The following is a 57,671-nucleotide window of genomic DNA, read 5'->3' as shown; positions in this document are numbered from 1 at the left end:
GCGCAGCCGGTCGCGCACCCCGTTGATCGACACCACGGCATGGTTGTTCAGATCACTGACCTCGCCTGGCATCGGCGCTGCCGCCAATTCCACCACCGTCGGCCCAGCCCGCGTGATCGGGATCTCGATCGATTGCTCGGTGCCGACCGGAACCTGCACCACGCGCGGGGCCTCACCGTCCCGCTGAATGGTCAGTGGGGCGCTTTGCCCAGCGTGATCCACACCCAGATCATCCACCGCCAACCGCAGCCGAACCGACTTGCCGACGATGCCGTAGGACGGCGCCTCGATGATGCGGATGCGGCGGTCCGTCTGCTCCCCACTGGCCGGCACCAGCACGTGCAGCGGCACGCTCGGCGCCGCCTTGGGGATATCGTGCACCTCCCCATCCGTCAGCATCATCACCCCGGCGAGGCGGGAGCGTGGGATATCCGCCAAGGTCCGGTCCAGCGCGCTGAACAAACGCGTGCCGTCATGCCCGCTTTCCGGCACCGTCACCGTGCGCAGTTCCATGCCGGGCATCTGCGCCGCCTCGGCCTGCAGCTTCGCCGCCGCTTCGTCCACCAGTGCCGCGCGATTGCCCACTGCCATCGACCCGGTGCGATCCACCACCATCACCGCGATGTCGTTCAGCGCCTCCCGCGTTTCCTGTACCAGCCGCGGCCCGGCGAGCCACAGCAGCACCACCGCGAAGCACAGCAGCCGCAGCACGCCACCCCGTGCCCGCCGCCACAACGCCGGCCCCGCCGCCAGCACGCACAGGGCGGCCAGCACGCCCAAGACCCATAGCGGGACTGTTGGGTCGAACCGGACGGCGCTGATGGATTGCAAAATTACTGGCCCAATCGCTCAAGGATATGCGGCACGTGGACCTGGTCGCCCTTGTAGTTCCCGGTCAGTGCGTAGATCACCAGGTTCACGCCGAACCGGTAGGCGAGCGTGCGTTGGCGCGGGCTGCCATCGATCGCGACGGTATTGCGCCCGGCGCTGTCGATGGCCCACGCCGCCGCCCAGTCATGCGAGCCGATCACCACCGGGCTCACATCGTCATTGCTGCGATCACCCTGGCGCTGCACCCAAACCGTGTCGCCATCCGTCCGCCCCGGATACTGGCTCAGCAGGTAGAACGCGCGGGACAACACATGCTCCGTCGTCAACGGCGTCAGCGGCGGGATCGCCAGCCCGGCTGCCGCCGTGCGCAACGCCGCCTGGTCGCCACGGCTGTCGATCAGGATGATGCCGCCATCGCGCATGAACGCGTTCATCGCCGTGATCGCCGCCCCGGACGGAACCTGGCCCGGCGTGATCGGCCAATACAGCAGCGGATAGAAGCTCAGATCATCCGTGCCAGGCCGCACCCCCGCCGGGTCCGCCAGATGCGCCGCCGTCCGCGCATTGACGTAGGTCGCCAGCCCCAACAGCCCCGCCCGGGAAATATCGTCTATCGCCGGATCATCGGACACGACATAGGCCAGCCGGGTCTCCAACGCCGCGCGCCACGGTGGGGAGGGCAGTTGCGCATGCGCCGGCAGCGCCGCCACCAGCAGCAACATCGCTGCCGCAGCCGCCGGCCGCAGCAACCCACGCAGCCGCAGCGCGATCAGCAGGTCGAACGCCAGCAACGCCAATCCTGCTGCCACCAGCCATGCCCCGATCGCCCGTTCGTGCACCCCGCCCGCCAGATCCTGCCGCGCCGCATTCGGCACCGGCGCGGCGGCGTCCAATTTGCCCATCGCGCTGGACAAATTCAGCGCCCGGCGCCCCGCCTGCGGCCCATACAGGCCCGGCGGATGCTGCGGCGACACCGCGGTCTTGGCGAAATCCGCCGCCGGCAGCCCGGCCGCAGCCGGCGGCGGTGGCCCCAGCACGCCAAACCCGTCCAGCGTCTCCGCCGGGCTCAACGGTGCCGCATCCGGGGCCGCGCTCACCCCCGCCGACAACGCCACCAGCCGCCGCAGCATGTCCGGAAACAGGCCGGACAGCGGCAGGTTCGACCAATCCGCATTCGCCGTCACATGGAACAGCACGATCCGGCCCGCCCCGCGCGACGCCTCCGTCACCAGCGGCGTGCCATCCTGCAGCCGCGCCCAGGTATGGTCGGCCAATTGCGCCGACGGCTCCGCCAAGACCTGACGGTTCACGGTCACCTCCGCCGGCACCGTCAGCCCCACGAACGGCGAGTTGGCCGGAAACGCCGACAGCTTGGCCGGTTGGCTCCACGACAGTGCCCCGCCCAACTGGCGATCCTCCGCCAACAACCGCTCCGGCATCAGCGGATCGGGGTTGGCGGGCTGGCCCAGATCATCCGTCGTATCGGCGCTGCGCGGGCCCGCGAAGCGCAGCAGCAGCCCGCCATTTTGCACCCATTTCTGCAGTTCCGGGATTTCGGAGGGCGCCAGCGGCCGGTCGGCAAGAACGATCACCGCGATCTCCCGTTGCAACAGAGTGTGCAGATCGGCACGGCGTAGTTCGGTGAACGGGGCCAGCGCCCGCTCCAGGTAATACAGCGACCCGACCAGCGGCGTGTCCGCCCCGGCCTCCGCCGTCACCAACCCTACCGGACGGCGACGGAATCCCTCATCCAGCAGCAGCGTCGCCCCGGCGGAGGCGGGGCCTTCCAGTACCAGCCGGGTCAGCCGATTGCGCAATTCGGGCGGCAGCACGATCGGCATCTCCGCCTCCGTCGCTCCTTGCGCCGCATGGGCCGTGGCGCGGGCCAACGTGCGTCCATCGCCACTTTGCGCCAGCACCGCCAAATCCGTCGCCACCGGCTCCGGCAGCATCGCCACGCGCGCCACCAGCCGGTCCGCCTCCGCCCGCGGCTGCAGCAGCATCGGCGCGGTGGGCGCGGCCGGCGCGATCTCCGTCACCGAACCAATCGCGGCCAATGCGGTGTGAAACGCCTCATCCCCCGCCGCCGCCACGCCATCTGCGATGTAGACGACTGTGCCGGACACGCCGCGCAATGCCTGCGCCGCAGCGGCATGGTCGGGCGGCCAGGGCAGCGGGTGCAACGCTGCCAGACGCGGCCGCAAATCGGCGATCGGCATGACCGGGGACAAGGTCGGTGCCGCATCCTGGCCGGACCGCGCCGTGGTCAGCAGCGCCGCCGATCTGCCGGCACGCTCCGCCCGGTCCAACGCGGCGTCTGCCGCGGCGATCCTGGCGGCCCAGTCCGGCGCGGCGGCCCAGCCATCATCCACCACCAGCACCAGCGGCCCCGTGCCGACCAGCGCACCCGCCGCATCCAGCACCGGACCAGCCAAACCGACGATGAGCAGCCCCGCCGCCAACACCCGCATCAGCAACAGCCATAGCGGTGTGCGCGCCGCCGTCTCCTCCCGCGGGCGCAGCCCGATCAGCAGCCGGATCGCCGGGAAATCCTGCACCCGCGGCGCCGGCGGCGTCACCCGCAGCAGCCACCACAGCGCCGGCAGGACCGCCAGCGCAACCAGCACCCAGGGCGCCGCAAAAATCATACGATGCCCGCCAACGCCGTATACAAGCTTAACAAGGCCGAAGCGGGCGGCGCGTCCGTGCGATGGGTGGCAAACCCCCAGCCCGCAGCCCGGCACAACGCCGCCAAACCGGCCTGCTGTGCCGCCAATGCCTCGGCATACGCATCGCGAATACCCTCGACCTGCGGCACCAGCATGTCGCCATCCGCCTCCACACCGCGAAACCGCACCCGACCGCTATACGGCAGCAGGGCCTCGGCAGGGTCTAAGATTTGTAACAAATGACCACGCACCGGTATCGCCGCCATCTGCGCGATCACGTGCCGGATGTCGTCCAGCGGTTGCAGGAAATCGCCGATCAGCACCAATCGGCTATGCGCGGGCAGGGCGCTCACCGGCGGCACCCCGCTCCCCGGCCCGTCCGTCGCCAACGCCGCCGCGATGGCGGTCATCGAGCCGCCGGTCCGCTGCCCCAGCAGCCGCACCCGCTCCCCGCCCCGCAGCAGCAGCGACGCCGCGGCCAGCAGCAGCAGCTCCGCCCGCTCCACCTTCTCCGGCATCGCCGCACCCGACCGCCAGTGCATCGAGGCCGAGCCGTCGCGCCACAGATGCACCGTCTGCGCCGCCTCCCACTCCGTCTCGCGCACATAGGTGCGGGGGGATTTGGCGGATTGCCGCCAATCGATCCGCCCCGGCGCGTCCCCCGCCTGGTACGGCCGGAACTGCCAGAAGCTGTCCCCCTGGCCAACCCGGCGTCGCCCATGCACACCCTGCGCAACCGTCGACGCCACCCGCTCCGCCGCCACCAGCAGCGGCGGCAGGGCGGACCCGAGCGCCTCCGCCCGAAGGACTGCCTGGCCGGAACGCGCCGGCGTCGGCTTCAAAGCCGCTTGACCAATCCGGCGATCACTTCCCGCAACTCCACCCCCTCTGCCCGGGCGGAGAAATTCAGCGCCATCCGATGCCGCAGCACTGGCAGCGCCAGGGCCGCCACGTCATCCAACGACGGCGACAGCCTGCCATCCAACAACGCCCGCGCCCGCGTCGCCAGCATCAGAGCCTGCGCCGCGCGCGGCCCCGGTCCCCAGGCCACGTGATGCCGCACGATATCGTCCGCCGCGGTTTCCGGCCGCGCCCCGCGCACCAGCGTCAGGATCGCGTCCACCACGCTGTCGCCCACCGGCACCATGCGGATCAGGGTCTGCGCCGCCAGCAATTGCTCCCCTGTCAGCACCGGCTTGGCGCGGGCCAGCTTCGCCCCGGTCGTGGCCAGCAGCATCGTCCGCTCGTTCGCGAGGTCCGGATACGACACATCCACCTGCAGCAGGAACCGGTCCAACTGCGCCTCGGGCAGGGGATAGGTGCCCTCCTGCTCGATCGGGTTCTGTGTCGCCAGCACGTGGAATGGCTTGGGCAGCGGATGGTCGGCGCCGGCCACCGCGACCTTGCCCTCCGCCATCGCCTGCAGCAGGGCCGACTGCGTGCGCGGGCTTGCGCGGTTGATTTCGTCCGCCATCAGCAATTGGCAAAACACCGGCCCCGGCACGAAGCGGAACGACCGGCGCCCCGTCGCATCCTCGTCCAAAATCTCCGACCCGGTGATGTCGGCCGGCATCAGGTCGGGCGTGAACTGCACCCGCTTCGGCGCCAGCCCCAGCACCGTACCCAGCGTCTCCACCAGCAGCGTCTTGCCCAGCCCCGGCACACCCACCAGCAGCACATGGCCGCCGGACAGCAGGCAGATCAGCACCTGCTCCACCACCTCGTCCTGGCCGAAGATGATCCGCCCGACCTCCGCCCGCGCTGCGGCGGCCTTGGCACCCAGTGCCTCCACCTCTGCGACTAGCCCATTACCCACTGTCACCGACATGCCGCACTCGATCCTTTCGTGCCTGTAGCCAGCAACCCGGGCTCGTCCGGGCCACCCAGCGACCGGTATACTCGCCCAACGCAGGACGGATATGGCGGTCGGGTCTTTGATCGTCAGGGGGATGCTACCTATATCCAGCGGGAACGGAAGCTTTGGCGGGGGTTCGAAACGCGTTGTGAACGGTGCCAAACCTGACTTGCACGATAAACGGGCAGCAACGCCCGCCATTGGCCGGATCGGTGCCATCCCCTCGCTGGCCACGCCGTGCCAGGCGGCGAAGCCTGCCCGGGTGCGCGCGGAATGCGGCGACCTGCCCTTCCTCATCAAGCGCGACGGCACCTGGATGTACCAGGGCACGCCAATCAACCGGAAGGAACTGGTTTGCCTGTTTTCCGGCGTTCTCAAGCGGGAGGCGGACGGCTCGTTCTGGCTGGAAACCCCGGCCGAGCGCGGCAAGATCGAGGTGGAGGATGCCCCCTTCGTCGCCGTCGAAATGGACTGGACCGGCGATGAGCGGGACCAGGTGCTCACCTTCCGCACCAACATCGACCAAATGATCACCGCCGGGCCGGACCATCCGATCCGCGTCGCCCACGACCTATTGACGTGTGAGCCCACGCCCTACCTCAACATTCGTCCCGGCGCGGGATCGGCCCCCGTGGAGGCGCGGATCAGTCGTGCCGTGTATTACGAACTGGTGGCCCTGGCCGTACCCGGCATGCTGCGTGGCCGCCGGGTGCTGGGGGTTTGGAGCTGTGGCGCCTTCTTCTCCCTCGGTGACCTGCCCAATAGCGAGGAATAGCGGTTGGACCTGGACGAACTGCGCGCCCGTCTGGCGCAGCGTGATGGAACCGTGCCCGCCCTACTCGGCGACGCGCTCGCCGCCCCGGCCAACAGCGACGACATTGCCGACCTGGCCCAGCGTATTCTGGTCCCCGCCGCCGTCCTGGTGCCGATCATCCACGGCCCCAATCCTGGTATCCTGCTGACCAAACGCACCTCGACCCTATCCTCCCACGCCGGCCAGGTCGCCTTCCCCGGCGGCCGGCTGGACCCGGGCGAAACCCCGCTGGAGGCCGCCCTGCGGGAGGCGGAGGAGGAAGTCGGACTGCCCGCAAACCTGGTCGAAGTCACCGGCCGGCTGCCCGACTACGTCACCGGCACCGGGTTCAGCATCAGCCCGATTATCGGCCTGCTCGCCCCCGGCTTCGTCCCCATACCCGCGGCGGCCGAGGTGGAGGAAGTGTTCGAACTGCCGCTCTCCGTTCTGCTGGACCCATCCGCGCCGGAACGCCGGCGCGCCGAATGGAAGGGCCGCAAGCGCGAGTTCTGGGTCTGGCCGCACGAGCGGCATTATATCTGGGGCGCCACGGCGGCGATCCTCGTCCATCTCGCCCATCGCCTCCGCGTCGCGGCGACCGTCTGATGCTGCGGGCAGGCGAGGTTTTCCTGGCACTGGCGCCGATTCTCGCTGGCGCATTGCTGTATGGCGTCGTCTACAACCGCCTGCCGACCCGCCGCGCCGTGCTCCTGTTGGCCCTCGCGGAATGCGTCGTGGCCGGCCTGCTGATCTGGACCAGCATCACCGAGTCGATGACCCCGCACGAACCCTACGTCCCAGCGCGCATTCAGAACGGCCAACTGGTCGACGGTCACGGTGGCTAGCACCGCCGCCTTGCTCGCAGACCCGGCAACCCAGCGCCTGCTGGCCGTGCTGCCCACTGCGCGCCTGGTCGGCGGCTGCGTTCGCGATGCATTGGCCGGGTTGCCGCCCGTCGACATCGACCTGGCCACGCCCGACCATCCCGAAACCGTAGCCGCCGCCCTGGTCGCCGCAGGTATCCGCGCCATCCCGACCGGGATCGCCCACGGCACCATCACCGCCATGCTCGGCGGCCGCCCGTACGAAGTCACCACCCTGCGCCGCGACGTCGCCACCGATGGCCGCCATGCCGAAGTCGCCTGGACCGATGATTGGCAGGAGGACGCGGCCCGGCGCGACTTCACCATCAACGCCCTGTCGCTATCGCCCGACGGCGCCCTGCACGACTATTTCGGCGGCGCCGACGACTTGCGCGCCGGCCGGGTCCGCTTCGTCGGCAGCGCGGCGGAGCGTGTGGCCGAAGACTACCTGCGCATCCTCCGCTTCTTTCGGTTCCAGGCCCGCTACGGCACCGGCGAGCCGGAACCGGCCGCACTCGCCGCGATTCGCACCGGCCTGCCCGGCATCGGCCGCCTATCGGTCGAACGGATATGGATGGAACTGAAACGCATCCTCCAAGCTCCCGACCCCAGCGCCGCCCTGCGCCTGATGGCCGATAACGGCGTCCTGGCCGCCACCATCCCCGAGGGCGCCGACCCCGCCGGCGCCACCGGCCTGCCGCCCGACCCGCTGCTGCGCTTGGCCGGACTGCTCACGGGCGACCGCATCGCCTTCGCCACCCGCCTGAAACTCTCCGCCGCCGAGGCCGATCGCCTGGTCGCCCTGGCCGGACCCCCACCGCACGGGGGCGATGCCGATCTCCGCCGCCAACTGGCCGACATCCCGGCGGATATCCTCATCGGCCGCTCCCACCTCGCGCGCCAGCCGCAGGCGATCCGCGATCGGTTGGCCGCCATGCCCCGCCCAGTCTTCCCGCTCGAAGGCCGGGACGTCGTCGCCCTCGGCATCCCGCCGGGCCCCGCCGTGGGCGAGCTACTCCGCCGCAGCCGGCATTGGTGGCTGGCCGGCGGATGCCTCGCCGATCCCACCGCCTGCCGGGCCGAACTGGCGAGGCTGGCGACAGCCTGATAACACGCGGCCCCATGGACGCACGCACCCCGGCCTCCCTGCTGGCCGAACCCGGCAACAACCGCCTGCTGCGCCGCCTCTGGCGCGACCATCTGGCCCGGTATCGCGGCCGAATGTTCGTGATCCTGGTCGTGACCGCCATCATGGCCGGGCTGACGGCGCTGTATCCGCTGGTGATCGACCGCGCCTTCTCCATGTTCGCCGCGCGTGACCGGCGCATTCTGTATCAGGTGCCCGCGCTGGTGGTGATCATCACCGCCGCCAAGGCCGCCAGCACCTACGCCCAAACGGTTCTCACCCAGGGCCTGGTCCTGCGCATCATTCGCGAACTGCAGGCCCGCATGTTCGCCCACCTCACCACCGCCGACCTGTCCCGGGTGGAACGGGAGGCGCCGGCCCAACTCGCCGCCCGCTTCACCACCGACGCCGCCATCATCCGCGAGGCATTGACCCGCGCCATCGGCGGCATCGCCAACGGCATTACCGTCGTGGGCCTCATCGCCTCGATGCTGTGGATGGACTGGGTGCTCAGCCTCATCGCCGCCGCCCTGTACCCACTCGCCGCGCTACCGATCCAGCGCCTGGGCAAGCGCATCCGCCGCGCCTCGGGTGGCATGCAGGAACGCATGGGCGAGGCCGCCGGCATGCTGACCGAAAGCTTCAGCCAAGCCCGCACCGTCCGCGCCTACCGCCTCGAAGCGGTCGAGACCGAGCGGGCCAACCAAGCCTTCGGCCATCTCAACAAGGCGCTGATGCGGATGACCCGCACCCGCTCCGCCGTGGACCCGATGCTGGAGGTATTGGGTGGCGTCGCCATCGCCGCCGTCATGGGCTTCGCCGGCTGGCGCGCCGCGGTCGGCACCAACACCGTCGGCAATTTCACCGGCTTCGTCGCCGCCTTGCTCATCGCCTCCCAACCCTTGCGCGCCCTCGGCTCGCTGAACGCCGCGGTGCAGGAGGGCATGGCTGGCCTGTCCCGCGTCTTCTCCGTCATCGACGAGCAGCCCGGCATCGTCGAGCAGCCCGGCGCCGTCGCGCTACCCGCCGGGCACGGCCGCGTGGTGTTCCAGGATGTGCGCTTCCTATACCCGGACGGGCGGGAAGGGCTGCGCGGCCTGTCCTTCGTCGCCGAACCCGGCATGACGGTGGCGCTGGTCGGCGCATCCGGGGCCGGCAAATCCACCGCCCTGGCGCTCATCCCGCGCCTGCACGACGTCAGCAGCGGCAGCATCACCGTCGACGGTGCCGATCTGCGCCAGGTGTCGCTGCAGAGCCTGCGCGATGCCATCGCCTATGTCGGGCAGGACACCATGCTGTTCGACGACACGGTGGGCGCCAACATCGCCATGGGCCGACCCGGCGCCGACCCGGCCGCCATCGAGGCCGCTGCCGAGGCCGCCGCCGCCGGTTTCATCGCCGACCTGCCCGAAGGGTTCGACATGCCGGTCGGTACCGGCGGCGGGCGCCTGTCCGGCGGGCAGCGCCAGCGCGTGGCCTTGGCCCGTGCCCTGCTGCGCGACCCCCGGATCCTCCTGCTGGACGAAGCGACCTCCGCCCTGGACGCGGAAAGCGAGGCAGCCGTGCAACAAGCGCTGGCCCGGCTGCGCGCCGGCCGCACCACGATCGTCGTCGCGCACCGCCTTTCCACCGTCCGCGACGCCGATCTGGTGGTCGCCATGGCCGACGGCGCCGTGGTGGAGCAGGGCACGCACGCGGAACTGATGAGCAAGGAAGGCCTATATGCCCGCCTGGTGCGCACCCAGGCCTTTGCGACCTGACGCTGGATGTGCGATGACCGAACGGTCACTCGCCTTTCACCGCTGGAGTTGCCCCGTTGAGTCTGGACGAAGAGAAGACCGACCATCAGGACGAGCCCAGCGGAGAGGAGCAATCCCCGGACCGTGGCAAGCCCGGCGGCCAGGACGAGAAAAAATCCTCTGGCAAGGATGGCGCTGCCGAAAAGAAACAGGAGGAGGTCGCCAAGAAATCTTCCCCTTGGGTGAAGATCATCGGTCTCATCGTCATCCTTCTGGCGATCGCCGGCGGCGTTTACTACTACCTCGCCAATCGCGACCTCGAATCCACCGACGACGCCTACACGGACGGCCGTGCGCTGACGATCTCGCCGAAGGTCGCCGGCTACGTCGTGGAATTGCTGGTCAACGACAACCAGCGGGTGAAGGCTGGCGACGTGCTCGCCCGCATCGACCCACGGGACTTCATCGTCGCCCGGGACCAGGCGCGCGCCAGCCTCATCATCGCTCAGGCGCAGAAGGCCGCGGCCGAACTGAACGCCCAGATCGCCCGCAAGAACTTCCCCGCTCGCTTGCTGCAGGCGCAGGGCCAGTTGCAGCAGGCGCAGGGCCAGCTGTTCCAGGCCCAAACCGACTACAAGCGCCAGCATTCCGTCACGCGGGAGGCGACGACGCAGCAGAACGTCGACCAGTCCACCGCACAACTGCAACTGGCCCAGGGCCAGGTGACCGCCGCCCAGGCCGCCGTCGACCAGGCCGAGCCGGTGCAGCAGAACATCGGCAGCGCCGACCAGCAGGTGAGCCAGATCGACGGCCAGGTGAAGCAGGCGGAGGCGCAATTGGCCCAGGCTGAACTGAACCTCAGCTACGCCACCATCAAGGCGCCGCAGGATGGCTGGATCACCAAGCGCAACATCGAAATGGGCAACTACCTGCAAGTCGGCGCCTCGATCTTCTCGATCGTGACGCCGGAGGTTTGGGTCACCGCCAACTTCAAGGAAAGCCAGCTTAACCGAATGCGCCAGGGGCAGAAGGTGACGTTCGAGGTCGACGCCTATCCAGGGCTGAAGCTGGACGGCCATGTCGACAGCATCCAGCTCGGCTCCGGCTCCAAATTCACCGCCTTCCCACCGGAAAACGCCACCGGCAACTTCGTCAAGATCGTGCAGCGCGTACCGGTCAAGCTGATCATCGACCGCGGCATGGACCCGGCGCAGCCCTTGCCGCTCGGCCTGTCCGTGGTGCCCACAGTGACTTTGAAATGAAGCGCATCTGGCCGGCGCCATGACCGAGGACAACACCAAGTCGGACGCCGCGTGGAAGCCCAAGGCCAATCCATGGCTGATCGCCATCGTCGTGACGATGGCGGCGTTCATGGAAATCCTGGACACCACCATCGTCAACGTCAGCCTGCCGCACATCGCGGGCTCCGTCTCGGCGTCCTATGACGATGCCACCTGGGCGCTCACCTCCTACCTGGTGGCGAACGGCATCGTGCTGCCGATCTCGGGCTTTCTGGGCCGTGTCATCGGGCGCAAGCGCTACTTCCTCATCTGCATCGCCATGTTCACCGTCTCGTCCTTCCTGTGCGGCACCAGCACCAGCCTGGGCGAACTGATCATTTTCCGCCTGATGCAGGGCTTCTTCGGCGGCGGGCTGCAGCCGAACCAGCAATCCATCATCCTCGACACGTTCGAACCGGCGCAGCGTGGCAAGGCGTTCGGCGTCGTCGCCGTCGCCGTCATCTTCGCCCCCGTGATCGGCCCGACGCTGGGCGGCTGGATCACCGATAACTATTCCTGGCGGTGGATCTTCTTCATCAATATCCCCGTCGGCATCTTCGCCTTCTTCGCCGTGGCCGCCCTGGTGGAGGACCCGCCCTGGGTGCTGCGCATGAAGGCCAGCGTGCGCGATTTCGACTATATCGGCCTCGGCCTGATCGCCCTGGGCCTCGGCAGCCTGCAGATCATGCTGGACCGGGGCGAGGACGACGATTGGTTCAGCTCCCCCCTCATCGTCACCTGCGCCTTCATGGCGGTGCTGGGCATTGCCGGGGCGATCTGGTGGCTGCTGACGGCGAAGAAGCCGATCGTGAACCTGCGCGCTTTCGGCAACCGAAACTTCGCCGTCGGCTCGGTGATGATCTTCGGCATCGGCGCCATCCTGTATTCCGGCGCGGTGCTGCTGCCGCAATTGGCCCAGCAACGCCTGGGCTACACGGCCACGCTCGCCGGCATGGTGCTGTCACCCGGCGCGATCATGATCCTGTTCCTGATCCCGATCGTCGGCCGCATGCTGCCCTACGTGCAAACCCGCTACGTCATAGGCTTCGGCTTCTTCACCTTGGGCTGCGCCTATAGCTACGCGCATGGCGTGACGCCCGACGCCTCCTTCGGCACGCTGGCGCTGATGCGCGCCACGCAGACGCTGGGCCTGGCCTTCCTCTTCGTGCCCACCAGCGCCATCACCTATTCCACCATGCCCCGATCGCTGAACGGTGACGCCAGTTCGCTCTATGTGATGCTGCGCAACGTCGCCGGGTCGATTGGAATATCTTTGGCGACCGCCGGCATCACCGAGCGAACTCAGGTGCGCCAATCCTACCTGTCGCAGAACCTCAACCCCTTCAACCCGGCCTTCAACGACTATCTCGCCCAAACCGAACATACGTTATTGAGCATGGGCCGGGCCGCAGGGCAGGTGAGTAGCCAGGCGATGGGGATGGCGCTGCAAACGCTGAACCTGCAGGCTGCCGTGCTCGCATACCGGGACGTGTTCGCCTATTGCGCCATTGCTGCGTTCTGCATCGTGCCGCTGACGTTCCTGTTCGAGGCGCGGACCACGAAAGGCGCATCGGGCGGGGGGCATTAGCATTTGAGCGGTAGCAGCGACTGGAAGCCCAAAGCCAACCCGTGGCTGATCGCCCTGGTCGTCACCCTGGCGGCGTTCATGGAGATCCTGGACACCACCATCGTCAACGTCGCCCTGCCGCACATCGCCGGCGCGCTGTCGTCTTCCAATGACGAGGCGACCTGGACGCTCACCTCCTACCTGGTAGCCAACGGCATCGTGCTGCCGATCTCGGGCTTCCTGGGCAACCGGCTCGGCCGCAAGCGCTACTTCCTGATCTGCATCGGTGCGTTCGGCGTCTGCTCGTTCCTGTGCGGCATCGCCAACAGCCTGCCGCAATTGATCATCTTCCGCCTGGCCCAGGGCTTCTTCGGCGGCGGGCTGCAGCCCAACCAGCAATCCATCATCCTGGACACCTTCCCGCCGGAAAAGCGCGGCATGGCGTTCTCCATCACTGCCGTCGCCACCATCGTCGCCCCCGTGCTCGGGCCGACCCTCGGCGGGTGGATCACCGACAACTACACCTGGCGCTGGATCTTCTTCATCAACATCCCAGTGTCCGCGCTCACCTTCTTCGCCGTCAGCACCCTGGTGGAGGACCCGCCCTGGGTCGCCAATGCCCCGAAGCGCAAGATCGACACGATCGGGCTGGGCCTGATCGCGCTGGGACTGGGCTGCCTGCAGGTAGTCATGGACCGCGGCGAGGATGACGACTGGTTCGGCTCCAACTTCATCGTCGGCATGGCCATCGCGTCGGCCATCGGCATCATCGGCGCCATCGCCTGGCTGCTGACCGCGAAGAAGCCGATCGTGAGCCTGCGCGTGATGGGCGACCGCAACTTCGCCCTCGGCTCGTTCACCACCTTCATGCTGTTCGGCATCGTCTACTCGTCGGCGGTGCTCATTCCACAATTGGCGCAAGAGGTGCTGCAGTACAACTCCACCCTGGCCGGCCTGGTGCTATCGCCGGGTGCAGCGCTGGTCTGCTTCACTATTCCGCTGGTACAGCGGGCGATGGGATTCGTGCCGACAAAATACATCGTGGCATTCGGCTTCCTGGTCATGGGCCTGGGCATGACCTACTCGATGATGCTAGTGCCCGATATCGACTACAACACCCTGGCCAAGATCCGCGCCGCGCAATCCTTTGGCATCGCCCTGCTGTTCGTGCCCATCAGTACCCTGGCCTATGCGACCTTGCCGAAGGAGCTGAATGGCGACGCCGCGGCGCTCTATACCATGTTCCGCAACGTCTCCGGCTCCATCGGCATCAGCGCCGCGACCGCGATGGTGACGGAGCGTACGCAGATCCGCACCGCCCACCTCGTCACCCACCTCGACAAGTTCAACCCGGCCTATAATCAGACGATCGAGCGATACCAGCAGACCCTGCTGTCCATGGGCCATGCGGCGGCGACCACGATGGATACCGCCACCGGCCAAGTCTACAAGGCGTTGCGCACCCAGGCGCAAGTGTTGGCGTATTCCGACGTGTTCATGTTCTGCGCCATTGGCGCGTTCTGCGTCGTGCCCTTCGCCTTCCTGTTTTCGAGCGTAAAGGCAAAAGGCGGCGGCGGCGGTCACTAGCGCACCCGCCGCCGGGTTCAGGTCACTGGCCGACGGTGACCAGGCCCTTCAGCCCGTCCAGGATCCCCTGGGACAACGCGCCCTTGGTCACCAGATCCTGCAGCGTGGCGTAGGGACGCTTATCGACGATCTGCTGCGCGCGAACCGGGCCGACGTTCGGCAGGATCTTCGCCAGGTCGGCAGCACCGGTCTTGTTCACGTTCGCCAGCGCAATCTTGTCCTCGATCGCGGCGAACACATTGGACGGGACCGCCTTCTTCTCCAAAATCTGTTGCTTCTCGGTATACGGCCGGTTGGCGATGATCGACTTCACCCGCGCGGGGCCCACGCCGGGCAGCGTATCCAGCGTCTTCTCGTCGGCCGAGTTTACGTCGATCAGCACCGGCCCGGACGGCGCGGCGACGATCGGCTTGGCCGTCGTGGTCGATCGCGTCGGTGCCACCGGCTTCACCGGCGCGGTGATGCCGGGCTTGGCCGGGGCGGTGGGCGCCGTGGTCTGCGCGAACCCGAGTGCGGGTAGTGCGAGCGCCCCGGCCAATAGGACGGCGATACGAAACTTCATGCGTGTGGTCTCCTGTCGGTTCGCAAGTGACACCGATTCCCGATTCAAGGCCAGCGGACTTCCGGCGGCATGCTCATCAGGATCGCCTCCACATTGCCCCCTGTTTTCAGCCCGAACAGCGTGCCACGGTCGTGCAGCAGGTTAAATTCCACGTAGCGCCCGCGCCGCACCAATTGATGATGCCGCTCCGCCTCGGTCCAGCTCTGGTCCATCCGGCGCCGGACGATCGCCGGGTAGACGTCCAGAAACGCCAACCCCACGTCGCGGGTGAACGCGAAATCCTGCTCGGCCCCCTGGCGCTCCAGATGATCGTAGAAGATGCCGCCCAAACCACGCGGCTCGTTGCGATGCGGCAGGAAGAAGTAGCGGTCGCACCACGCCTTGAACTCCGGATAATACGCCGGGTGATGTGCGTCGCAGGCCGCCTGGAACGCGCCGTGGAAGCTGGCCGCATCCTCCTGCGCCGCCGCCGAGTCGGGCCACATCGGCGTGATGTCGCCGCCGCCGCCGAACCAGCCGCGCGTCGTCACGATCATGCGCGTGTTCATGTGCGCTGCTGGCACGTGCGGGCTCTGCGGATGCACCACGACGCTTACCCCGGCAGCCCAGAACCGCGGATCCTCCGCCGCCCCGGGGATGGAGGCGCGGAATTCCGGGCTGAACTCCCCCGACACCGCGGACACGTTCACACCCACCTTCTCGAACACCCGGCCATGCATCAGCCCGATCGTGCCGCCGCCCTCCAGCCCCGGGCGAGTCCATGGGTTGCGGGCGAACCGGCCGGCCGGGCGATCCTGCAGCACGCCGCCAGCATCCTCGATCGTCTCGAACGCTGCACAAAGCCGGTCGCGCAACGTGCCGAACCAGGCTTCCGCGGCCGGTTGCAGGTCGGCATGGGGGGAGGATTGCGGCATTTCAGGGCGCTCCGATATGCAAGCGTAGGGAAATGCGGCCTTGCCGTGTTGCAGGGCCGAAATCCCTCCCGTAGAACAGGCAAAGCCTCGCTTGAGAAGGGTAAACGTTCAATGTCGATAACATCTTCCGACGCGATACCGTTGGCGCCAGGTCATGCCGGGGATGCGACGACGACCAAGCGCGACTTCCTGAAGCTGGTCGCAGCCGCAGGCGCGGCTATCGGCGTCGGCGCCATCGTCTGGCCCTTGGTCGACAGCATGAACCCGGCCGGCGACGTGCTGGCGCTGTCCTCGGTCGACGTCGACCTCAAGTCGATCACCGAGGGAATGGGCATCACCACCGTCTGGCGCGGCAAGCCGATTTTCGTGCGCCATCGCACCGCCGACGAGATCAAGACCGTCGAAGCCGTGCCGCTGAACCAGTTGATCGAACCCGCCAGCGACCAATCCCGCATCAAGGACGGCCACGCGCAGTGGATCATCCTCATCGGCATCTGCACCCATCTCGGCTGCATCCCCCTCGGCAACAAGCCGACCGATCCGCGTGGTGAATGGGGCGGTTGGTTCTGCCCCTGCCACGGCAGCCAATATGACGTGTCGGGCCGGGTTCGCCACGGCCCGGCGCCGGCCAACCTGGCGCTACCGCCGTACGCGTTCGAGTCCGACACCAAAATCAAGATCGGCTGAGGGACAGACAAGATGGCCGGACTACATCAAAGCGATTTCAAGAACCCGGTTCTAAACTGGTTCGACTCCCGTATGCCCATTCTGACGATGATGCAGAAGGAATACGGGACCTTCCCGACGCCGAAGAATTTCAACTACTTCTGGAATTTCGGCGCCCTGGCGATGATCAACCTGGTCATCATGATCGCCACCGGCATCTTCCTGGCGATGAACTACACCGCGCACACGTCCATGGCGTTCGACAGTGTCGAGCGGATCATGCGCGACGTGAACTACGGCTGGCTGCTGCGCTACGTGCACGCCAACGGCGCCTCGATGTTCTTCATCGTCACCTACATCCACATCTTCCGCGCCCTGTACTACGGTTCCTACAAGGCGCCCCGCGAATTGCTGTTCATGCTGGGCGTGGTCATCCTGCTGCTGATGATGGCCACCGCCTTCATGGGTTACGTGCTGCCCTGGGGCCAGATGAGCTACTGGGGCGCCACCGTCATCACCAACCTGTTCTCCGCAATCCCCGTGGTGGGCGAAAGCATCGTCACATGGCTATGGGGCGGCTTTTCCGTCGATAACCCGACGCTGAACCGGTTCTTCTCCCTGCATTACTTGCTGCCGTTCATGATCACCGGCGTGGTGTTCCTGCACATCGTGGCACTGCATATCACCGGGTCGAACAACCCGCTGGGCATCGATGTAAAGACCCCGCAGGACACCATCCCGTTCCACCCATACTACACCATCAAGGACAGCGTCGGGATCTGCGTGTTCCTGCTGGTCTTCGCCATCGTGGTGTTCTTCGCCCCGAACTACATGGGCCACCCGGACAACTACATCCCGGCCAACCCGCTCTCCACCCCGGCGGAGATCGTGCCGGAATGGTATTTCCTGCCGTTCTACGCAATCCTGCGCTCGGTTCCGTCCAAGCTCGGCGGCGTCAGCCTCATGTTCGGCGCCATCGCGGTGCTGTTCGTGCTGCCCTGGCTCGACACCTCGCCGGTCCGCTCGGCTCGCTTCCGCCCCATCTACCGCCAGTTGATCTGGGTGCTGGTGCTGGCGCTGTTTGTGCTGGGCTTCGTCGGCGCCCATCGTCCGGAAGGCATCTGGGTCGTGCTGGGCCGCGTCGCCACCGCCTACTACTTCCTGCACTTCCTGGTGCTGCTGCCGCTGCTGGGCAAGATCGAGAAGCCGTTGCCCCTTCCGGAAAGCATCAGCAGTCCCGTGCTACCCCGCGGACCCGGCGGTGGTGGCGGCCCCATGCCCCACGGCGCCACGGCCAAGCCGATGGAGAAGATCTGATGCGTCTCGCCCTGCTCGCATTGGGTGCCTTCCTGGCGCTGCCCGCTCTTGTTCCAACCGCCCGGGCTCAGGTGATGGACCCCGAGCCGCTGCCCAAGATGCGATGGAGCTTCGACGGACCGTTCGGCACATTCGACCGTGCCGCGGAACAGCGCGGCTTGCAGGTCTGGCAGGAGGTTTGCTCCAACTGCCACTCCATGAAAGAGGCGTATTACCGCAACCTGACGGGGATCGGCCTGTCGGCGGACCAGGTGAAGGCCTTCGCCGCCGGCATCACCATCACCGGCGGCGCGACCGACGATTCCGGCCAGCCGATCGACCGGCCGGCGCTGCCAGCCGATCATTTCCGCACCCCGTTCGCGAACGAGAAGGCAGCGCGAGCGGCCAATAACGGCGCGCTGCCGCCCGATCATTCACTCATCGAGAAAGCTCGTGAAGGCGGCGCCACCTACATTGCTGCCTTGCTGGAAGGCTATCGCGACCCACCGGCCGGCATGAAAATGGGCGACGGGATGAACTACAACATCGCGTTCGAGGGCCGGCAGATCGCCATGGCCCAACCGCTGCACGACGGCCAGGTGACCTATTCCGATGGCACCCCCGCCACGGTGGAGCAGATGTCCCGCGACGTCGCGACATTCCTGACCTACATGGCCAACCCGGAAATGGAGCAGCGCAAGCGCATGGGTGTGCGCATCGTCCTGTTCCTTGCCGGCATGACCGTCGTGACCTATGCCGTAAAGCGGAAAATCTGGTCGGACGTGCATTAAGCATCATGGATAGCATTCAGCCGGTGATCGGCATCATCGGCGGCTCTGGTCTGTATGACATCGACGGGCTGGAGGCCAAGGAATGGCGGCACGTTCCAACACCGTGGGGCGAACCGTCGGACGAATTGCTGTTCGGCAGATTGGACGGCGTGCAATGCGTCTTCCTGCCGCGCCACGGCCGGGGCCACCGCCTCTCCCCCAGCCACCTCAACTACCGCGCCAACATCGATGCGCTGAAACGGTCGGGCGTGACCGACGTGCTGTCGCTCTCCGCGGTCGGCAGCCTGAAGGAGGAGTATCCTCCCGGCCACTTCGTCATCGTCGACCAATTCATCGACCGCAGCTTCGCCCGGGAAAAAAGCTTCTTCGGCCAGGGCTGCGTCGCCCATGTGAGCGTGGCCGACCCAGTTTGCCCCCGCCTGGGCGACGCGCTGGAGGCATCCGCCCGGGATCTAGGCCTGCCGGTAACCCGTGGCGGGACCTACCTCGTGATGGAGGGCCCGCAATTCTCCACCAAGGCCGAGAGTAATCTATACCGGAGTTGGGGCTGCGACGTCATTGGCATGACCAACATGCCGGAGGCCAAACTCGCCCGAGAGGCGGAGCTTTGCTACGCCACCGTCGCAATGGTCACGGATTATGACTGCTGGCATCCGGACCACGGCCACGTCACCGTCGACCAGATCGTCTCGGTCATGTCGAGCAATGCCGACAAAGCCCGCGCCTTGGTTCGCGCCGTAGTGCCCTTGGTCGGGGTATCCCGTGGGCCATGCCCGGCGGGCTGTGACCGCGTCCTGGATTTCTCGATCTCGACGCCCATCAGCGCTCGCGATCCGGCACTGATGAGTCGTCTCGACGCCGTAGCCGGCCGCGTCCTGGGGTAATGGCCACCAGAAGCCCCTCTCCCACGGATGGGAGAGGGGTTTGTCGCGGGCTAGATTCGGCCCAAGACCAGCAGAACGATCAGGATCAGAACGATCAGGCCGATGCCACCGGTCGGTCCCATGCCCCAACCAGCATTGTAGCCATAGCCGCCGCCGCCCAGCAGAAGGACGATAAGGATAATAACGAGGATTGTACCCACGGGTGACACCCCTTCCGGTGTTGCTTGCCGGTTCAGAACGCCGTCAAGCGCCCAGGGTTTTCACGTCCGCGTGCGAATTCGTTAGCATCCAATAATTAGCGTCAGCCAGGTAAATGACGGGCCAGAAAGTCCATCGTCCGCCCACGCGCATGCTCGGCAGCATCCGCGTCGAAGCTCGCCCGCTCGTCACAGCCGAAACCATGGCCTGCGCCCTGGTAGATGTAGATCTCGACGCCAGGTTGAGAGGCACGGATCGCCTCGACATCCGATAGCGGAATGCCGTGGTCCTCGGCGCCAAAATGCAATTGCACGGCGCAATTCGGATGCTCCTCACGCGTCGCCGCAATCCCGCCGCCATACCAGCCAACCGCGGCCTCGAACCGGTTGCTGCGGGTCGCGCCCCACCAGGCAACGGTGCCGCCCCAGCAATACCCGACGATCCCAAGCTTACGCTGCCCCAGCGCGGCGGCGGCAGCATGCACGTCCGCCATGGTGGCCTCGGCCGTTACCTCGGACCGCAGTTCGATCCCGCGCTTGCGGTCCGCATCGCCGTAGCCCAGTTCCACGCCGCGCTGCACCCGGTCGAATAAGGCCGGCGCGATGACCGCGTAGCCCGCCGCGGCGAATTGGTCGCACACGTTGCGCATATGGCCGTTCACGCCAAAGATCTCCTGCACGACAACGAGGCCCTTCACCGCATCATCCGGGCCGGTTTGGTACGCACCCAGCTTATGGCCATCCTCAGCCGCTAGCTCGATCATCCGGCCCATTACGCTTCTCCTCGGTTTCGTGGCAGGCTGCTGCCATGGGTGAGATAGTCAATTTGCGGCAGGTGCGAAAGGACAAGGCCCGAATCGAGAAATCGGCCGAGGCCGTCGCCAACCGTGCTCGCCACGGCCGCACCCTTGTCGAGCGCGAACGCGACCGGCTGGAGGAGGAGCGGGCGCGTCGCACCCTGGACGGCGCGAAGCACGACCCGGCGTGAACTTCGTCGCTGTGAAGCTGGTGTCGCTGGTGGTGCTGCCGTCGGCGCTGCTGGTCGAACTCGTCACCGCCGGATGGCTACTGCGCCGCTGGTGGCTCGGCCGTGCCCTTTTGGCACTGGGCGTGCTGGGCCTCGCCGCGTGCCTGTTACTCCCCGTCGACAGCTGGGCTATTCGCCCGTTGGAGGACCAGTTTCCCCCGATCAACCAGGATCCGCCCCGCCTGGACGGAATCATCGTACTCGGCGGCTCCATCGACGACCTCACCAGCCTGGACCGCGGCACCCCCATCATCGCCGCCGCCGCCAACCGGCTCACCACCTTCCTCATCCTCGCCAAGCGCTACCCGGCGGCCAAGCTGGTGTTCACCGGCGGCTCCGGCCAGATCGAGCAGGTCGCCAACGAGGCGCATTTCGCCCGCATCCTGCTGGCCGATCTCGGCCTGCCGCCCAGCCGTGTGGTGTTCGAGGACAAATCCCGCACCACCGCCGAAAACGCCACCCTCTCGCGCGACCTGGTGCACCCGGCGCCGGGTGAGATCTGGGCGCTGGTCACCTCCGCCAGCCACATGCCGCGCTCGGTCGCGGTGTTCCGCGCCGCCGGGTGGAACGTGCTGCCCTGGCCCGCCGGCTACATCTCCCGCGACAACCTCACACGGCTGTCGCCCTCGCTTGGCGGCAAACTGGCGACGCTGGACCTGGCCGCCCATGAGTGGGAGGGCCTGCTGTATTACTGGCTCGCCGGAAAGACGAACTCGCTGCTGCCAACCCCCGCCAACGACTGATCCAGCGGCGCCGGAGCGATATCGCGGCCCTCCATGTCGCGCAGGGTTCGCTGCATCACGCGCGTCCGCGTCCGCGCATCCTCGATCGTGCGGGCCATGCTGCCGGCGTTGCGGGCCAGGCGCTCCAACACCTCGTCCATCCGCAGCATCTCCTGCCGCGTGGCGCCCAATAGCCGGCCGATCTGCTCCGCCTTCTGCTCCAGCGACAGGGTGACGTAGCCGAGATGCACCGTACGCAGCAGCCCGGGCAGCAACCCCGGACCCATCAGCAACACGCGATGGGTGCGCCCCAGATCATCCACCAGCCCCGGCATCCGCGCCGCCTCGGCGTACAGCCCGTCCGTGGGCAAGTACAGCACCGCGAACTCGGTGGTGCGGGGCGGCATGATGTATTTGCTGGCAATGCGCCGCGCTTCCGTCCGCAACGCGGCTTCCAGCGCACGCCGGGCTGCGCGCTCGGCCTCCATATCCCCGGCCTCCGCGGCTTCGATCAGGCGTTCGTAATCCGCCAGCGGCAGTTTTGCGTCGATCGGCAGCAGTGGGCGCAGATCACCCTGGCCTGGCATCCGGATCGCAAACTCCACGATTCTTCCATCGCCGATCGCAACATTGGCCTCATAACTGCCAGCCGGCAGCAGATCGTCCAGCAACGCGCGCAACTGCGTTTCGCCCCAGCCGCCCCGCGTCTTCACATTGGAGAAGATCCGCTTCAAATCGCCAATCCCGGCACTGACGGCGGCCACTTCGCCCATCGCCTTCTGCACGGCGGCAAATTGCTCCAGCACCCGGCCGAAGCTCGCCGTCATCTGCTGTTCCACCGCGGCGTGCAACTGGCTGCCAACCGTATGCTCGATCGCCAGCAGCCGGGCGGCGCTGGCCTCCGCCATCTCGCGCAACTTGCCCTCCAGCAGCAGCGCCACCCGGCCGGAATTGTCCTGCGCCTCCAGCCGCGCCTGCTCCAACCGGGTCGACAAGGCGCGCTCGCCCGCCTGCATCTGGCTACGGGTCGCCTCCGCCTCGGCCCGCCCCGTGGACAACGCGTGCTCCGCGATCAGCCGCAGATCGCGCACCAGCGTCAGCACCCGGAACACCGCAATTAGCCCGCCCAGCAGCAGCATCGCCGCCACTCCGCCGACCGCCGCCCAAACCTCAATCGGTAAATCCGCCACCCAGTCCCCTCCAGCACCGGCGACTCGCTACACGATTCGGGTCGAGTCTCGCTCTGCTGCGCACCGTGGGACAACCATTCGGGCTTCACAGGCTATATACCGACGCACGCCTGGGAGACCCGCCAAGTATGTCGAACGATGCGTCGCCCCCGGGCGGCAGAAAGGCGTTGCCGCTCGTAGCCCTCGGCGCGTTGGGCGTGGTGTTCGGCGATATCGGCACCAGCCCGCTCTACGCCGTGCAACTCTGTTTCCAGAACGACCCATCGTTCGCACACGACCCGGCATCGATCATCGGCGTGCTGTCGCTGATCCTGTGGTCGGTGATCCTGATCGTCTGCATCAAATACACCGGCTTCATCCTGCGCGCCGACCACGAAGGCGAGGGCGGCACCCTGGCCCTGCTGGGCCTCATCCGGTCGAAGGTGCCCCCGCTGCCCTTCGCCCGGCCGAGCGCGCTCACGCTCCTCGTCCTGCTCGGCTCCGCTCTGCTGTACGGCGACGGCATGGTAACGCCTGCCATCTCTGTCCTGTCGGCAGTGGAGGGGCTGAAACTGGCCAGCCCCGTGTTCGAGCCATTCATCGTGCCCATTTCCGTCGGCATCCTGCTGGCTCTGTTCGTGTCCCAGCATTTGGGCACCGAAAAGGTCGGCCGCTTCTTCGGCCCGATCATGCTGCTGTGGTTCGCCGCCATCGCGGTCCTGGGCCTCGCCGGGGCATGGCAGCACCCCGCCGTTCTGGCCGCCTTCAACCCGATCGCCGGGCTGCGCTTGTTGGTCGGGCACGGCTGGGCCGGTTACGCCGTTCTGGGCGCGGTCATCCTCTGCGTCTCCGGAACCGAGGCATTGTTCGCCGACCTCGGCCATTTCGGCCGCCATCCCATCATCGTCGCCTGGTATGTCGTCGTGCTACCCTCCCTGGCGCTCAGCTATCTGGGGCAGGGCGCCGCGCTGCTCACCGACCCGGCGCAGGCCGCCAACCCGTTTTTCGCCCTGGTGCCGCATTGGGCGCTCTATCCCATGGTCACCCTGGCCACCGTGGCGACGGTCATCGCCTCCCAGGCGCTGATCTCCGGCGCCTTCTCGCTCACCCAGCAGGCGATCAATATGGGGTTCGCCCCGCGCTACGCCGTGGTCCACACATCGGAGAACACGCCGGGCCAGATCTACCTGCCGGTGGTGAATTACGTGCTGATGGTCGGGTGCCTGGCGTTGGTGCTGGGGTTCCGCTCCTCCGACGCGCTCGGTTCGGCCTATGGCCTGGCGGTGATCGGCACCATGACCATCACCTCGATGACGTTCTACGTCGTCACACGCTGCGTCTGGGGTTGGTCGCGCCCGCGTGCGCTGGCCCTGATGGCAGCATTTCTGCTGATGGACGGCGGCTTCCTGGTCGCGAACCTGGCCAAACTCTTCTCCGGCGCCTGGGTCCCGCTGCTGATCGGCGGCGTGGTGTTCGCCATCCTGCTGATCTGGACGACCGGCCGGTCCCGTTTTCGCGAGGCCATGGCGAAGTTGTCGATGCCGCTGCCGGAATTCCAGCAGATGGCGGAATGCTGGCAACAGCGCGAGCACGGCGGCGCAGTGTTCCTGACCGAGAACCCGGACAAGGTCCCGATGATCGGTCACCACGAATGGCTGCGCACCCACGTCACCCATGAGAACGTGCTGCTGCTGCGGGTGGAGACGACGACGCGGCCTCACGTGCCGGAAGCTGAACAGCTGACCATCGAGGATCTGGGCGGCGGCATCTATCGCGGCGTCGCACGCTTCGGCTTTATGCACCCGCCCGTCATGTCGCGCGCCCTCGCCGAGGGTCTGCCGTTCGACTACGCGCGGGCCGTCTTCTTTCTGCCCCTCGTGGTGGTAAAGCCTGCACCAACGTGGTGGCGCGGCATATTCCGCCGGCTCTACCTCTTCCTCGGGCGCACCGGGCTGTCGCCGATCGAGTATTTCGACCTCCCGGTCAGCCAAGTCATCTCCGTCGGCATCGAGTTGAAGCTGTAGCCGGTGTCACACCTGGGGAACACAAAGGGCCAACGGCGCGTTCATTCCTCATCCAGAGGAGATGTCTCATGAGTGAGCAAACAGCCAGCAAGGCCGGCCCGACCATGGCAGAGAGTGTGGAGGAGGTACAAGGGATCTTCCCAAGCGACGCGGCGATGCAGGACGCCATCGCGAAACTGACCCTCGCCGGGTTTGATCGCGCCGACCTCAGTCTACCCGCCACCCACACCACGCCCGGCCACGCCACCCCGAACCAGGGCGCCGCCGATCCAATGACCGACACCGATGTGAGGCAGGCCCGCACCATGGGCACCAGCATGGCGGGTGCGGTGGGCGCGATGGCAGCGGCGGGGGCCACGATCGCCACCGGGGGCGCAGCCGGTCTTGCGATCGCTGCCGCGGCTGCTGTGGGCGCCGGGTCGGCCTTGGCTGCCAACGCCGCCGGCACCGCGGCGAAGGTCACCCAGGAGGAGGGCAGGGACGAAGCAGCCGCAGCCGGCGAACTGGTTCTGGCCGTCCACGCCGCAACCCCCGAAAAGCGGGCGGATGCCGAACGCATCATGCAAGCCAGCGGTGCCAGCAAGGTCGCATCCGTGTCACGCGTCGCCGCGGCCGCACCCGGTATGGATTCGTCGGCATGGACGGGCTGAAACGCAGACAAGCCAAAAACAAAAAAACCAGGCTCAGCCAATGGCTGCCTGGTCACCAACACCCCAGACATAAAAATGGCCGGCCCTGACGGGGCCGGCCAAATTGTTTAGGCGAGCTTCAGATTGCTCGCGGCGGCCTTGCCGCGCTCCATCACAACGTCGTAGCTGACCTTCTGGTTCTCATCGAGGCCACGAAGACCGGCTGCCTGAACTGCCGTGATATGCACGAAAACATCTTTGCCGCCGTCCTGCGGCATGATGAAGCCGAAACCCTTGGTGGTATTGAACCACTTTACCGTACCCATAGCCATAGCTGCGTCAACTCCGTCAGAATGCCGTACGAATGTACGGCACGTTTGGACAATCGAACCGTAGAACGACTTGACGGACAGCACCCAAAAATAGGTGAAGGCGCAGCAAGGCGGTGGCCGAAGCGATTGTGGTGCCTATCAATTGCAGCATCGCGACGACAAGTCAATCACAGGATTGTGGCAGCCCTGGAGTTCGCAACTGCAGCATTCTTCAATGTAAAAGGGGGCGGCCCTCGCGGCCCGCCCCCTTCTTTCTTCGTGAACGAAAGACTTCTTCCTTAGAAGTCCATGTCGCCCATGCCGCCCATCCCGCCCATGCCGCCGCCGCCACCCGGGCCGCCGGCCGGGGCCTTACGCTCCGGACGCTCGGCGATCATCGCCTCGGTGGTGATCAGCAGGGCCGCGATCGAGGCCGCATCCTGCAGCGCCGTCCGCACGACCTTCGTCGGGTCGATGATGCCGGCCGCAACCATGTCCTTGAACTCAGCGGTCTGAGCGTCAAAGCCGTAGTTGTATTCGCCGTTCTCGATCACCTTGCCGGCGATGACGGCGCCGTCTTCGCCAGCGTTCTCGGCGATCTGGCGCAGCGGAGCCTGAACCGCCTTGCGAACGATCTCGATGCCGAGCTTCTGGTCCTCGTTGGCGGGCTTCAGCGTCGCCAGGATCAGGCTGGCACGGGCCAGGGCGACACCGCCGCCGGGCACGATGCCTTCTTCGACGGCCGCACGGGTTGCGTGCAGCGCGTCGTCGACGCGATCCTTGCGCTCCTTGACCTCGACCTCGGTCGCACCACCGACGCGGATGACGGCAACGCCACCAGCCAGCTTGGCCAGACGCTCCTGCAGCTTCTCACGATCGTAGTCGGACGTCGTCTCCTCCACCTGCGCACGGATCTGCGCGCAACGGCCCTTGATCGCCTCGGCCTCGCCCGCGCCCTCGACGACGGTGGTGTTTTCCTTCTCCATGATGATCCGCTTGGCGCGGCCCAGCATGTCCAGCGTCACCGTCTCCAACTTGATCCCGAGGTCTTCGGAGATCACCTGGCCGCCGGTCAGGATCGCCAGGTCTTCCAGCATCGCCTTTCGACGATCGCCGAAGCCCGGTGCCTTCACGGCCGCGACCTTCAACCCACCGCGCAGCTTGTTCACCACCAGGGTCGCCAGCGCCTCGCCCTCGACATCCTCGGCGATGATCAGCAGCGGACGGCCCGACTGCACCACGGTCTCCAGCAGCGGCAGCATCGGCTGCAGGCCGGACAGCTTCTTCTCGTGGATCAGGATGTACGGGTTATCCAACTCGGCGATCATCTTTTCCGCATTCGTGATGAAGTACGGGGACAGATAACCGCGGTCGAACTGCATGCCCTCGACCACGTCGAGCTCGGTGTCGATGCCCTTGGCCTCTTCGACGGTGATGACACCCTCGTTGCCGACCTTCTGCATCGCTTCGGCGATCATGCGGCCGATATCGGCCTCGCCGTTGGCGGAGATCGTGCCGACCTGGGCGGTCTCGGCCTCGGTCGTGATCTTGCGGGTGCGGCTCTTCAGCTCGTCAACGACGGCGGCAACCGCCATGTCGATGCCGCGCTTCAGGTCCATCGGGTTCATGCCTGCGGCAACCGCCTTGGCGCCCTCGCGCACAACGGCCTGGGCCAGCACGGTCGCGGTGGTGGTGCCGTCACCGGCCAGGTCGTTCGTCTTGGTCGCGACCTCGCGCAGCATCTGCGCGCCCATGTTCTCGAACTTGTCGGAAAGCTCGATTTCCTTGGCGACGGTCACACCGTCCTTGGTGATCCGCGGTGCGCCGAAGCTCTTGTCGATGACCACGTTGCGGCCCTTGGGCCCCAGGGTCACCTTGACTGCGTCGGCCAGGATGTCCACGCCGCGCAGCATGCGTGCGCGAGCATCACCGCCGAAACGTACGTCTTTCGCTGCCATGTATCTCTACCTTTCTAGGGGGAATGAAGGATGGTCGAGGGGCAGGTGTTAGCCCTCGATGATCCCCATGATGTCGGACTCTTTCATGATCAGCAGCTCGGCGCCGTCGATCTTGACTTCGGTGCCCGACCACTTGCCGAACAGGATCTTGTCGCCGGCCTTCACGTCCAGGGCGACGATCTGGCCCTGCTCGTTACGGGCGCCGGGTCCTGCGGCGATGATCTCACCCTGCATGGGCTTTTCCTTCGCCGTGTCCGGGATGATGATGCCGCCGACGGTCTTTTCTTCGGCTTCGATGCGCTTGACCACAACGCGGTCATGCAAAGGACGGAACTTCATTGAAGTGTCTCCTCAGTGGATCAAACACTGTGTGTTGCAATCCGGAGCAAGAGCTTTGGCACTCCCACCCTCGGAGTGCCAGCGGTCTACTCGCGGTGCCCGGACTGGTCAAGCCCGTTTTGGCAGTCCAAGGATGAGAGTGCCAAATCCGTAGCGAGCCAGGCGCGTGTCCTAGTCCCGGATGCCTCTCGCGTCCAGTCGGGGACGGCTGAGCCCCCGGCAAGCAGAACTGCGGTATGGGCGATCGCTCTCATCGCGGATTTCGAATGGTGACCGACTAATATACCAGTTCGTACAGGTTTAGGACTACTTCTTCATCTCTCCGTGCCGCCCACCAGTGCCGCGGTGGATCGGCTCGTCTTGCACTGCATAAAATATTGATTGTGGTTGCAAGTTTCCTTGTGGAAAAGTCAGCGTAATGCAATGTAGTGACAGAGATCGTGGCACAAACACAACCGGAGTCGATTGGTGATGGCTGAGACGAATTCAACGCAAGCCATACTCGGGCTGACGGCACAGATAGTATCTGCTCATGTCTCCAATAACGCCGTCTCACGAGACGCGCTTCCGGAGTTGATCCAACAGGTTTTCACCACCTTGATGGCCGCAGGAACAGAGCAGGTGGAACCAGAACGGCTTCAGCCCGCAGTTCCTATCAAGAAATCCGTCTTTCCGGAATACATCGTGTGTTTGGAAGATGGCAAGAAGCTCAAGATGCTGAAGCGGCATCTTCAAACGTCTTATAACATGACGCCGGAGCAGTATCGGGAACGTTGGGGCCTTCCCCACGATTATCCAATGGTCGCCCCTCGCTATGCCGAGCATCGGTCTGAACTTGCCAAGAAGATCGGTTTGGGTCGCAAGCCAGCGATTGAGGTGGAGGAGCCGGCGCCCGCCACACCCCCAGCCCGCCGCGGTCGCAAAGCCGCCTAGCCACAAAAACATCACATGTCAGCGGGGGCGCACTGCCCCCGCCAGAACGTTGCAACCGCCTGGGCCGGATCACGTTTATTCGATCCAAACGGGGCGTTTCTAGATGTCGGACCGAGTGCCAGCGCCGTCCCGAAACGCTGCCAAAGTCACTGCCGCCGGCATCCCCGGCACCGAAGCACTCCTAATCCTCGCTGTATTCGTCGTCATCGTGACCGCCCTCTACTTCGCCCGCGAAGTGGTCATGCCGATTACGCTTGCCGTCCTGCTGTCATTCGTCTTGGCGCCGTTGGTCAATCGTCTGCGCCGGATCCACGTGCCGCGGGTGGTCGCCGTCATGCTGTCGGTGATGGTGGCCCTCAGCATCATCCTGGCGTTGACCGGGCTGATCGGGCTGCAGATCGCCAACCTCGCCGGCAACCTCCCCAAATACCAATTCACGATCGAGACCAAGGCGACCTTGGTGCAGAAATACACCATTGGCCGTTTGTCGGACCTGCTCACCAGCTATGGCCGCCAAGTCCAAATCGTCGCACCTCCCGCACCACCGCCCCCCGCCAGCACCCCCAGGCCAAGCCCCTCCGCCGACCCGAAGCCAGTGCCCGTGCAGGTGCAGGAGCCGCCGCTCTCCCCACTCCAACTTGCGCGGGAGGTCCTGGCGCCGGTCTTCTCCCCGCTGGCGAACGGCGCGATCGTGTTCGTCGTCACTATCTTCGTGCTGCTGCAACAGGACGATCTGCGAGACCGCCTGATCCGCCTGTTCGGCTCCAGCGATCTTCACCGCACCACCCTGGCGCTGGACGACGCCGGGCGCCGGCTGAGTCGCTACTTCCTCACCCAATTGGCAATCAACGCCGGGTTTGGCTGCGTCATCTGCGCCGGGCTCCTGGTAATCGGCGTGCCCAACCCGGTGCTGTGGGGGATCATGGGCGCGATGCTTCGCTTCGTCCCGTATGTCGGGTCCTGGCTGGCCGGTCTGCTGCCGATCGCACTTGCCAGCGCCGTCGACCCGGGCTGGTCCATGGCACTGTGGACGATCGCGCTCTACGGCGTGGTCGAACTGACGGTGGGGCAGGTGGTGGAGCCGTTCATCTACGGCCACAGCACCGGCCTCTCCCCGTTATCCGTCGTGGTAGCGGCGATCTTCTGGTCGTGGCTGTGGGGCCCGATCGGCCTCATCCTGTCCACCCCGCTCACCCTCTGCCTGGTCGTGCTGGGCCGCCACGTGCCCCGGCTGGAATTCCTCGACGTCATCCTTGGCGACAGCCCAGCGCTCACCCCGGTCGAAAGCTTCTACCAGCGCATCCTGGCCAACGACGCGGACGAGGCGCTGGAACAGGCCGAGCAATTGCTGCGCGAGCGCTCGCTCTCCTCCTATTACGACGAGGTGGTGCTGCAGGGCCTGCGCCTCGCCGCCGTCGATGTGGATCGCGGCCTGCTCCCGACCGATCGCGCGCAGGACGTCGTGAAAACCGTCCTGGAACTCGTCTCCGACCTGGAGAGCCACGAAGACCGCGATCAACCAACCGGCCCAGCGGAAGACTCACCTGTCGCCCCGCCGGAGCGAGAGACCCGGCTGCCGCACCGTCCTGTCGCCGGCCCGGATTTCGACAAAGGCGAAGGCTTTCCCGTTTTGTGCATCGCCGGCCGCGGCCCGCTGGATGAGGCCGCCGCCGCCATGCTCGCCCAATTGCTGCGCAAGCACGGCCTCGCCGCCAAGGCCGCGCCCCACACCGCCGTCGCCCGCAGCCAGATCGCGGGGTTGGAGGCCAGCGCCATCGCCATGGTCTGCATCTGCTACATCGAAGTCAGCGGCAGCCCAACCCATCTGCGCTACCTCATGCGCCGCCTCCGCCAGCAGGTGCCCGGTGTGCCCGTCCTGATCGGCCTGTGGCCCAGCAGCGAGGCCATCCTGCACGACGACCGGCTGCGTGCCGCCATCGGGGCAGACGTCACCTCCGACTCCCTCACCTCGGCGGTGAATGCCTGCCTGGACGCCGCGGAAGACCGTTCCAGCATCGCACGGTCGGATACAGTGCCTGCCTAAAGGCGTATCGGCACACTTGATACATTATAACGTTTGTGGGCCTATGCCGGCCGTCAGTGTCTTGTCCGGTGCCCCACATGAAAATCCGCCCGTTCGTCGCAGCCATTGCCGCCCTGTTCGCCCTGCCCATGCAAGGCCGGGCAGCGGCGCCGCAATCCATCGTCGCGGCCGAGAATTTCTACGGCGACGTGGCGCACCAGATCGCCGGAGCGCAGGCGACCGTTACCAGCATCCTCAGCAACCCCGACCAGGACCCGCATCTGTTCGAGGCGAGCCCCTCGGTCGCACGCAACATCTCCGCCGCGCGAATCGCGATCTATAATGGCATCGACTACGACCCCTGGATGGCGAAGCTTCTGGGCGCCGCACGCAGCGACACCCGGACCACCATCGTCGTCGCCGACCTCATCGGCAAGAAGCCCGGCGACAATCCGCACATCTGGTACGACCCGGCCACCATGCTCGCCATGGCCAAGGCGCTGACGGATGAACTCGGCCGTGCCGACCCGGGCCACGCCACGATCTACCAGGCCAACTTGGCCAAGTTTCAGACCTCGCTGCAGCCGATCCAGGCGAAGATCACCGCCCTGCGCACCCGCCTGGCTGGCACGCCCGTGACCGCGACCGAGCCAGTGTTCGGCTACATGTTCAACGCGTTGGGAATGGAAATCCGCAACCAGCCGTTCCAACTGGCGGTGATGAACGACACCGAGCCCAGCGCCTCCAACATCGCCGCGTTCGAAACCGATCTCAAGACGCATCAGGTGCAGCTGCTGGTCTATAACAGCCAGGCCTCCGACCGGATCGCGGTGCGGATGATGAACCTCGCCAAGGCGTCGCACATCCCCGTCGTGGGTGCGACCGAAACGGCCCCCCCGGGCAAGACGTACCAAACCTGGATGCTGTCCGAGTTGGACGCGATCGACCACGCGCTGCCCAAACCATGAACGCGCCAATGAACGCATCAATGAACGCAATCGAACTTCGTAACGCCAGCCTGGTGCTGGGCCAGCGCACCATCCTGCAAGACGTCACGCTCGATATCGGCCCGCACGAATTCATCGGCGTGCTGGGTGCCAACGGTGCCGGCAAGACAACGCTGATGCGGGCGATACTGGGCCTGCTGCCCACCGCGTCCGGCAGCATCCGCGTGCTGGGCGAGCCGGCCGCGCGCGGCAACCCGGCCATCGGCTACATGCCGCAGGCCCGCGCCGCCGTCGCCACCATGCGGCTCAGCGGCTGGGAGTTCGTCGCCGGCGTGGTGGACGGCCACCGCTTAGGCCTACCCTTCCTCGGCAAAGCCGGCCGCATGGAGGTTGATCGCGCACTGGACCTGGTCGGCGCAAGCAGCCTGGCCCGGCGCCAACTCAGCCAGACCTCCGGCGGCGAGCGGCAGCGCCTCCTGCTGGCACAGGCCCTGGTATGCCGCCCCCATTTGCTGCTTTTGGACGAACCGCTGATCAGCCTCGATCCGCATCACCAAAGCGGCGTGGTGGAATTGGCCAAGGCGCTGCAGGTCGAACTCGGGATCACCGTGCTGTTCAGCGCGCACGAACTGAACCCGCTACTGTTCGCGCTGGATCGCGTGCTGTATCTGGGCGGCGGCCACGCCGCACTCGGCTCGGTGGATGAGGTGATCACCGGCCCCGTGCTGTCCCGCCTGTACGGCTCGGAGATCGAGGTCGTGCGCGTCAACGGCCGCATCTTCGTCATGTCCGGTAGCCATGATCTGGAACGAGATCATCGCCGCCACGACCATGACCACGACCACCATCACCACGAGGGTGCGGCGCATGCTTGAATACGACTTCATGCGCAACGCCTTCGCCGCCTCGGCGATGGTGGCGATCGTCTCCGGCATGGTTGGCTATTTCCTGGTGCTGCGCGGCCAAACCTTCGCCGGGCACGCGCTGGCGCATGTCGGCTTCACCGGCGCGACGGGCGCATTCCTCGTCGGCATCGCGCCGCTCTGGGGCTTGGTCGGGATGACGGTCGCGGCCGGCATCGGCATGGGGTTCATGGGTGAAAAACTCGCCCAGCGGGACGTTGCGATTGGCCTGGTGCTGGCGTTGTCGCTCGGTTTCGGCCTGTTATTCCTGCATTTCTACACCGCTTTCGCCACACAGGCGACCGCGCTGCTGTTCGGCAACGTGCTGGCGGTCGACGCGGAAACGGTGTGGACTCTGATGGGGCTGGGCGTCATCACCCTGGTCGGCCTCGCGGTGATTTCGCGGCCCCTGCTATTCGCCAGCCTGCAACCGGAATTGGCCGAGGCGAAAGGCGTATCCTTACGGCTCTACTCGATCCTGTTCCTTGCCATCGTCGCATTGGCCACCGCGGAATGCGCGCAGATCGTCGGGGTGTTGCTGGTGTTCACCCTCATGGTCGGCCCGGCCGCCGCGGCACAGCGCATGACCAACAGTGTGCTACCCGGCGTCATCCTGTCCGCCGTGTTCTCTTTGGCGGAGGCATGGCTGGGCATCACCCTGGCCTTCTACACCGACTGGCCCAGCAGCTTTTGGATTACCCTACTAAGCGCCGGAGTCTATCTGGCGACCACGCTACCCCGCTTCGCCCGCGCCTAACCCAGCCAATCCAAGATGATCTGCGTCAATTGCTGGGGTGTTTCCAGCGGCATCATGTGACCGGACCCTTCGATCACCTGCATCGTCGCGCCCGGGATGCCGTCGCGTAACTCCGCCGGCTCCGCCAGGCTGCGCAACCCATCCTGCGCCGCGGCGATCACCAGCGTGCGGCAATGGATCTCCCCCAACCGGTCGGTATCGCTGGCGCGTTTGATCTGCAATTGCCGGACGAACGCCTCGCCCCCCATGCGAATGCCCATGGCGCGGATCCGCTCGATCATCACGGTGTCACCCGCCCGATCCGGATGCAGCGCCGCCGCCGCAGCCCCGCGGCTAATGCCGCGGAACACCCCGTCGCCCACCCGCTTCACCGCTTCGGCCTTGCGCTCCGCCCGCTCCGGCTTGTCGGCGCGCGACGATGTGCCCACCAGGACCAGCGCGGACACCCGATTCGGCGCCATCCGCACCATCTCCCGCGCCACGTAGCCGCCCATGGAAAATCCTATCAGCACGAAGCGGGCAGGGGCCGTTGCCAATACCTGTTCCGCCATCTCCGCGATCGTATGCCCGAACCGCAGATCGCCGAAATGCAGCGTGCCGACGCCGCCCAGCGCCTCCGCCATGTCATCCCACAGCGCGTAATCCAGCATGAAGCCGGGAAGCAGAACGAAATTCATCGTGCCTAGAACCGCTCCAACAGGGAACCATAACCGCCAACGCGATCACCAATCCCGTGGCTGCGCAGGGCGTGCCAGTAGGTCGCGGTGTTGATCGCCAGCACGGGCTTGCCTAGCCATTCCTCCGCCACCGCAGCCAGCCGCGCCATGGCCAGATTGGTGCCGACCTGCACGATGGCATCCACATTCGGCCCATCCACCGCCAGGATCGCATCACGCAAGCTCGCCTCCGACACATTGGCGATCGCCGTCGGGCTGCTGCAGCGCAATCCGTGCACCACGGACACATCGAACCCGCACTCGGTAAAGAAGCGATGCACCTGCGCGTCGCCCACCGGCATGTAGGGCGTGATCACCGCAACCCGCTTCACCCCATCGTAACACCGCAGCGCCGCCTGGCACGCATCGGACGCCATCGTCACCTTGCGACCCCCCGCCGCCGTCTGCAGCTTGTCCTGCAGGGTGTTCGCGCCATCCACCCCATCCCAGAACGTCTCCGCCGACATGCCCATGATCAATGCGTCCGGCTCGCAGGTCACGATCGCGTCGACCGCCGCCATCGTGGCGCCGCGGATATCGTTCATAAGCTGGCTGAAATCGGCGTCGCTGTTGACCGGGTTGTTCGGAATGATGATGCGGGAAATGTGATTGGTAACGCCGGGCGGCCGCATCGAATCATATTCCGGCTGCACCGCGGTGTTGGTGGACGGCACCAACACCCCGAACACCATCCTCGACCCCAGCGCATCCGTCATCCTACGACCCTTCTCAACCCTGCGCGGCGATCGTCTCGCCCGCTGCCAGCCCCAGCGCGAAGGCCTGTCCCAACCCGTTACCCGGGATGTAACCGGCAGCCCCACGCCCCGACACGCCAGCGGCCGCGCCGCCCGCGGCCAACAGGCCAGCAACAACCGTGCCGTCCGCTCGCAGCACGCGGGCACCATCATCCACCCGCAGCCCACCCTGCGTATGCGCCATCCCGCCCGTGATCTTCGCCGCGCGATAGGGCGGTAGGACAGGCCTACGCGGCGCCCGCCCGAACGGGTCCTGCGGCCCGGCATCATGATACGCCGCCAAAGTCGCGCTCAACGCCGTTTCTGGCAGGCCGAACGCGGCTGCCAGTGCGGCGGCATCCACCGCCTTCACCACGCAGCCCCGCGCCACCGTCTCGCGATACGGCCCCATGCTCATCGCGCTCTGGTGCATCGCCTCGTCGAACACCTCCACCGCCCATCCGCCGGGTTGCGCCAGCACGAAGGCACCGAATTCGGACGGCCCCATCGACTCATCGGCGAACCGCTCGCCCCGCGCATTCACCACGATGGCGCCCAGCGACGTCAGCCCCGGCCCCAATCGCCCCAGCCCGTCCACCGTCACATGGCCCTGGCCCTGGTAGCCCTCCATGAACAGCAACGCGCCGCCCAACGCCTCACCCCAGGCCAGCGCCCGGCCGTCATTGCGGCCCAGCCCAATATTATGCGCGCCCACCATCTCCGGCATGTAGCGCGCGATCATCGCGTCATTGCCCGCAAACCCGCCGCAGGCGAGCAGCGTCCAGCGCGCACGATACCCGGTGCTGCCAGTCTGCACGCCCATCACCGCGCCGTGCTCGGTCAACAATCCCGTCGCTTCCACGCCCTTCAGCACCGTCAGCCCGGGCATCGCCTGTGCCGCAGCCATCAGCAGGGCCGCCATTTCCCGTCCGCTCTCGCCCGCCGTCGCATGCAGCCGGGCCGCGCTATGCCCCGGCACCGGGATCGTCGCCACATGCAGCGTCAACCCGATTGTATCGGCCAGAAAATGCGCCGCATCCGCCGCGCGGGTGGTGACGATGCGCACCATCGCCGGGTCGAACGCGCCCTCGGTTTTCCGAGCGATATCGGCAGCCCACAATGCCGCGCTGTCGGTAATGCCAGCCGCCGCCTGGGTCCGCGTCCCCGCGGCTGAGAACAAGCCGCTGCTGGCAGCCAGGTTCGAACTATCCCCCGCGGCGTCATCCAGCAGCAGCACCTCCGCGCCCAAAGACGCCGCGCGCAGGCTCGCCAACAATCCCGCTGCCCCCGCGCCAATGACGATCGCGTCGTACCCCGGCGAATCCGTCATCGCGCCCCCATCCATCGCCGTGACCGCGCGCAGGCTAGGCGCCGCGGCCCCGATGTAAAGCCGCGCTTACCCGGCCGGCAGCATCCGCCCACCCGCCGGCGCCACCGCGCGCGCCGGGCGAGGCGAGGCCTGCATCGCCTCCGCTACCATCGCGGCGGTTACGGCGGACAGCGTCCAGCCCAGATGCCCGTGCCCGGTATTGTAGAACACGCCCGGCCGCTTCCCGGCGCCGACCCGGGGCAGCATGGTCGGCATCATCGGCCGCAGCCCGGCCCATGGCGTCACCTCCCCGGTGCCGACACCCGGAAACATCCGCCGCGTCCACTCTACCAGTGGGGCAATCCGGTCGGCGCGGATGTCGCGGTTCTCGCCATTGAACTCCGCCGTCCCCGCCACGCGAAACCGATCGGCCCCCAACCGGCTGGTCACGATCTTCGCCGCATCGTCCAGCAGGCTTACCCACGGCGCAGCCTTCTGGTCGGCATCGCCGCGCAACCCCACGGTGATGGAATAGCCCTTCACCGGATAGATGTTCACCCGATCGCCCAGCATCGCAGCAAACCGGCGGCTCGCAATGCCCGCGCAGATTACCACCCCATTGCAGTGGTGCACCCCATTTACCGTCTGGATCGAAACCCCCGAGTCCACCGCATCGATGCCCAGCACGTCGCTGTCGTATTCGAACGATGCCCCACGCCGCGCGCACGCCTCTGCCAGCCCACGCGTGAATTTGTGAATGTCACCGGTCGAATCGGATGGCGTGAAGAACCCGCCGAAGTAGTCCCCCGCCAGCGTCGGCTCGATCGCCCGGATTTCTGCCGGCGTCACCGCCCGACGATCCAGCCCGCCCTGTGTCAGCAGCCCATTCACCCGGCTGGCGTGGTTAAAACTCGCCCTGTCCCGATACACGTGCAGGATGCCACGGGTTTCGTGGTTGAAGTCGATCGCCTCCCGCGCCGCCATGTCGAACAAATGCTGCCGGGCCTGAATGGCCAGCCGCGTCGTCTCGATCGTGTTGCGGCGGTAATTCGGGATCGCCGCGGCAAACTGCGCCAGCCAGGAGTATTTGTGCCAGCCCGGCTTCGGGTTCATCAGCAGCGGCGCCTCCGCCCGGCCCAGCCATTTCAATCCCTTCAGGATCGTCCCGCCGCTGTTCCAAACCTCCGCATTGCTGGCGGAAAGCTGCCCGCCATTGGCGAACGACGTCTCCATCGCCGCATAGCGATGGCGGTCGAACACGGTGACGTCGTAGCCCTTGTCCAGCAGGGCATAGGCGGTAGTAACACCGGTAATTCCGGCGCCGATGACGGCAATATGGGCCATGGCGGTATAAACTCGCGACCAGAGAACGACATGGACCAGCCCCGAAAGGCCAGCCCGGCGGTCCCCATCTGTCGCTGTACCTGAGAGCTCGCCCCGGCATCGAAATGCCGGGCTTCCCCTTCGGTGGACGCTCGAAGCGCCTCTCTCCAGATCGTCTCGCTATGCGGTCCTTGGTGCCTGAGAGATTCCCGGGGGGTTGCTCCGTCGGCGCCGGCCCGCTCGATGGGCCGAACTCTCCCGCATAGCCACTCGTTGACGAGCAGGAACTACCCCGCCCGCAACGATCTCCACCAGCGCCCGGTGCGCATGGCTGGGTCTAGCGATAGGCGTCCAGCAACCCGGCGATCAACCGAGCGCTCTGCGCCAGACTATCCACCACGATGTATTCGCCCAGCGTGTGCACCCCATCGCCCCGCACGCCCAGCCCGTCCAGCGTCGGAATTCCCATCGCCCCGCTGAAATTACCGTCCGACCCGCCGCCAGCGCTCTGATGCGTCAGCGCATACCCCATCTCGGCCGCGATTCCCCGCGCCGTGTCCACCATGTGCAGTGTCGCCTCACTCGGCTCCCACACCGGCCGGGTCACCCCGCGCGTCACGGCAAAACTGGCCCCGCCCGGGCTGCCCGCCAGCGCCAGCATCGCCGACACGCCACGATCCAGGTCCGCCTGTCGCTTCGCCATCGACAGCGCTTCCCCCGTGCAGGTGGTCGCCACGCAGTTCACCCACTGTCCGCCATGGATCACCCCCACGCTGAACGTGCAGTCGTCCGTCGTCATCGCCTCGATCGCCAGGGTCTGTCGCGCCATCTCCGCAATGGCGGACCGCCCGTCCTTCAACCGCGATCCCGCATGGCTCGGCGTCCCCGTCGCCACCAGGTCGAACCGCGCTATCGCATAGCGCCCGCTCACCACCCCGCCGTCGCCCCGCGCCGGCTCTGGCACCAGCACGTGGTGCGCCTTGGCCGACTCCGCCTCGATCAGCGCGCGGCTGGAGGGGCTGCCGATCTCCTCATCCGGCGTCAGCAGCACCGTCAGCGGCATCGGCAACGCGCCGGCCGCCAGCAACTGCCGGATCGCCTCGAACGCGGCGTAGGTCCCACCCTTCATGTCGCAAATGCCGGGCCCGTAGCATTTCTCGCCTTCCCGCCGGAATGGCAATTGGGCCAGCGTGCCGATGGGATGCACCGTATCCAGATGCGCCATCACCAATAATCCAGGACCATCGCCCGCGCCGAACCGCGCCCGCACGCAATCCCCGCGGCCCATCCGCCCGGCAATACGGTCGACCTTGGCGCCCATCGTCGCCAACTCGCCGCTCGCAATATCCAGCATGCGGTTGACCGCCGGCGTGTCCCAGGTCGGGCTTTCGCACTCGACCCAACGCCGCAACCCGGCGAGCATCGCCTCGCTATCGAAGGGCAGACGGCTGACATCCATGGGCAACTCCCAGCGCGATTTCCCCGTCAACCTGCCGTGGATTGGCACGCCAAGCCAACCCCGTGCTACTGCTAAATCGTAAGCTGCGGCATGGACCGACCTCTCTTAACTGCATCCGCCGCCCCATTGGCGTAGATATTTGGGCAATGGCGATGGCAGCAGGGCGGCACAGGAAAGGCGAAGCATGGATACTCTTCCAACCAACGAAGCCGCACCCGGGGCCACGCCAGACCCCAATTCCGTCAGCGCCGCGACGTCCCTGCAGGAGCGGCGTTTCCACGTGTTGAAGAACGATGACAATTTTGCCGTGCTCGACAGCATCGGCGACATGCTCGCGACCCCCGGCAGCACCGACGGGCTGTATTACCGCGACACCAGACACCTGTCGCAGATCAGCCTCATGGTCGGCGGCGCGCGCCCCCTGCTGCTCAGTTCCAGCCTCAGCCGCGACAACCTGATGCTGACGGCGAACCTCACCAATGCCCGTATCTACGACGTGCACGGCATCGAGATCGACCAGGGCCTGATCTACATCCGCCGCTCGGTCTTCCTGGTGGGCGGCGCGTGCTTCTGCCGTCTGGCGCTGTTCAACCACGGTATGCAGCCATACGACATCATGGTGCATGTCGGCTTCGAGTCCGATTTCGCCGATTTATTCGAAGTCCGCGGCATGCACCGCCTCCAGCGCGGCACGCAGCAGGCGAGGGTGGTGTCCCCGGATTCGGTGCGTGTCGACTACAACGGTCTGGACCACGCGCCACGCCAGACCCTATTGCGGTTTGACCCCATGCCCGTCGACCTCGGGCCCGATTGCGCCGCGTTCCGCGTTCAATTGCTGCCCGGCAAGCACGCCACCACCGTGTTCATCCAGGTGGAATGCGAACCACACCGTGTGGACGAGCGCCGCCCCGGCCTCGCCTTCGGTTCCTATCTTCTGCAGGCGCGGCGTGCGGCGCGGGCCAGCAGCGCCAGAACCGCCTCCATCGAATCGACCAACACGGAATTCGACGAGGCGATCGCTCGCGCCGCCAGCGATCTGCGCATGCTGACCACCAGTAAGCCGACCGGCCCATACCCCTATGCCGGCATCCCCTGGTTCAGCACTGCCTTCGGCCGCGACGCGCTCATCACGGCATTGCTGGTGCTATGGCAGGACCCATCGCTCGCCCGCGGCGTGCTGGGCTACCTGGCGCAGGAACAGGCGACCGAGTTCGACCCATCCTCCGACGCCGAACCCGGCAAGATCCTGCACGAGGTCCGGGCAGGCGAAATGGCTGAAATGCGCGAGGTCCCGTTTCGCCGCTACTACGGCAGCGTCGACGCCACGCCGCTTTTCGTCATGCTTGCCGGCGCCTATTTGGAACGCACCGGCGACGTCGAAGCCTTGCGCGCCATCTGGCCGAATATCGAGGCCGCCTTGGGGTGGATGGACCACCGTGGCGACGGCGACGGCTTCGTCTCCTACCACCGCATGACCGAGGACGGGCTGGCCAACCAGGGCTGGAAAGACAGCTACGACAGCATCTCCCACGCCGATGGCACCCTGGCGACCGGCCCGATCACCTTGTGTGAGGTGCAGGGCTACGTCTACGCCGCCCGGCGCGCAGCCGCGGACATCGCGCGCCAGTTGGGGCACGACGAGCGGGCCACCGCCCTCGACGCGGCCGCCGACCGGCTGCAGATTGCCTTCGAAGCCAAATTCTGGAGCGACCGCCTAAAGACCTATGTCCTGGCCCTGGACGGCGCGGGCGCGCAGTGCGATGTGCGGGCGTCGAACGCCGGGCATGCTCTGCTCACGGGCATCGCCTCGCCCGAACGGGCAGCCTTGGTGGCGGCCGGGCTGATGTCTGCCGAGTGCTTCAGTGGCTGGGGCATTCGCACACTTGCGGTGGGGGAAGTGCGCTATAACCCCATGTCGTACCATAACGGCTCGGTCTGGCCACACGATAACGCCCTGATCGCGCTAGGCTTCGCCCGCTATGGGCTGATCGCGGAGGCCGCACGGCTATTTGGCGGCCTGTATTCCGCCGGCGGCACGTTCGAGATGCGCCGGCTGCCCGAGCTGTTCTGCGGTTTTACCCGGCGACTGGGGCAATTACCGACGCCGTACCCGGTTGCCTGTTCGCCCCAGGCCTGGGCCGCTGCGACGCTCCCGGCCCTGGTGCAGGCCTGCCTCGGCCTGTCATTCCAGCCCGGCACCGGAACCGTGCGCCTGGACCGCCCGATGCTGCCGTCATTCCTAGACCAGATCACCCTGCGCAACCTGTCGCTGGGAACGGCAATGCTAAGCTTGACGGTGCGGCGCAGTGGAGAACAAGTCTCCGTCGAGACATTGCATCGGCACGGCGATGTTCAGGTCACGCTGACGTCTTAACGGTGCTGGAGAGCATCAGGAATCAGCGCGTCTCGGACGCGCGGCATTGGCGATTGAAATAACAGTTGAAGAGTCACAAAGTATTAATCGGCTTTGAGCCATACAGCCGATCGCAATTGATCTCCTGCGTCGCACGGGAATGCTACTGGCGTTGCAATAGTCTGTCGAATTCGTCAGGCCGGCAAATCTCCTGCTGCCACGGCGGGATCTCTCCAAACGAGTCGCAATGCTGACATCATGATGTGTCAATTGGATGACGACTGCACAGCGTTGGCTGCGATCGTGCCGCCCGGCGTTGCTTTAATCGTCTCGTAACTCGGGATAAAGTTTGCTGCTTCGCACATCGATACAGACATTCCGGATTTAGAGATCTCACCTAAATCAAATCGTTTTCATTTCAAAAACATAGAACACTCGGAGCGGTCTGAAATTTTCTTTAGCAAATTCAATTAGTTGCAGGAGATATCGGTCAATTTGCAATTACATTCCGGCTCCGAATTATAACACGGCTGTTATCCGGATCTGCATTTTTAGGCTTGATGGTCATACCGCACTGCGGTAACTGATGGCACCGATGTTCGGCAGCGCGAGGATAAACGGCAGATGGCAAGCGGTACAATCAATGGGGGCGTCGCCTCCATAACATTCTCTTCCACGGATAACCTTGGCGTTGCCCAATCGACTGCGGCAACAATCAGCCAGGCGATCACGGCGGGTACGCTAACACCGTTTACTTACACCTCCGGCATCGTCGCACCCGAGCCTGCCTCTGGGGCAGGTGGTGTTGCGGTATTCAATGCGCCGACCATTGGTGCAGTGTTCGTAAACGGTGCGGATCAGTATATCGTCGTCACGGCGACCGGCCCGGTATCGATCCAGGGCGGCGCGGCCGGCGGCACGCTGCTCGCAGGCAACGGTGCACCGGGTGCAGCGCGCAACGTCACCTACACGAATATCACCCCCTCGGCCGGCAGCGCTGTCGACACGATCATTGTGGCGGGCGGCAACAACCTCATCCAGACCGCAACGTCCGGCGGCGGCAACTACAATGTTGCGACCGGCAGCGGTAACGACACCATCAACCTGCTGACGGGCAACGGCACGATCAACGCCGCGACCGGCAACAACCAGATCAACCTGGGCACGGGCAGCAGCAGCGTCACCTCCGTCGGCTTCGACACCATCACTGGTGCTTCGGTCGCAGGCGGCGGCACCGACACGGTGAATGTCACTTCGGGTCAAACGTCGATCAACACCGGCTTCAGCAACTTCATTGTCAACGACACCTCCGGTAACCCGCTGCTGGTTACCATGGGCTTCGGCGTCGACTCCATCACCGTCACCGGCACCGCCGGCGCGACTGTCAAGGGCATCTTCACGTCGACAGCGCTTGGGCCGAATTCTGGCCTGGTGGCAACCGACACCAGCACGGGCGACAGCGTCGTTGCGTTCGGCAATGCCACGGTCACCGCCGCGGGCGGCAACGACACGCTGGTGTCTGCTGCGAGCAGCAACACGCTCGTTGCTGGCACGGGCAACGATCTGCTGGTCGATAGCGGGTCTGCTTCGACCACGTTCAGCTTCACGTCTGGCAAAGCTGGTGGCTTCGACACGATCAACGGCTTCAAGGCGAGCGACGTGCTCTCCTTCACCGGCTACGGTTCCAGCCCGCTGGCCGTCTCGACGCCAACTGGCACGGGCTCGACCTACATCCTCGCCGATGGCACCACGCTCACCATCAACGGCGTCGCGGTTGCCTCCACCCAGATCAAGACGCTCTAGGTTTCAATATCCTCCGCCGCGTAGGGGCCAGGCTCGGAAACGAGCCTGGCCTTTTCTATTGGAGCCGCTGCATCCTCCGCCGTCAGGATCTCGCAAACCTGCCCAACTGCATGCCCCAACTGCGTGACTGGGCGGTCGGATGACCGTGCGCCACCTTGCATCTTCCTCACCCAGTCCGTTGCAAGCTAAATAACTGCGCGAGGGCCGCACCGAAATGCCAGCAGCCTTGTCGGGGATCGAAGGATAAGATGCGCATGCGCTACGCCCAAATGCCGGAACCCGTGGTCCCGCCGGGTACGCCGCCGCCACCGGGTCAGCCGCCGCTGGAACATCCGGACGGCTCCCCGATCGATCTACCGCCCGTCATGCCGGATCCGGACGAGGATCCGCCGCCGCCATTGCGCATGCGGCAGCAACGACAGGGATTCGTCGAAGCCTACTTCGAGAGTGGCAGCGCGCCGTTCGTCCAGCCGATGGAGTAAGCGTACGGCCCATTCATCACCCGCACCATGGACTTCGCCTTGCCCTGGCCGCCCATGATTGCGACGCGCGTCGGCTTGATGATGGTGACGCAGGTTTCGATCGCGGAATTGGCGCGAACTTTGCCGTGCGCCGCAAAGTCATCGTAGTCAGCCTGATTGGTGCAAAACGCGTCCCCCATCTGCAGAAAGGACGGAAGCTCCACAGCGCGCGCCGACATGGGCGCGGAGAAGATCGCGGTCATCAAGACGGCTGCAGCAACAAGACGGGACATGGGGCGCATTCTCATTAAGGGCTTCTTGCACCACCACAAGACGGGCGGTGTCGTCAAGCTTTTCTCAAACCGGCGCGGCGCGGCGGCGCCTCGGTGGCGTCGGAACCGGGATCGCCTCCAGGTCGTCCGGGCCACCAAGTGCCGCGGCGAGCGCGATGCGAAGCGACGCCAGTTTGCGATCATTCTCCACCTTCAGCCCGAACACATCCTTAACGTAGAACACGTCGACCGCGCGCACCCCGTAGGTCGTTACATGGGCCGACGCAATTTGCAGCCCCTCATCGCTGATCGCCGCTGTCACATCGTGCAGCAGGCCGGGGCGATCGCGCCCATTTACCTCGATCACCGTATGGGTGTGGCTGGCGCGATTGTCGATCACCACGCGTGGCGGAACATGGATCGCCCGCATTCGCCGCCCCAGCAGCGCTTCGCCCACCCGGCGGATCTCCGCCGATAATTGCAGGCGGCCCGATAACGCCTGTTCGACCAGCACCGACAGCCGGGCCAGCCGGTGCGGCGCATCGAACGCGCCGCCAGCAGCGTCCTGCACCCAGAACGTATCCAGCGCCATACCATTGGTCAGCGTGTGAATGCGGGCGTCGACGATGGACGCCCCAGCGACGGCGAGCGCCCCCGCAATCTGGCTGAACAGCCCGGCATGGTCGGCCGCGTAAACGGTGATCTCGGTGACCGCACGGGCGGGCAGGGGCTCCGCCTGCACCGTCAGCGGCGCGCCGGTGGCCTGTGCTTCCCGCACCAGTCGGGCATGGCGCAAATGGGTTTCCGGGTCGAAACCCAGCCAGTAACTCGGATAGCCCAGCCCCAGGAAGTAGCTCCGCTCCGCCTCCGTCCAATCCGCCAACTCGGCCGCAATGGCCTGTTTGGCCCGAATCACCCGCACGTCGCGCTCCGTCGTGGCCAAGCCGCCAGCCAGCACTTCGGCGACCCGGGCATACAGCTCCCGCAGCAGCGTCGCCTTCCAGCCATTCCACACTCGCGGCGACACGGCGCGCATGTCGGCAACCGTCAACACCAGCAGCAGCTTTAGCCGCTCCGGCGACTGAATGGTCTCCACCACGTCCAAAATGGTCTTGGGATCGTCGATATCGCGCTTGAACGCGGTCTGGCTCAGCAGCAGATGCTGCAGCACCAGCCAGGACACCATCTCGGTCTCCTCGGCCGCCAGCCCCAGCATCGGGCCGATGACCAGCGCCAACTCCGCGCCCAATTCGGAGTGATCGCCGCCCCGGCCCTTGGCGATGTCATGCAGCAACGCCGCCACATACAACGCCCGGCGGGACTGCAAATCCTCCATCAGCCCCGACGCGATCGGCGCCACATCCGACAACTCGCCCCGGTCCAGCGTGTCCAGCACGCGCACGGCCTCAATCGTGTGCTCGTCCACCGTGAACACGTGGTAGGTGTCGAACTGCATCTGGCCGACGATTCGGGCCCAATCCGGAATATAGCGGCCCAGGAACCCGGTTTCGTTCAACACGTGCATCCAGCGGGCGCCATCCTGTCCCCCCGTCAGCAGATCCATGAACACCGCCGCCGCGTCTGGATCGCCGCGTAATTCAGCGGCCAACCGATCGTGCCGGATCAGTGCCCGAATCGCCAGCGGATGCAGCGCCAAATCCCGGTCCCGGGCAATCTGCAGCATCCGCAGCATCTGGATCGGTTCGGCCTTGAAGTCGCGGCCCGGCGCCGCCAACAGCTTGCCATCCGCCAGCACGAAGCCCTGCGCCAGCAGCGCCGCGTCGGTGGTTTCCTCCAGCGCCGGCGGCCCCAGGGCAGCCCGCACGATTGCCGGCTCCAGCACGGCGGTGATGCGCGTCACCTCCCGTGCGGTCAGGAAATAGTGGCGCATGAACCGCTCCACTCCATCCTGCCGCCCATGCCGCGTGTAGCCCATTCGCGCGCCGACCACCGGCTGCATGTCGAAGGTCAGCCGCTCCTCCGCCCGTCCGGCGACGTAGTGCAGGTGGAACCGCACCGTCCACAGAAAGTCCCAGGACCGGCGGGCATGCTTGGCCTCCCGCTCCACCAGCACGCCGCCGCCGGGGCTGTGCGGGCCAACCAGGTCGCCCATGACGCGCGTGTTGAACACGTAGCGCGTCATCCAATACAGCGTCTGCAGATCGCGCAGGCCGCCGCGGCCCTCTTTGATATTGGGCTCCACCAGGAATGGGCTCTCGCCGAACCGGCGATGCCGCAAATCCCGCTCGACCTGCTTGGCCGTAATGAAATCCGCCGTGTGCGTGGCACAAGCGGCGGAGAATCGGATCGAAAACTGGCTGAACAGCGCCGTATCGCCCGCCACCTCGCGCGCATCGATCATCGAGGTGCGGACCGTCACATCCCGCTCCGCCTCGGCAATGCATTCTGCCACCGTGCGGGTCGCGTGTCCCACCTTCAGCCCCAGATCCCACAGGAAATACAGGCTGAACTCCACCGCGGCCAAGGTCTCTGGCGGCGGCGATTCCGGCGTGATGAACAGCAGATCGATATCGCTGAATGGCGCCAGCATGCCGCGCCCGTAACCGCCCGTCGCCACCACCGCCAGCGGCTCGGTCGCGTTCACCATGCTGCGGGCGTAGCTGTATAGCGCTCCGTTCAGCCCATCGGTCAGCGACGCCAGCGCTCGGGCGCTCTCCAGCCCGGTCAGCTGGTAATGCTCGAACGCCTCGCGCACATGGTGCTGGATCCGCGTCAGATGCCGGCGGAACACCGCCAGGGCAGCATCCCGCGGCAAGACGCCGCTCGGCTGGCGTGCGGCCTCCAACGCTTCCATCAGCAGCGTGGTGGCGGCTTCCGGCGCGTCGGGCAACGGGAGGATAGTCAGCATTCGATCGATGATAGCGCGAGCGACTTCAAATGATAGAGCGCATCCAACGCTTCCCGTGGGGAGAGTTTGTCGGGGTCGATCCCGTCCAACGTCGTGCGCAGCCGATCCGGCGCTGGTTCGGCCGTGGGCAGCGCGGCGAATAGCGGCAGGTCCGGCCCCGTGGCGCTGCTGCGTTCCAGCGCCGTCAATAGCCCGGCAGCCCGCCGCACGGTCGCGGCAGGGATGCCCGCCAGCTTGGCGACGTGCACCCCCCAGGACCGGCCGGCCGCCCCTTCGCCTACCTCGTGCAGGAACACGATTTCGTTCTTCCACTCCCGCACCCGCATCGCGTGCGGACAAAGCTGCGGCAACGCCTGGCCCAACCCGGCCAATTCGTGGAAATGCGTCGCAAACAGCGTCCTGCAACGAATGTGGGAGTGCAGGGCCTCCAGCACTGCCCAGGCAATCGCCAGCCCGTCCAGCGTCGCCGTGCCGCGGCCGATCTCGTCCACCACGACCAGGCTGCGCGGCCCGGCCTGGTTCAGGATCGCCGCCGTTTCCGTCATCTCCGTCATGAAGGTGGATCGGCCGCGTGCCAGATCGTCCGCGGCACCCACGCGGCTGAACAGCCGGTCCGCCACGCCAATCCGCGCCGCCGCCGCCGGCACCGGCAACCCGGCCTGCGCCAGGATCACCAGCAGCGCATTCTGCCGCAGAAATGTCGACTTACCCGCCATATTCGGCCCAGTCAGCAGCAAGATCCGCCGTGCGGGCGACAAATCGCAGTCATTTGGCTGGAAGGCGACCCCCGTGGGCAGCGCCGCCTGCACCACCGGGTGCCTGGCCGCGGTCACGTGGAACGCCGTATCGCCCGTCACCTCCGGCCGGCACCAATTGCCCGCCTCCGCCAGCCTGGCGCAGCTCTGCAGCACGTCCAGCGTCGCCAGCGCGGCCGCGGCCCGGCGCAAGACCTGGGCATGCTCCAGCACCTCCGCCACCAGCACCGCGAAGATCTTCGCCTCCCGCGCCGCCGCCCGGCCCGCTGCTTCGCTGATCCGGCGATCCAACTCGGCCAAATCGGGGTTGGTGAAGCGGGCGGCATTCGCCATGGATTGGCGCAACACCAGGTCCTGATGCCCCCGCAGCCCATCCGCCGCCGCCGCCGGCACCTCCATCACGTAGCCAAGCTGGGCATGATGCCGGATCTTCAGCGCCGCCACGCCGTAGCGCTGGGCGTAGTCCAATTGCAGCCCGCTGATCACCCGGCGGCTGTCGTCCCGCAGCCGCCGTTCGGCGTCCAACTCCCCATCGAATCCCTCCGCAATGGCGCCCCCATCATCCAGCCGCAGCGGCGGCGAGTCGGCCAGCGCCAGGCGCAACCGCTCCGCGAGCGCCGGGTCGACCCGCAGATCCGTGGCCAGCCGGTCCAGCAGCGGCGTCTCGCCTGGGCTTTTCACCCCCGCCAGCGTGATCGCCGCCTCCAGCGCCACCGCGATCACCTGCCGGATCGCCAGCAAATCCCGCGGCCCGCCACGCCCCAGCGACAATCGCCCCAGCGACCGCGTCGCGTCTGGCGCACCCCGCAGCGTCGTGCGCAACGCCGCCGTTGCCGGGGGCTCGCCCAGCAAACCGCCCCACGCAATCTGGCGCGCCCCAATCGCCACCGGGTCGGTCAACGGGGCGGATAGCCAGTCCGCCAGCATGCGCGCGCCCGGTGCCGTCAGCGTGTTGCCAACGGAACCGAGCAGCGTGTGCTCCACCGACCCATCGCGTGCCCGGGTAATCTCCAGGCTGGCGCGGGTGGCGGCGTCCATCGCCAGCGCACCGGTGCTCTCATTCTTCGCCGGCGGCGACAGCGTCGGCAGCTTGCCCGCCTGCGTCGTGCGGACGTAGGCCAGCGCCGTCGCCGCCGCCATCGCCTCCGAATCGGTGAAGGCGCCAAACCCATCCAGCGTCGCCGCCCCGAACGCCTCCGCCACCCGAGCCCGTGCTGCCAAGGGAGGCGGCGGCAGCGTATCCGGCGCCCGGCGAGGCTCGTAATCGCCCAAATTCAGGTCGGTCGGCGCCAGGATTTCCGCCGGGTCCAGCCGGCCCAGCAGGGCAGGCAAATCGCCCACCGCCTCCGTCTCGAACAACCCGGTGGAGATATCCAGCCATGCCGCCCCCACTTCGCGCCCCACCCGGGCCAGCGCCAGCAGCAGATTGGCGCGGCCACCCTCCAGCAGCGCCTCTTCCGTCAGCGTGCCCGGCGTCACCAGCCGCACGATCTCCCGCCGCAGCGGTCCCTTGCCCACGCGGGCGGACGCCGCCTCCATCTGCTCGGCCACCGCCACCCGGAACCCACGCCGGATGAGCCGGGCCAGATAGCCCTCTGCGGCGTGGATCGGCACGCCGCACATCTGGATCGGCTTGTCCTCATGCGTGCCGCGATGGGTCAGCGCGATGCCGAGTGCGGCGGCCGCCGCCACCGCGTCGTCGAAGAACAATTCGTAGAAATCGCCCATCCGGAAGAACAACAGCGCATCTGGCTGTTCTTCCTTCGCAGCGAGCCATTGGGCGATAGCGGGTGAGGCAGCCATGGCCCTGGCGTTACACTGCGCCCGCCCCCGACGGAAGTCCGCCTGCGCGCCATCGACACTGCCCGGCGGTGTCGGCATGGTTACAATCGGTTTAGGGGAGTCGGGAATGAGTGCGACGCAGAACGTTGGTCCCACAGAAGGCAGCGCGGCCGATGTGGGGCGCCGCCTGCGCGCGATCTTCGGCGGATCGATCGGCAATCTGATCGAGTGGTATGATTTCTACGTCTACAACTCGTTCGCGGTGTATTTCGCCGGCCTGTTTTCCGCCAGCAACGACCCGACCGTCCAGTTCATCAACGTCTTCGGCATCTACGCCGTCGGCTTCTTCATTCGCCCGGTTGGCGGGCTGTTCCTGGGCTATTACGCCGACCGCTACGGCCGCCGCGCCGCGCTCACCCTGTCGGTGATGCTGATGTGCGCCGGGTCGGCCCTGGTGGCGATCCTGCCAACCTACGCCCAGGTCGGCATCTGGGCGCCGATCCTGCTGCTGCTCGCCCGCCTGCTGCAGGGTATCTCGCTCGGCGGCGAATACGCCTCCTCCGCCACCTATCTCAGCGAGATGGCGGGCTCGAAATGGCGCGGCTTTTACAGCTCGTTCCAATACGTGACACTCATCGGCGGCCAGGTGTTGGCGGCGCTGGTGCTGCTGGTGATGCAGCTTTGGTTCACCAGGGCGGAACTCATCGCGTGGGGCTGGCGCATCCCGTTCGTCATCGGCGCGGCGTGTGCCCTGTACGGCCTGTATCTCCGCCGCCATCTGCCGGAAACCGACGAGTTCAAGCGCGTCCAGCGCGGCCCGCGGATCAACGTATTCCGCGCCTTGGCGGAACACCCGCGCGAATTGCTGCTGGTGTTCGGCCTCACCATGGGCGGCACCACGGCGTTCTACACCTTCAGCAGCTACATGCCGACCTACCTGTCCAACACGCTGAAGCTGGACCCGAGCTGGGTGGCCCAGATCTCGTTCATCACCCTGCTGCTGTTTGCACTCATGCAGCCGCTGTTCGGCTTCATCAGCGACATCATCGGCCGCAAGCCGGTGCTGCTGTGGTTCGGCATTCTCGGCACGCTCTGCACCGTGCCGATCCTCACGGCGCTCGGCGGCACGCATACGTATATGGGTGCGCTATGGCTGGTGCTGGCGGCGCTCGTGATCGTGTCGGGCTACACCTCGATCAACGCCGTGGTGAAGGCGGAGCTATTTCCCGCCGGCATCCGTGCGCTTGGCGTTGGTTTACCCTACGCGTTGGCGGCGTCGATCTTCGGTGGCACCGCACCGCTCATCGCGCTGTCGTTCAAGCAAAACGGGCACGAGGACTGGTTCTACTGGTACGTGACGCTACTGATCTTCCTGTCCCTATTGGTCTACGCGACCATGCGCGACACGAAGAAGTCGTCCCGCATCGCCGACTAGCCCGCAACGCTCCCCTCGACCTCATCGGGCGAGGGGAGCAACCCGTCAGTCGTCCCCGTGCGTCGGCAAATCGGTAACCCGGCGACGCACGGACCGACGGCGACGTTCCGGTTCGCGGGGAACCACCCGTTCGAACAGCAGCACCGACCGCCCCGTCACGACGTATTCGTCCCCGACGCTGACTTCTTCCTCATGGTTCGGCGCGTTGGTGTCGAACACCAGCCGCCACACGGTGCCCCCGGCCACTGCGGGCAGGGTGAAGCCCACACCCTCATGATGCGAATTCAGCACGATCAGCATAGAGCTATCGCTCGACACCCGGCGCACGCCCGTCGCCCTCGCACGCCCATCCAGCAGCATACCGAAGCAGCGCAAATTGCCGTCGCCCCAATCCTCGCCGGTCATCTCCGTCCCGCCGGCGTTCAGCCAGGCCACGTCGCGCACGCCCGATAGCGGATCCATTTCTCCCGTGAGATACCGGCCACGGCGTAAAATCGGGTAGCGATGGCGCAGCGTAGTCAATTCCTGCACGAAGCTGACCAGCCGCTGTCCGCGTTCCCCAATGCTCCAATCTAGCCAGGAAATCGTATTGTCCTGGTTGTACGGGTTGTTGTTGCCACCCTGGGTGCGGCCGAACTCATCCCCTGCGAGCAGCATCGGCGTCCCTTGGCTCAGCAGCAGGGTCGCCAGCATGTTGCGGATCTGCCGCTCGCGCAGGGCGTTGATCGCCGAGTCGCTGGTCGGGCCCTCGACGCCGCAATTCCAACTGATGTTGTTGCTGTTGCCGTCCTGGTTGTCCTCGCCATTCGCCGCGTTGTGCTTCTCGTTGAACGAAACCGCGTCGTTCAGCGTGAAACCGTCATGCGCGGTGATGAAGTTGACGGAAGACCACGGCCGCCGCCCCCGTCGGTTGAATTCCCCGGCCGAGGCGGATAGCCGCGCGGCCATTTCCGACACCGGCGCCTCCGCCTTCCAGAACGCCCGCGTCGTGTCCCGGTATTTGTCGTTCCACTCCGCCCAACCCGGCGGAAACTGCCCCACCTGATAGCCGCCGGGCCCGATGTCCCACGGCTCCGCAATCAGCTTCACGCCGGACAACACCGGGTCTTGCCGGCAGGTATCCAGGAACCCGCCGCCCTCGTCGAATCCGTGATCCTCGCGCGCCAGGATGGTGGCCAGGTCGAAGCGGAACCCGTCTACATGCATCTCCGTCACCCAGTAACGCAGGCTATCCGTCACCATCTGAAGCACCCGCGGATGGCTGATGTTGACGGTATTTCCTGTACCCGTGTCGTTGATGTACAGCCGCCTATCCCGCGGCATCAGCCGGTAGTAGCTGCGATTGTCGATGCCGCGGAATGACAGGGTCGCCCCCTGTTCATTTCCCTCGGCCGTGTGGTTGTAGACCACGTCCAGGATCACCTCGAGCCCGGCCTCGTGAAACCGGGCCACCATCTGCTTGAACTCGGAAAACGCGAATTCCGGGCTGAAGGCATATCGAGGATCGGGTGCGAAGAAGCCGATCGAGTTGTAGCCCCAGTAATTCGTCAGCCCCTGGCGCAACAGGTTCTCGTCGTTGACGAAGGTCTGCACCGGCAGCAATTCGACCGACGTGACGCCCAGCGCGCGGATATAATCCAGGATCTCCGGCCGCGCGAACCCGGCGAACGTCCCACGCAGTGCCTTCGGCACCTGCGGATGCAGCTTGGTGTAACCGCGAACATGCGCCTCATACAGGATGGTGCGTTCCCAGGGCACCATGGGCGAGTGGTCGCGTCCCCAGGTGAACGCCGGGTCGATCACGCGGCATTTCGGCACGTAGGGCGCGCTGTCCCGGGTGTCGAACGACAAATCGCCGTCCTTGTGCCCCAAGGTGTAACCGTAACAGGCCGGATCCCATTTCAGCGTGCCGACATGCGCCTTGGCATAAGGGTCCAGCAGCAGTTTGTGGTGGTTGAAACGATGTCCCTCCGCCGGCTGGTATGGGCCGTGGACGCGATAGCCGTAGACCGTTCCCGGCCGCGCATCCTTCAGGTAGCCGTGGAACACCTCGTCGGTGTATTCTGGCAGTTCGATCCGCTCCAACTCCGTGGTGCCCGCCTCGTCGAACAGGCACAATTCGACCTTCTCGGCGTAGGCGGAGAACAGTGCGAAGTTTACGCCGAGCCCATCCCAGGTTGCGCCGAGCGGATGCGGCCGCCCTTCGCTGATGCGGTCCTGAATCACAGCAATTGGCAAAACAGATGTCCTCTTATGGTCTGACAGTCACAGGATCGAGACGGCATCTGCGTAGAATATATCAAATAGCAACTGCCACCCCATCTAGGAACAGGGGCGGCCACGATAAGGGAGGAACAGCATGCCGGTAACAGGGTTCGAGCAATTCGAGGTGGGGCAGAAATTTACCTCCGCACCCCGTGCGGTCACGACCGCAGACATCAAGCAGTTCGCGGCGCAATTCGACTTTCAACCGCAGCATATGGACGAAACTGCGGCGAAGGCCACCTTGTTCGGCAGCCTGGTGGCCAGCGGCTGGCACACCGCGTCGCTCACCATGCGGCTGATGCTGGAGAGCATTCTGGAGGGGGTGAGCGGACGTGGGCTGGGCATTCGTATCAACGATATCACCTGGTCCTCGCCGGTGCGCCCCGATGACGAACTCCACGCCGTGAGTGAGGTGATGTCGCTTCGTCCATCCCGCTCCAAGCCGGACCGCGGTTTGGCCGTCATCCGCACCACCACCCACAACCAACGCGGCGAGGCAGTGCAGGAGATGACCGGGACGCTGCTGATCCTGCGCAGCGATGCCCTGCTGCACCTTGGAAACTAGCCTTCGGCGGCTACTCGGCCGCGTCCAACTCGCGTTCGGCTAGCAAGTGCAATTGCGGCTCCAGCGTCACCAGGTCGCGCTCGGCGACGCAGCAGAGATATTCCAGCGCGGCAGGCTGGCTGTCCGCATTCTCCGGCAGCAACTGACCGTCCGGCCCCAGCGGCAGGGCGGTCAGTCCCAGATCGCCATACACCTTCAGCAGGCCCGGCCCGGCCCGCCACACTGCCGGGTCCAGCCCTTCCTGCGCCGCCAGGTCGCGCAGGCGCCAGATTGCGGAAATCCGGTCCGCCGGCGAGCCCGCCGGGTCACCCAGCCCCAGCATCACCCGTCCCATCCGCAGGAACGGAATGCCGGACCGTCCGGCCTCACCCATCACGATGCCATCAGCCTGGTTCGGCGGCTGCGCACCCAGTGAGGCATAGCGCAGCCGGCCCTCGCCAGCCCAGGGCAGCCACGTCACATGTCCCGGCCGCAGCAGCCGCCACAGCGCCAATAGGGCCATCAGCACGGCCAGCGCCATCACCACGCGCAGGCTGTTGGGCAGGTCGGGGGACAGCACGATCTCCCACCACGAATTCTCCGACAGGCGGCGCACCTGCGGCTCGAACGCGGCGAGCGCGATCACGCACACCGCCAGCGCGATCAGCGGCACCATCACCTCCGCCTGCAACGTGCTCGTCAGCACCCGGGCATGCCGGTAGAACGCGTCGCGGAACGGCGCCACCAGCACCGCAGACAACGCCAGCACGGCGGAGATCCAGAGCTGATTGCCCTGCGCCGCAGTGTATCCCGCCGCCACCAGCAGCAGCGCGATCGTGCCGCCCCAGGCCAGGGTTACCCGCTGCGACAGCCCGATCGCCAGCACCATCAGCGCCGCCCCGATCAGCGAGGGCACGAACTGCCCGGCGCTTGCCGCCATATCGGCGAAATCCGGGTCGATCCAGGAAAAATCCGGCCGGTCGTCCAGCACGCCCAGCGACAGCAGTAGCGCGCCGCAGATCGCCACTGCACCGGTTGCCGCGCCCACCGCAAAATCCGGCTCGCTGATACGCACCAGGCCCTGCAGGCTGCGACCGACCTTGCCACCCTTCACCAGCGCCCCGCCGCGCAGCAGGATCTCGTTCAGCGCGAACATAGTGCCGGCCATGAACAGGGGGATGATGTAGTAATACAGCCGGAATACCAGGATCGCGCCCAGGATCACCGGCGGCGGCAAATACGGCTCCAACCCCAGCAGCATCGCCGTGTCGAACACGCCCAACCCGCCGGGCAAGTTTGCGATCAACCCGGCGCTGTAGGACGCAAGGTAACAGGCCAGGAACCGCAGATACGTCAGCCCCGGCGTCGGCGGGATCAGCGCGTAGAAGATCGCCGCCGTCACTGCCACGTCGACGGACGCAAGCGCCACCTGCACCACCGCCATGCGCCAGTTGGGTAGGTTGAACTCGTGCCCACGCACCCGGACCGTGCCGGCGACCTTGGAGATCACGACATACGTCGCAACCACGGCCCACATCGCCGTCCCTATGGCGTAGAACGCCCATAGCGGCAGGACCTTGGCGAAGAACGGCACCGAAAGCGGCTCGAAAAACAGGATGCAGCCGCCCAACACCAGCCCGCCCAGCCCGAACGTCAGCGAGCAGAACCCCACCACCTTGGCGATCTGCACCGCCGTCAGCCCCCAATGGGAGTACAGCCGGTAGCGCACGGCCGCACCCGACACCGCGGCAAAGCCCAGGTTATGCGACAGTGCGTAGGCGCAGAACGAGGCGAAGGCGACGCGGCGATACGTCACCTTGTGCCCGGCATAGATCGTGCCGAGCCGGTCGTAGAACGTCAGCACCCCGTAGGACAGCACCGTCCAGCCAAACGAGATGATCAGCGCGCTGGCCGGGATCGCCGCCAGCGCAATTTTGATGTCGGATAGTTTGAGGTGCCGGAATTCCCGTTGCACGACGTAGATGGCGCCCACCAGCAACAGGACGCCGAGCAGCGCAGGAAGGTGTCGAAGATACCGTTTCACGCTGCCTCTGCCGGTCTATTGAGCGCGTCGCGGATCAGCGTCACGGTTTCGGACACGCCATACAGCGCCACGAACCCGCCAAAACGCGGCCCCTCCTGCTGGCCCAGCAGCACCTGATACAGACACTCGAACCAGTTCTTCAGGGCAGGGAAGGGGTGGCGCTTGCCGACTGCGTACACCTCGTCCTGGATGAATTCGGCCGTGCTGTCGGTGGGCATGGCGGCCAGTGTGTCGGCCAGGTCGCTCAGCGCCGCGGCCTCGATCTCGGTGGCGGGGCGGAACCGCTTCGCCGGGCGCACGAAATCCCGGTAATACGCCACCGCGTAATCCACCAGTCGCGCCAGGAACGGGGTCGACTCCGGCCCGGCGCCCGGGTGATAGCGCCGGATGAAGCCCCACAGCATATCTGGCCGGTCGGCATTCACCACGCTGGCCAGGTTCAGCAGCATCGTAAACGGGATCGGGCTGCCGGCATCGTTCGGAATGCGCCCGCCGCCAATATGCCAGGCCGGGCTCGCCGGGTCATCGCCACCCTTCGACACATGGGCGATGTAATCGTCCACGGCGCGGGGAATGACGTCGAAAAACAGCCGCTTCGCGCGCTGCGGCTGATGATACATGAATTGACCCAGACTTTCGGGCGGAGCGTAGCGCAGCCACTCATCCACCGATAGGCCGTTGCCCTTGCTCTTGCTGATCTTCTGCGAATGCTCGTCCAGGAACAGCTCGTACGTGTAGCCGACCGGTGGCTTGGAGCCGAGCACGCCGCAGATCCGCCCGGACAGCTTCACGCTATCGATCAGGTCCTTGCCGCTCATCTCGTAATCGACGTTCAGCGCATGCCATCGCATGGCCCAATCCGCCTTCCACTGCAGCTTGCACGCCCCGCCCGTTACGGCGGTGGTGAAACGCTCACCCGCCGCGTCGGTCCAGGTCACGGTGCCCCCCACTGCGTCGGTCTGTTCGATCACGACCTGCATCACCTCGCCGGTCACCGGATGGATCGGCAGGATCGGCGAGTAGGTGGCCCGCCGCTCTGGCCCCAACGTCGGCAGGATGACCTGGCGGATCTCCTCATGCAGGCTCAGCACCCGCAGCAGGGCCGCGTCGAACCGGCCCGAGAGGTAATATTCGGTGGCGGATGCGAATTCGTACTCGAAGCCGAACCCATCCAGGAAGGCGCGCAGCCGGGCGTTGTTATGCGCCCCGAAACTGTCATGCGTGCCGAATGGGTCCGGCACCTGGGTCAGCGGCTTGCCCAGGAATTCCCGCAGCATGGCGCCGTTCGGCACGTTGTCCGGCACCTTGCGCAGCCCGTCCATATCGTCGCTGAACGCCAGCAGGCGGGACGGCTTGCCCGTCAGCGTGGTGAACGCGTTGCGAACCCAGGTGGTCCGCGCCACCTCCCCGAACGTGCCGATATGCGGCAGGCCGGAGGGGCCGTAGCCCGTCTCGAACAACGCCTCCGCTTTGCCCGACGCCTCCAACCGGGCGGCGACTTTGGCGGCTTCCTCGAACGGCCAGGCCTTGGGCAGGGAAAAATCGGTGTTGCGAACTGTGTCGGACATCGGCCGCACGCTAGGAATTGCGCCCTCTTGGGTCAATTGGCTCCAGCATAGTTCTGCCCCCCGCTCGCCACGGCGCGCTCGACGGCCATATACCGGGGTATGAATTCCCCGCAACTGGCAACGCCACAGACCGCCGCGATCGTCGCCGGCCACGGGCGGGCTAGCATCCTCACCGATGACGGCGAACTCGCATCGGGCTCGCACGCGGACATCTTGCGCCTGCTGGGCAGCGCCACGCCGCTCCTGGTGCACGCCCCGGTGACGCTGCGTCGCCTGGGACTGCGCCCGCGCCCGTGCTTCGACCTGCTGGAACTCTACGCCTTCGTGCGGCCCGCCGCCCCCGCCGCCCCCACTGTGCGCGGCCTGGCGCTGGCACTGGATATGGAGCCGCCCGCCGATATGGAGGACGCGGCCGCCCTGCTGCCGACCCTTGTGGAAACGTTGCTGGCGCGCCTGTCCGCCGGCCGCGACACCCCCGCCAACCGCGACGCCGGCGCGCTGGCGGTGCGAATGGGCGCCGCCGGTTGGGCATGGGCGCCCTACATCACCGGCGCCCTCGGCCCTTCCAACGCCCCCGCCGGGGACGCACTCCGGGTCTGGAAACGCCTGCCCGAATGG

49 protein-coding genes, 1 pseudogene and 1 riboswitch (1 of these 51 running past the window's edge) are annotated in these 57,671 nt (G+C 66.3%); of the genes and pseudogenes, 27 read left to right on the top strand and 23 right to left on the bottom strand.

The window, feature by feature from the left end; genetic code table 11:
- The 4 genes in view from GSQ76_RS09920 to GSQ76_RS09905 are tightly spaced (each overlapping or abutting the next) and all read right to left on the bottom strand, a layout consistent with a single transcriptional unit that may run on beyond the window.
- Positions 1-834 carry the 5' end (the start) of a hypothetical protein gene (locus GSQ76_RS09920; RefSeq protein WP_158743872.1) on the bottom strand. The gene continues 1,239 nt to the left of window position 1, outside the view, so only the first 834 of its 2,073 coding nucleotides appear in the window; it begins with the start codon at positions 832-834; the stop codon falls past the left edge of the window.
- A complete protein-coding gene (locus tag GSQ76_RS09915) occupies positions 834-3,479 on the bottom strand; it encodes a DUF4159 domain-containing protein (RefSeq protein ID WP_158743746.1) in 2,646 nt (881 codons plus the stop codon). The genes GSQ76_RS09920 and GSQ76_RS09915 overlap by 1 nt, the downstream gene beginning before the upstream one ends.
- Positions 3,476-4,342 carry a DUF58 domain-containing protein gene (locus tag GSQ76_RS09910; RefSeq protein ID WP_158743745.1) on the bottom strand — a complete coding sequence of 289 codons (867 nt, stop codon included), beginning with the start codon at positions 4,340-4,342 and terminating at the stop codon, positions 3,476-3,478. The genes GSQ76_RS09915 and GSQ76_RS09910 overlap by 4 nt, the downstream gene beginning before the upstream one ends.
- Positions 4,339-5,328: a MoxR family ATPase gene (locus GSQ76_RS09905; protein ID WP_158743744.1), complete on the bottom strand. Its 990-nt coding sequence runs from the start codon at positions 5,326-5,328 to the stop codon at positions 4,339-4,341. Before GSQ76_RS09905 ends, GSQ76_RS09910 begins: the two co-directional genes overlap by 4 nt.
- A 196-nt stretch (positions 5,329-5,524) precedes the next feature.
- On the opposite strand from GSQ76_RS09905, the gene GSQ76_RS09900 reads away from it, so the two are divergent.
- Genes GSQ76_RS09900 through GSQ76_RS09865 form a run of 8 tightly spaced genes read left to right on the top strand, consistent with a single transcriptional unit; the run spans position 5,525 to position 14,310 of the window.
- Positions 5,525-6,130 carry a DUF1285 domain-containing protein gene (locus GSQ76_RS09900; protein WP_408836388.1) on the top strand — a complete coding sequence of 202 codons (606 nt, stop codon included), beginning with the start codon at positions 5,525-5,527 and terminating at the stop codon, positions 6,128-6,130.
- A 3-nt stretch (positions 6,131-6,133) separates the two neighbouring features.
- The gene (locus GSQ76_RS09895) at positions 6,134-6,754 is read left to right on the top strand and encodes a CoA pyrophosphatase (RefSeq protein ID WP_254070330.1); all 621 of its coding nucleotides are present in this window, start codon (positions 6,134-6,136) and stop codon (positions 6,752-6,754) included.
- Positions 6,754-6,993, top strand: a complete 240-nt coding sequence (locus GSQ76_RS09890; protein ID WP_158743742.1) for a hypothetical protein — start codon at positions 6,754-6,756, stop codon at positions 6,991-6,993. The genes GSQ76_RS09895 and GSQ76_RS09890 overlap by 1 nt, the downstream gene beginning before the upstream one ends.
- On the top strand, positions 6,986-8,119 hold the full coding sequence (locus GSQ76_RS09885; protein ID WP_174247319.1) for a CCA tRNA nucleotidyltransferase: 1,134 nt from the start codon (positions 6,986-6,988) through the stop codon (positions 8,117-8,119). Before GSQ76_RS09890 ends, GSQ76_RS09885 begins: the two co-directional genes overlap by 8 nt.
- A 14-nt stretch (positions 8,120-8,133) precedes the next feature.
- Complete coding sequence (locus tag GSQ76_RS09880) at positions 8,134-9,897, top strand: ABC transporter ATP-binding protein (RefSeq protein WP_174247318.1); 1,764 nt, start codon at positions 8,134-8,136, stop codon at positions 9,895-9,897.
- Positions 9,898-9,953: 56 nt separating this feature from the next.
- Positions 9,954-11,138, top strand: coding sequence for an HlyD family secretion protein (locus tag GSQ76_RS09875; protein WP_254070327.1), 1,185 nt, complete (start codon positions 9,954-9,956; stop codon positions 11,136-11,138).
- A gap of 19 nt (positions 11,139-11,157) precedes the next feature.
- On the top strand, positions 11,158-12,744 hold the full coding sequence (locus GSQ76_RS09870; protein ID WP_158743741.1) for a DHA2 family efflux MFS transporter permease subunit: 1,587 nt from the start codon (positions 11,158-11,160) through the stop codon (positions 12,742-12,744).
- Positions 12,745-12,747: 3 nt separating this feature from the next.
- Positions 12,748-14,310 carry a DHA2 family efflux MFS transporter permease subunit gene (locus tag GSQ76_RS09865; protein WP_254070326.1) on the top strand — a complete coding sequence of 521 codons (1,563 nt, stop codon included), beginning with the start codon at positions 12,748-12,750 and terminating at the stop codon, positions 14,308-14,310.
- Positions 14,311-14,332: 22 nt separating this feature from the next.
- On the opposite strand, the gene GSQ76_RS09860 is transcribed toward GSQ76_RS09865, so the two are convergent.
- On the bottom strand, positions 14,333-14,872 hold the full coding sequence (locus tag GSQ76_RS09860) for a helix-hairpin-helix domain-containing protein (RefSeq protein ID WP_158743740.1): 540 nt from the start codon (positions 14,870-14,872) through the stop codon (positions 14,333-14,335).
- A gap of 44 nt (positions 14,873-14,916) precedes the next feature.
- Positions 14,917-15,786 (bottom strand): oxygen-dependent coproporphyrinogen oxidase, encoded by an 870-nt coding sequence (gene hemF, locus GSQ76_RS09855; protein ID WP_158743739.1) that lies wholly within the window; start codon positions 15,784-15,786, stop codon positions 14,917-14,919.
- A 111-nt stretch (positions 15,787-15,897) separates the two neighbouring features.
- Here hemF and petA point away from each other — a divergent pair, with 111 nt between their 5' ends.
- From petA to GSQ76_RS09835, 4 genes are read left to right on the top strand one after another with little or no spacing between them, the layout of a single operon-like run.
- A complete protein-coding gene (petA, locus tag GSQ76_RS09850; protein WP_158743738.1) occupies positions 15,898-16,473 on the top strand; it encodes a ubiquinol-cytochrome c reductase iron-sulfur subunit in 576 nt (191 codons plus the stop codon).
- 12 nt (positions 16,474-16,485) lie between these two features.
- A complete protein-coding gene (locus GSQ76_RS09845; RefSeq protein WP_158743737.1) occupies positions 16,486-17,769 on the top strand; it encodes a cytochrome b N-terminal domain-containing protein in 1,284 nt (427 codons plus the stop codon).
- Complete coding sequence (locus GSQ76_RS09840; protein ID WP_158743736.1) at positions 17,769-18,539, top strand: cytochrome c1; 771 nt, start codon at positions 17,769-17,771, stop codon at positions 18,537-18,539. Before GSQ76_RS09845 ends, GSQ76_RS09840 begins: the two co-directional genes overlap by 1 nt.
- A 5-nt stretch (positions 18,540-18,544) precedes the next feature.
- A complete protein-coding gene (locus GSQ76_RS09835) occupies positions 18,545-19,423 on the top strand; it encodes an S-methyl-5'-thioadenosine phosphorylase (RefSeq protein WP_158743735.1) in 879 nt (292 codons plus the stop codon).
- A 50-nt stretch (positions 19,424-19,473) separates the two neighbouring features.
- Here the strand turns inward: GSQ76_RS09835 and GSQ76_RS09830 are convergent, their stop codons facing one another.
- The gene (locus tag GSQ76_RS09830) at positions 19,474-19,623 is read right to left on the bottom strand and encodes a DUF3309 family protein (RefSeq protein ID WP_158743734.1); all 150 of its coding nucleotides are present in this window, start codon (positions 19,621-19,623) and stop codon (positions 19,474-19,476) included.
- Between the two features lie 101 nt (positions 19,624-19,724).
- On the bottom strand, positions 19,725-20,393 hold the full coding sequence (locus GSQ76_RS09825) for a dienelactone hydrolase family protein (RefSeq protein ID WP_158743733.1): 669 nt from the start codon (positions 20,391-20,393) through the stop codon (positions 19,725-19,727).
- Positions 20,394-20,428: 35 nt separating this feature from the next.
- On the opposite strand from GSQ76_RS09825, the gene GSQ76_RS09820 reads away from it, so the two are divergent.
- Both GSQ76_RS09820 and GSQ76_RS09815 read left to right on the top strand, forming a co-directional pair.
- Entirely contained in the window at positions 20,429-20,608 is a 180-nt protein-coding gene (locus GSQ76_RS09820; RefSeq protein ID WP_158743732.1) for a DUF4169 family protein, read from the top strand.
- Positions 20,605-21,390, top strand: a complete 786-nt coding sequence (locus tag GSQ76_RS09815) for a YdcF family protein (RefSeq protein WP_158743731.1) — start codon at positions 20,605-20,607, stop codon at positions 21,388-21,390. The genes GSQ76_RS09820 and GSQ76_RS09815 overlap by 4 nt, the downstream gene beginning before the upstream one ends.
- Here the strand turns inward: GSQ76_RS09815 and GSQ76_RS09810 are convergent.
- Positions 21,336-22,508, bottom strand: coding sequence for a DNA recombination protein RmuC (locus tag GSQ76_RS09810; RefSeq protein WP_158743866.1), 1,173 nt, complete (start codon positions 22,506-22,508; stop codon positions 21,336-21,338). The two genes, GSQ76_RS09815 and GSQ76_RS09810, sit on opposite strands and share 55 nt — an antisense overlap.
- Positions 22,509-22,687: 179 nt before the next feature.
- On the opposite strand from GSQ76_RS09810, the gene GSQ76_RS09805 reads away from it, so the two are divergent.
- Together GSQ76_RS09805 and GSQ76_RS09800 are read left to right on the top strand one after the other, a co-directional pair.
- Positions 22,688-24,562, top strand: a complete 1,875-nt coding sequence (locus GSQ76_RS09805) for a potassium transporter Kup (RefSeq protein WP_158743730.1) — start codon at positions 22,688-22,690, stop codon at positions 24,560-24,562.
- A 68-nt stretch (positions 24,563-24,630) separates the two neighbouring features.
- The gene (locus tag GSQ76_RS09800) at positions 24,631-25,212 is read left to right on the top strand and encodes a hypothetical protein (protein ID WP_158743729.1); all 582 of its coding nucleotides are present in this window, start codon (positions 24,631-24,633) and stop codon (positions 25,210-25,212) included.
- Between the two features lie 107 nt (positions 25,213-25,319).
- On the opposite strand, the gene GSQ76_RS09795 is transcribed toward GSQ76_RS09800, so the two are convergent.
- The 3 genes from GSQ76_RS09795 to groES all read right to left on the bottom strand — a co-directional run bounded on the left by GSQ76_RS09795 (position 25,320) and on the right by groES (position 27,799).
- The gene (locus tag GSQ76_RS09795; RefSeq protein WP_158743728.1) at positions 25,320-25,523 is read right to left on the bottom strand and encodes a cold-shock protein; all 204 of its coding nucleotides are present in this window, start codon (positions 25,521-25,523) and stop codon (positions 25,320-25,322) included.
- A gap of 278 nt (positions 25,524-25,801) precedes the next feature.
- Positions 25,802-27,460 (bottom strand): chaperonin GroEL, encoded by a 1,659-nt coding sequence (groL, locus tag GSQ76_RS09790; protein ID WP_158743727.1) that lies wholly within the window; start codon positions 27,458-27,460, stop codon positions 25,802-25,804.
- Positions 27,461-27,508: 48 nt separating this feature from the next.
- Positions 27,509-27,799, bottom strand: a complete 291-nt coding sequence (gene groES, locus GSQ76_RS09785) for a co-chaperone GroES (RefSeq protein ID WP_158743726.1) — start codon at positions 27,797-27,799, stop codon at positions 27,509-27,511.
- 471 nt (positions 27,800-28,270) lie between these two features.
- On the opposite strand from groES, the gene GSQ76_RS09780 reads away from it, so the two are divergent.
- The 5 genes from GSQ76_RS09780 to GSQ76_RS09760 all read left to right on the top strand — a co-directional run bounded on the left by GSQ76_RS09780 (position 28,271) and on the right by GSQ76_RS09760 (position 33,361).
- The gene (locus GSQ76_RS09780) at positions 28,271-28,732 is read left to right on the top strand and encodes a MucR family transcriptional regulator (protein ID WP_158743725.1); all 462 of its coding nucleotides are present in this window, start codon (positions 28,271-28,273) and stop codon (positions 28,730-28,732) included.
- A 103-nt stretch (positions 28,733-28,835) separates the two neighbouring features.
- Positions 28,836-30,776, top strand: coding sequence for an AI-2E family transporter (locus GSQ76_RS09775; protein ID WP_158743724.1), 1,941 nt, complete (start codon positions 28,836-28,838; stop codon positions 30,774-30,776).
- Between the two features lie 77 nt (positions 30,777-30,853).
- The gene (locus GSQ76_RS09770) at positions 30,854-31,723 is read left to right on the top strand and encodes a metal ABC transporter solute-binding protein, Zn/Mn family (RefSeq protein WP_158743723.1); all 870 of its coding nucleotides are present in this window, start codon (positions 30,854-30,856) and stop codon (positions 31,721-31,723) included.
- A gap of 20 nt (positions 31,724-31,743) precedes the next feature.
- Positions 31,744-32,577 carry a metal ABC transporter ATP-binding protein gene (locus GSQ76_RS09765; RefSeq protein WP_158743722.1) on the top strand — a complete coding sequence of 278 codons (834 nt, stop codon included), beginning with the start codon at positions 31,744-31,746 and terminating at the stop codon, positions 32,575-32,577.
- A complete protein-coding gene (locus GSQ76_RS09760; protein WP_408836379.1) occupies positions 32,501-33,361 on the top strand; it encodes a metal ABC transporter permease in 861 nt (286 codons plus the stop codon). Before GSQ76_RS09765 ends, GSQ76_RS09760 begins: the two co-directional genes overlap by 77 nt.
- Here the strand turns inward: GSQ76_RS09760 and GSQ76_RS09755 are convergent.
- The 5 genes from GSQ76_RS09755 to GSQ76_RS09735 all read right to left on the bottom strand — a co-directional run bounded on the left by GSQ76_RS09755 (position 33,358) and on the right by GSQ76_RS09735 (position 38,902).
- Entirely contained in the window at positions 33,358-34,038 is a 681-nt protein-coding gene (locus GSQ76_RS09755; RefSeq protein WP_158743721.1) for an alpha/beta fold hydrolase, read from the bottom strand. The two genes, GSQ76_RS09760 and GSQ76_RS09755, sit on opposite strands and share 4 nt — an antisense overlap.
- Positions 34,039-34,043: 5 nt before the next feature.
- Complete coding sequence (locus GSQ76_RS09750) at positions 34,044-34,793, bottom strand: arylmalonate decarboxylase (protein ID WP_158743720.1); 750 nt, start codon at positions 34,791-34,793, stop codon at positions 34,044-34,046.
- Between the two features lie 13 nt (positions 34,794-34,806).
- Positions 34,807-36,141, bottom strand: coding sequence for an FAD-dependent oxidoreductase (locus GSQ76_RS09745; protein ID WP_158743719.1), 1,335 nt, complete (start codon positions 36,139-36,141; stop codon positions 34,807-34,809).
- Between the two features lie 66 nt (positions 36,142-36,207).
- Positions 36,208-37,464, bottom strand: coding sequence for a D-amino acid dehydrogenase (locus GSQ76_RS09740; protein WP_158743718.1), 1,257 nt, complete (start codon positions 37,462-37,464; stop codon positions 36,208-36,210).
- 154 nt (positions 37,465-37,618) lie between these two features.
- Positions 37,619-37,714, bottom strand: a riboswitch (glycine riboswitch).
- Positions 37,715-37,780: 66 nt separating this feature from the next.
- The gene (locus GSQ76_RS09735; RefSeq protein ID WP_158743717.1) at positions 37,781-38,902 is read right to left on the bottom strand and encodes a M20/M25/M40 family metallo-hydrolase; all 1,122 of its coding nucleotides are present in this window, start codon (positions 38,900-38,902) and stop codon (positions 37,781-37,783) included.
- Positions 38,903-39,086: 184 nt separating this feature from the next.
- Here GSQ76_RS09735 and GSQ76_RS09730 point away from each other — a divergent pair, with 184 nt between their 5' ends.
- The 3 genes from GSQ76_RS09730 to GSQ76_RS09720 all read left to right on the top strand — a co-directional run bounded on the left by GSQ76_RS09730 (position 39,087) and on the right by GSQ76_RS09720 (position 43,540).
- Positions 39,087-41,276, top strand: coding sequence for an amylo-alpha-1,6-glucosidase (locus tag GSQ76_RS09730; RefSeq protein ID WP_158743716.1), 2,190 nt, complete (start codon positions 39,087-39,089; stop codon positions 41,274-41,276).
- Between the two features lie 603 nt (positions 41,277-41,879).
- On the top strand, positions 41,880-43,058 hold the full coding sequence (locus tag GSQ76_RS09725) for a hypothetical protein (protein WP_158743715.1): 1,179 nt from the start codon (positions 41,880-41,882) through the stop codon (positions 43,056-43,058).
- 254 nt (positions 43,059-43,312) lie between these two features.
- Complete coding sequence (locus tag GSQ76_RS09720) at positions 43,313-43,540, top strand: hypothetical protein (protein ID WP_158743714.1); 228 nt, start codon at positions 43,313-43,315, stop codon at positions 43,538-43,540.
- On the opposite strand, the gene GSQ76_RS09715 is transcribed toward GSQ76_RS09720, so the two are convergent.
- The 3 genes from GSQ76_RS09715 to mutS form a co-directional block, all read right to left on the bottom strand.
- Positions 43,495-43,782, bottom strand: a complete 288-nt coding sequence (locus GSQ76_RS09715; RefSeq protein ID WP_158743713.1) for a hypothetical protein — start codon at positions 43,780-43,782, stop codon at positions 43,495-43,497. The genes GSQ76_RS09720 and GSQ76_RS09715 overlap by 46 nt on opposite strands.
- A gap of 94 nt (positions 43,783-43,876) precedes the next feature.
- The gene (locus GSQ76_RS09710; protein WP_408836376.1) at positions 43,877-46,660 is read right to left on the bottom strand and encodes a [protein-PII] uridylyltransferase; all 2,784 of its coding nucleotides are present in this window, start codon (positions 46,658-46,660) and stop codon (positions 43,877-43,879) included.
- On the bottom strand, positions 46,654-49,218 hold the full coding sequence (gene mutS / locus GSQ76_RS09705) for a DNA mismatch repair protein MutS (RefSeq protein ID WP_158743863.1): 2,565 nt from the start codon (positions 49,216-49,218) through the stop codon (positions 46,654-46,656). The genes GSQ76_RS09710 and mutS overlap by 7 nt, the downstream gene beginning before the upstream one ends.
- A gap of 106 nt (positions 49,219-49,324) precedes the next feature.
- Between mutS and GSQ76_RS09700 the strand changes: the two genes are divergently transcribed.
- Positions 49,325-50,632 (top strand): MFS transporter, encoded by a 1,308-nt coding sequence (locus tag GSQ76_RS09700; protein WP_174247317.1) that lies wholly within the window; start codon positions 49,325-49,327, stop codon positions 50,630-50,632.
- Between the two features lie 45 nt (positions 50,633-50,677).
- Here the strand turns inward: GSQ76_RS09700 and glgX are convergent, their stop codons facing one another.
- Complete coding sequence (gene glgX, locus GSQ76_RS09695; protein WP_216850976.1) at positions 50,678-52,870, bottom strand: glycogen debranching protein GlgX; 2,193 nt, start codon at positions 52,868-52,870, stop codon at positions 50,678-50,680.
- A 121-nt stretch (positions 52,871-52,991) separates the two neighbouring features.
- Here glgX and GSQ76_RS09690 point away from each other — a divergent pair, with 121 nt between their 5' ends.
- The gene (locus GSQ76_RS09690) at positions 52,992-53,462 is read left to right on the top strand and encodes a MaoC family dehydratase (RefSeq protein ID WP_158743711.1); all 471 of its coding nucleotides are present in this window, start codon (positions 52,992-52,994) and stop codon (positions 53,460-53,462) included.
- Between the two features lie 10 nt (positions 53,463-53,472).
- Here GSQ76_RS09690 and GSQ76_RS09685 read toward each other — a convergent pair whose 3' ends face one another.
- Together GSQ76_RS09685 and GSQ76_RS09680 are read right to left on the bottom strand one after the other, a co-directional pair.
- Positions 53,473-55,485 carry a lysylphosphatidylglycerol synthase domain-containing protein gene (locus tag GSQ76_RS09685; RefSeq protein ID WP_158743710.1) on the bottom strand — a complete coding sequence of 671 codons (2,013 nt, stop codon included), beginning with the start codon at positions 55,483-55,485 and terminating at the stop codon, positions 53,473-53,475.
- Entirely contained in the window at positions 55,482-57,053 is a 1,572-nt protein-coding gene (locus GSQ76_RS09680; RefSeq protein WP_158743709.1) for a lysine--tRNA ligase, read from the bottom strand. Before GSQ76_RS09680 ends, GSQ76_RS09685 begins: the two co-directional genes overlap by 4 nt.
- Before the next feature lie 99 nt (positions 57,054-57,152).
- On the opposite strand from GSQ76_RS09680, the pseudogene GSQ76_RS09675 reads away from it, so the two are divergent.
- Positions 57,153-57,671 (top strand): annotated as a pseudogene (locus GSQ76_RS09675) (ATP-dependent DNA helicase); the annotation flags it as partial.

The organism is Acidisphaera sp. L21 (assembly GCF_009765685.1).
In the GTDB taxonomy this organism is placed as follows: domain Bacteria; phylum Pseudomonadota; class Alphaproteobacteria; order Acetobacterales; family Acetobacteraceae; genus LMUY01.
This window is presented reverse-complemented; position numbering and strand designations above follow the sequence as displayed.

Bases quoted from the DNA above. Each gene is read 5' to 3' on its own strand.
- GSQ76_RS09780 (WP_158743725.1), top strand. From the start codon at position 28,271: ATGGCTGAGACGAATTCAACGCAAGCCATACTCGGGCTGACGGCACAG.
- GSQ76_RS09840 (WP_158743736.1), top strand. From the start codon at position 17,769: ATGCGTCTCGCCCTGCTCGCATTGGGTGCCTTCCTGGCGCTGCCCGCT.
- GSQ76_RS09690 (WP_158743711.1), top strand. From the start codon at position 52,992: ATGCCGGTAACAGGGTTCGAGCAATTCGAGGTGGGGCAGAAATTTACC.
- GSQ76_RS09905 (WP_158743744.1), bottom strand. From the start codon at position 5,328: ATGTCGGTGACAGTGGGTAATGGGCTAGTCGCAGAGGTGGAGGCACTG.
- GSQ76_RS09760 (WP_408836379.1), top strand. From the start codon at position 32,501: ATGATCTGGAACGAGATCATCGCCGCCACGACCATGACCACGACCACC.
- GSQ76_RS09720 (WP_158743714.1), top strand. From the start codon at position 43,313: ATGCGCTACGCCCAAATGCCGGAACCCGTGGTCCCGCCGGGTACGCCG.
- GSQ76_RS09750 (WP_158743720.1), bottom strand. From the start codon at position 34,793: ATGACGGATGCGCTGGGGTCGAGGATGGTGTTCGGGGTGTTGGTGCCG.
- GSQ76_RS09745 (WP_158743719.1), bottom strand. From the start codon at position 36,141: ATGACGGATTCGCCGGGGTACGACGCGATCGTCATTGGCGCGGGGGCA.
- GSQ76_RS09795 (WP_158743728.1), bottom strand. From the start codon at position 25,523: ATGGCTATGGGTACGGTAAAGTGGTTCAATACCACCAAGGGTTTCGGC.
- GSQ76_RS09800 (WP_158743729.1), top strand. From the start codon at position 24,631: ATGAGTGAGCAAACAGCCAGCAAGGCCGGCCCGACCATGGCAGAGAGT.
- GSQ76_RS09730 (WP_158743716.1), top strand. From the start codon at position 39,087: ATGGATACTCTTCCAACCAACGAAGCCGCACCCGGGGCCACGCCAGAC.
- GSQ76_RS09700 (WP_174247317.1), top strand. From the start codon at position 49,325: ATGAGTGCGACGCAGAACGTTGGTCCCACAGAAGGCAGCGCGGCCGAT.
- GSQ76_RS09880 (WP_174247318.1), top strand. From the start codon at position 8,134: ATGGACGCACGCACCCCGGCCTCCCTGCTGGCCGAACCCGGCAACAAC.
- hemF (WP_158743739.1), bottom strand. From the start codon at position 15,786: ATGCCGCAATCCTCCCCCCATGCCGACCTGCAACCGGCCGCGGAAGCC.
- GSQ76_RS09810 (WP_158743866.1), bottom strand. From the start codon at position 22,508: ATGCTGCTGCTGGGCGGGCTAATTGCGGTGTTCCGGGTGCTGACGCTG.
- groL (WP_158743727.1), bottom strand. From the start codon at position 27,460: ATGGCAGCGAAAGACGTACGTTTCGGCGGTGATGCTCGCGCACGCATG.
- GSQ76_RS09710 (WP_408836376.1), bottom strand. From the start codon at position 46,660: ATGCTGACTATCCTCCCGTTGCCCGACGCGCCGGAAGCCGCCACCACG.
- GSQ76_RS09805 (WP_158743730.1), top strand. From the start codon at position 22,688: ATGTCGAACGATGCGTCGCCCCCGGGCGGCAGAAAGGCGTTGCCGCTC.
- GSQ76_RS09820 (WP_158743732.1), top strand. From the start codon at position 20,429: ATGGGTGAGATAGTCAATTTGCGGCAGGTGCGAAAGGACAAGGCCCGA.
- GSQ76_RS09740 (WP_158743718.1), bottom strand. From the start codon at position 37,464: ATGGCCCATATTGCCGTCATCGGCGCCGGAATTACCGGTGTTACTACC.
- GSQ76_RS09860 (WP_158743740.1), bottom strand. From the start codon at position 14,872: ATGAAGTTTCGTATCGCCGTCCTATTGGCCGGGGCGCTCGCACTACCC.
- GSQ76_RS09915 (WP_158743746.1), bottom strand. From the start codon at position 3,479: ATGATTTTTGCGGCGCCCTGGGTGCTGGTTGCGCTGGCGGTCCTGCCG.
- GSQ76_RS09890 (WP_158743742.1), top strand. From the start codon at position 6,754: ATGCTGCGGGCAGGCGAGGTTTTCCTGGCACTGGCGCCGATTCTCGCT.
- GSQ76_RS09680 (WP_158743709.1), bottom strand. From the start codon at position 57,053: ATGTCCGACACAGTTCGCAACACCGATTTTTCCCTGCCCAAGGCCTGG.
- GSQ76_RS09715 (WP_158743713.1), bottom strand. From the start codon at position 43,782: ATGACCGCGATCTTCTCCGCGCCCATGTCGGCGCGCGCTGTGGAGCTT.
- GSQ76_RS09755 (WP_158743721.1), bottom strand. From the start codon at position 34,038: ATGAATTTCGTTCTGCTTCCCGGCTTCATGCTGGATTACGCGCTGTGG.
- GSQ76_RS09835 (WP_158743735.1), top strand. From the start codon at position 18,545: ATGGATAGCATTCAGCCGGTGATCGGCATCATCGGCGGCTCTGGTCTG.
- GSQ76_RS09845 (WP_158743737.1), top strand. From the start codon at position 16,486: ATGGCCGGACTACATCAAAGCGATTTCAAGAACCCGGTTCTAAACTGG.
- GSQ76_RS09770 (WP_158743723.1), top strand. From the start codon at position 30,854: ATGAAAATCCGCCCGTTCGTCGCAGCCATTGCCGCCCTGTTCGCCCTG.
- GSQ76_RS09735 (WP_158743717.1), bottom strand. From the start codon at position 38,902: ATGGATGTCAGCCGTCTGCCCTTCGATAGCGAGGCGATGCTCGCCGGG.
- petA (WP_158743738.1), top strand. From the start codon at position 15,898: ATGTCGATAACATCTTCCGACGCGATACCGTTGGCGCCAGGTCATGCC.
- GSQ76_RS09825 (WP_158743733.1), bottom strand. From the start codon at position 20,393: ATGGGCCGGATGATCGAGCTAGCGGCTGAGGATGGCCATAAGCTGGGT.
- GSQ76_RS09765 (WP_158743722.1), top strand. From the start codon at position 31,744: ATGAACGCAATCGAACTTCGTAACGCCAGCCTGGTGCTGGGCCAGCGC.
- GSQ76_RS09775 (WP_158743724.1), top strand. From the start codon at position 28,836: ATGTCGGACCGAGTGCCAGCGCCGTCCCGAAACGCTGCCAAAGTCACT.
- mutS (WP_158743863.1), bottom strand. From the start codon at position 49,218: ATGGCTGCCTCACCCGCTATCGCCCAATGGCTCGCTGCGAAGGAAGAA.
- groES (WP_158743726.1), bottom strand. From the start codon at position 27,799: ATGAAGTTCCGTCCTTTGCATGACCGCGTTGTGGTCAAGCGCATCGAA.
- GSQ76_RS09725 (WP_158743715.1), top strand. From the start codon at position 41,880: ATGGCAAGCGGTACAATCAATGGGGGCGTCGCCTCCATAACATTCTCT.
- GSQ76_RS09870 (WP_158743741.1), top strand. From the start codon at position 11,158: ATGACCGAGGACAACACCAAGTCGGACGCCGCGTGGAAGCCCAAGGCC.